This window comes from Enterobacter sp. E1 (assembly GCF_016809815.1).
Classification (GTDB): domain Bacteria; phylum Pseudomonadota; class Gammaproteobacteria; order Enterobacterales; family Enterobacteriaceae; genus Enterobacter; species Enterobacter adelaidei.
Window position 1 is genome coordinate 1 of sequence record NZ_JAFBJM010000001.1, and the last position, 57,671, is coordinate 57,671.

At 53.2% G+C, this 57,671-nt stretch carries 53 protein-coding genes (1 of these 53 running past the window's edge); 28 read left to right on the plus strand and 25 right to left on the minus strand.

All coding sequences use genetic code 11. The features are described from left to right. Positions 1 to 111: 111 nt before the first annotated feature. The 4 genes from JGF26_RS00005 to JGF26_RS00020 form a co-directional block, all read right to left on the minus strand. Positions 112 to 471 (minus strand): hypothetical protein, encoded by a 360-nt coding sequence (locus JGF26_RS00005; RefSeq protein WP_134707624.1) that lies wholly within the window; start codon positions 469 to 471, stop codon positions 112 to 114. Between the two features lie 86 nt (positions 472 to 557). Next, positions 558 to 1,295, minus strand: a complete 738-nt coding sequence (locus tag JGF26_RS00010; protein WP_134707623.1) for a hypothetical protein — start codon at positions 1,293 to 1,295, stop codon at positions 558 to 560. Then, entirely contained in the window at positions 1,296 to 1,562 is a 267-nt protein-coding gene (locus tag JGF26_RS00015; protein WP_134707622.1) for a hypothetical protein, read from the minus strand. Between the two features lie 31 nt (positions 1,563 to 1,593). Then, positions 1,594 to 1,926 (minus strand): hypothetical protein, encoded by a 333-nt coding sequence (locus JGF26_RS00020; protein ID WP_134707621.1) that lies wholly within the window; start codon positions 1,924 to 1,926, stop codon positions 1,594 to 1,596. Positions 1,927 to 2,920: 994 nt separating this feature from the next. On the opposite strand from JGF26_RS00020, the gene JGF26_RS00025 reads away from it, so the two are divergent. Next, positions 2,921 to 3,844, plus strand: a complete 924-nt coding sequence (locus JGF26_RS00025; protein ID WP_134707620.1) for a hypothetical protein — start codon at positions 2,921 to 2,923, stop codon at positions 3,842 to 3,844. Positions 3,845 to 3,913: 69 nt separating this feature from the next. Here JGF26_RS00025 and JGF26_RS22545 read toward each other — a convergent pair whose 3' ends face one another. Continuing rightward, a complete protein-coding gene (locus JGF26_RS22545) occupies positions 3,914 to 4,906 on the minus strand; it encodes a tyrosine-type recombinase/integrase (protein WP_167587166.1) in 993 nt (330 codons plus the stop codon). 232 nt (positions 4,907 to 5,138) lie between these two features. On the opposite strand from JGF26_RS22545, the gene JGF26_RS00035 reads away from it, so the two are divergent. The 3 genes from JGF26_RS00035 to JGF26_RS00045 all read left to right on the plus strand — a co-directional run bounded on the left by JGF26_RS00035 (position 5,139) and on the right by JGF26_RS00045 (position 8,612). Next, complete coding sequence (locus JGF26_RS00035) at positions 5,139 to 6,626, plus strand: carboxypeptidase M32 (RefSeq protein WP_134707618.1); 1,488 nt, start codon at positions 5,139 to 5,141, stop codon at positions 6,624 to 6,626. A gap of 415 nt (positions 6,627 to 7,041) precedes the next feature. Further along, on the plus strand, positions 7,042 to 7,512 hold the full coding sequence (gene asr / locus JGF26_RS00040; RefSeq protein WP_049018319.1) for an acid resistance repetitive basic protein Asr: 471 nt from the start codon (positions 7,042 to 7,044) through the stop codon (positions 7,510 to 7,512). 278 nt (positions 7,513 to 7,790) lie between these two features. Next, positions 7,791 to 8,612, plus strand: coding sequence for a serine protease (locus JGF26_RS00045; RefSeq protein WP_129325368.1), 822 nt, complete (start codon positions 7,791 to 7,793; stop codon positions 8,610 to 8,612). Between the two features lies 1 nt (position 8,613). Here the strand turns inward: JGF26_RS00045 and JGF26_RS00050 are convergent, their stop codons facing one another. The 3 genes from JGF26_RS00050 to mdtJ form a co-directional block, all read right to left on the minus strand. Continuing rightward, complete coding sequence (locus JGF26_RS00050; protein WP_134707617.1) at positions 8,614 to 10,776, minus strand: bifunctional diguanylate cyclase/phosphodiesterase; 2,163 nt, start codon at positions 10,774 to 10,776, stop codon at positions 8,614 to 8,616. Positions 10,777 to 10,860: 84 nt separating this feature from the next. Then, entirely contained in the window at positions 10,861 to 11,190 is a 330-nt protein-coding gene (gene mdtI, locus JGF26_RS00055; protein WP_028017355.1) for a multidrug/spermidine efflux SMR transporter subunit MdtI, read from the minus strand. Continuing rightward, complete coding sequence (mdtJ, locus tag JGF26_RS00060) at positions 11,177 to 11,539, minus strand: multidrug/spermidine efflux SMR transporter subunit MdtJ (protein ID WP_028017354.1); 363 nt, start codon at positions 11,537 to 11,539, stop codon at positions 11,177 to 11,179. The genes mdtI and mdtJ overlap by 14 nt, the downstream gene beginning before the upstream one ends. A 421-nt stretch (positions 11,540 to 11,960) precedes the next feature. Here mdtJ and JGF26_RS00065 point away from each other — a divergent pair, with 421 nt between their 5' ends. Then, positions 11,961 to 12,995: an AI-2E family transporter gene (locus JGF26_RS00065; RefSeq protein ID WP_028017353.1), complete on the plus strand. Its 1,035-nt coding sequence runs from the start codon at positions 11,961 to 11,963 to the stop codon at positions 12,993 to 12,995. Positions 12,996 to 12,998: 3 nt separating this feature from the next. Here the strand turns inward: JGF26_RS00065 and JGF26_RS00070 are convergent, their stop codons facing one another. After that, entirely contained in the window at positions 12,999 to 13,946 is a 948-nt protein-coding gene (locus JGF26_RS00070) for a zinc-dependent alcohol dehydrogenase family protein (protein ID WP_134707616.1), read from the minus strand. Positions 13,947 to 13,974: 28 nt separating this feature from the next. Beyond that, positions 13,975 to 15,000, minus strand: a complete 1,026-nt coding sequence (locus JGF26_RS00075) for an LLM class flavin-dependent oxidoreductase (protein WP_134707615.1) — start codon at positions 14,998 to 15,000, stop codon at positions 13,975 to 13,977. 178 nt (positions 15,001 to 15,178) lie between these two features. Between JGF26_RS00075 and yajD the strand changes: the two genes are divergently transcribed. Continuing rightward, positions 15,179 to 15,526 (plus strand): HNH nuclease YajD, encoded by a 348-nt coding sequence (gene yajD, locus JGF26_RS00080; protein ID WP_006808895.1) that lies wholly within the window; start codon positions 15,179 to 15,181, stop codon positions 15,524 to 15,526. Between the two features lie 78 nt (positions 15,527 to 15,604). On the opposite strand, the gene JGF26_RS00085 is transcribed toward yajD, so the two are convergent. Further along, positions 15,605 to 16,372 (minus strand): arylamine N-acetyltransferase, encoded by a 768-nt coding sequence (locus JGF26_RS00085; RefSeq protein WP_134707614.1) that lies wholly within the window; start codon positions 16,370 to 16,372, stop codon positions 15,605 to 15,607. Between the two features lie 36 nt (positions 16,373 to 16,408). Here JGF26_RS00085 and JGF26_RS00090 point away from each other — a divergent pair, with 36 nt between their 5' ends. Further along, on the plus strand, positions 16,409 to 17,923 hold the full coding sequence (locus JGF26_RS00090) for a PLP-dependent aminotransferase family protein (RefSeq protein ID WP_134707613.1): 1,515 nt from the start codon (positions 16,409 to 16,411) through the stop codon (positions 17,921 to 17,923). On the opposite strand, the gene JGF26_RS00095 is transcribed toward JGF26_RS00090, so the two are convergent. Then, positions 17,895 to 18,779: a LysR family transcriptional regulator gene (locus tag JGF26_RS00095; protein ID WP_028017348.1), complete on the minus strand. Its 885-nt coding sequence runs from the start codon at positions 18,777 to 18,779 to the stop codon at positions 17,895 to 17,897. The genes JGF26_RS00090 and JGF26_RS00095 overlap by 29 nt on opposite strands. 135 nt (positions 18,780 to 18,914) lie before the next feature. On the opposite strand from JGF26_RS00095, the gene JGF26_RS00100 reads away from it, so the two are divergent. Continuing rightward, positions 18,915 to 19,895 carry a nitronate monooxygenase gene (locus tag JGF26_RS00100; RefSeq protein ID WP_134707612.1) on the plus strand — a complete coding sequence of 327 codons (981 nt, stop codon included), beginning with the start codon at positions 18,915 to 18,917 and terminating at the stop codon, positions 19,893 to 19,895. Between the two features lie 40 nt (positions 19,896 to 19,935). Here the strand turns inward: JGF26_RS00100 and JGF26_RS00105 are convergent, their stop codons facing one another. Further along, on the minus strand, positions 19,936 to 20,991 hold the full coding sequence (locus JGF26_RS00105; protein ID WP_134707611.1) for an SDR family oxidoreductase: 1,056 nt from the start codon (positions 20,989 to 20,991) through the stop codon (positions 19,936 to 19,938). A gap of 97 nt (positions 20,992 to 21,088) precedes the next feature. Here JGF26_RS00105 and JGF26_RS00110 point away from each other — a divergent pair, with 97 nt between their 5' ends. Continuing rightward, the gene (locus tag JGF26_RS00110) at positions 21,089 to 21,976 is read left to right on the plus strand and encodes a LysR family transcriptional regulator (protein WP_134707610.1); all 888 of its coding nucleotides are present in this window, start codon (positions 21,089 to 21,091) and stop codon (positions 21,974 to 21,976) included. A gap of 83 nt (positions 21,977 to 22,059) precedes the next feature. After that, positions 22,060 to 22,329 carry a hypothetical protein gene (locus tag JGF26_RS00115; protein ID WP_028017344.1) on the plus strand — a complete coding sequence of 90 codons (270 nt, stop codon included), beginning with the start codon at positions 22,060 to 22,062 and terminating at the stop codon, positions 22,327 to 22,329. A gap of 12 nt (positions 22,330 to 22,341) precedes the next feature. Here the strand turns inward: JGF26_RS00115 and umuC are convergent, their stop codons facing one another. From umuC to JGF26_RS00135, 4 genes are all read right to left on the minus strand, one after another. Then, positions 22,342 to 23,604: a translesion error-prone DNA polymerase V subunit UmuC gene (umuC, locus tag JGF26_RS00120; protein WP_134707609.1), complete on the minus strand. Its 1,263-nt coding sequence runs from the start codon at positions 23,602 to 23,604 to the stop codon at positions 22,342 to 22,344. Further along, entirely contained in the window at positions 23,588 to 24,022 is a 435-nt protein-coding gene (gene umuD / locus JGF26_RS00125) for a translesion error-prone DNA polymerase V autoproteolytic subunit (RefSeq protein WP_134707608.1), read from the minus strand. The genes umuC and umuD overlap by 17 nt, the downstream gene beginning before the upstream one ends. 134 nt (positions 24,023 to 24,156) lie before the next feature. Next, complete coding sequence (locus tag JGF26_RS00130) at positions 24,157 to 25,680, minus strand: cyclic diguanylate phosphodiesterase (RefSeq protein WP_028017341.1); 1,524 nt, start codon at positions 25,678 to 25,680, stop codon at positions 24,157 to 24,159. Positions 25,681 to 25,819: 139 nt separating this feature from the next. Then, the gene (locus tag JGF26_RS00135) at positions 25,820 to 26,686 is read right to left on the minus strand and encodes an aldo/keto reductase family oxidoreductase (protein ID WP_134707607.1); all 867 of its coding nucleotides are present in this window, start codon (positions 26,684 to 26,686) and stop codon (positions 25,820 to 25,822) included. Positions 26,687 to 26,830: 144 nt separating this feature from the next. Here JGF26_RS00135 and JGF26_RS00140 point away from each other — a divergent pair, with 144 nt between their 5' ends. Continuing rightward, positions 26,831 to 28,492: a methyl-accepting chemotaxis protein gene (locus JGF26_RS00140; RefSeq protein ID WP_028017339.1), complete on the plus strand. Its 1,662-nt coding sequence runs from the start codon at positions 26,831 to 26,833 to the stop codon at positions 28,490 to 28,492. Positions 28,493 to 28,519: 27 nt separating this feature from the next. Here the strand turns inward: JGF26_RS00140 and smrA are convergent, their stop codons facing one another. Next, a complete protein-coding gene (gene smrA / locus JGF26_RS00145) occupies positions 28,520 to 29,083 on the minus strand; it encodes a DNA endonuclease SmrA (protein ID WP_028017338.1) in 564 nt (187 codons plus the stop codon). Between the two features lie 357 nt (positions 29,084 to 29,440). Continuing rightward, positions 29,441 to 30,352, minus strand: coding sequence for a LysR family transcriptional regulator (locus tag JGF26_RS00150; RefSeq protein WP_028017337.1), 912 nt, complete (start codon positions 30,350 to 30,352; stop codon positions 29,441 to 29,443). A 175-nt stretch (positions 30,353 to 30,527) separates the two neighbouring features. On the opposite strand from JGF26_RS00150, the gene JGF26_RS00155 reads away from it, so the two are divergent. The 7 genes from JGF26_RS00155 to uspE all read left to right on the plus strand — a co-directional run bounded on the left by JGF26_RS00155 (position 30,528) and on the right by uspE (position 37,703). Then, positions 30,528 to 31,838, plus strand: coding sequence for a M20 family metallo-hydrolase (locus JGF26_RS00155; protein ID WP_134707606.1), 1,311 nt, complete (start codon positions 30,528 to 30,530; stop codon positions 31,836 to 31,838). Next, positions 31,838 to 33,283, plus strand: a complete 1,446-nt coding sequence (locus tag JGF26_RS00160) for a M20 family metallopeptidase (protein ID WP_134707605.1) — start codon at positions 31,838 to 31,840, stop codon at positions 33,281 to 33,283. Before JGF26_RS00155 ends, JGF26_RS00160 begins: the two co-directional genes overlap by 1 nt. A gap of 41 nt (positions 33,284 to 33,324) precedes the next feature. Then, positions 33,325 to 34,851 carry a p-aminobenzoyl-glutamate transporter gene (gene abgT / locus JGF26_RS00165; protein WP_134707604.1) on the plus strand — a complete coding sequence of 509 codons (1,527 nt, stop codon included), beginning with the start codon at positions 33,325 to 33,327 and terminating at the stop codon, positions 34,849 to 34,851. Between the two features lie 10 nt (positions 34,852 to 34,861). Beyond that, positions 34,862 to 35,377, plus strand: coding sequence for a methylated-DNA--[protein]-cysteine S-methyltransferase (gene ogt / locus JGF26_RS00170; protein ID WP_134707603.1), 516 nt, complete (start codon positions 34,862 to 34,864; stop codon positions 35,375 to 35,377). Between the two features lie 183 nt (positions 35,378 to 35,560). After that, a complete protein-coding gene (gene fnr, locus JGF26_RS00175) occupies positions 35,561 to 36,313 on the plus strand; it encodes a fumarate/nitrate reduction transcriptional regulator Fnr (RefSeq protein ID WP_006174991.1) in 753 nt (250 codons plus the stop codon). Positions 36,314 to 36,448: 135 nt separating this feature from the next. After that, positions 36,449 to 36,643, plus strand: a complete 195-nt coding sequence (locus JGF26_RS00180; RefSeq protein WP_008500541.1) for a hypothetical protein — start codon at positions 36,449 to 36,451, stop codon at positions 36,641 to 36,643. Positions 36,644 to 36,752: 109 nt separating this feature from the next. Then, positions 36,753 to 37,703: a universal stress protein UspE gene (gene uspE / locus JGF26_RS00185; RefSeq protein WP_028017332.1), complete on the plus strand. Its 951-nt coding sequence runs from the start codon at positions 36,753 to 36,755 to the stop codon at positions 37,701 to 37,703. A gap of 57 nt (positions 37,704 to 37,760) precedes the next feature. Here the strand turns inward: uspE and pntB are convergent, their stop codons facing one another. Both pntB and pntA read right to left on the minus strand, forming a co-directional pair. Then, complete coding sequence (pntB, locus tag JGF26_RS00190; protein WP_028017331.1) at positions 37,761 to 39,149, minus strand: Re/Si-specific NAD(P)(+) transhydrogenase subunit beta; 1,389 nt, start codon at positions 39,147 to 39,149, stop codon at positions 37,761 to 37,763. Between the two features lie 10 nt (positions 39,150 to 39,159). Beyond that, positions 39,160 to 40,689, minus strand: coding sequence for a Re/Si-specific NAD(P)(+) transhydrogenase subunit alpha (pntA, locus tag JGF26_RS00195; protein WP_049006288.1), 1,530 nt, complete (start codon positions 40,687 to 40,689; stop codon positions 39,160 to 39,162). 535 nt (positions 40,690 to 41,224) lie between these two features. Between pntA and ydgH the strand changes: the two genes are divergently transcribed. The 3 genes from ydgH (at position 41,225) to folM (ending at position 44,499) form a co-directional block, all read left to right on the plus strand. Then, positions 41,225 to 42,169: a DUF1471 family protein YdgH gene (ydgH, locus tag JGF26_RS00200; protein WP_028017329.1), complete on the plus strand. Its 945-nt coding sequence runs from the start codon at positions 41,225 to 41,227 to the stop codon at positions 42,167 to 42,169. Positions 42,170 to 42,354: 185 nt separating this feature from the next. Continuing rightward, positions 42,355 to 43,737, plus strand: a complete 1,383-nt coding sequence (locus tag JGF26_RS00205) for an amino acid permease (RefSeq protein WP_028017328.1) — start codon at positions 42,355 to 42,357, stop codon at positions 43,735 to 43,737. A 39-nt stretch (positions 43,738 to 43,776) separates the two neighbouring features. After that, complete coding sequence (folM, locus tag JGF26_RS00210) at positions 43,777 to 44,499, plus strand: dihydromonapterin reductase (protein WP_049006290.1); 723 nt, start codon at positions 43,777 to 43,779, stop codon at positions 44,497 to 44,499. Here the strand turns inward: folM and JGF26_RS00215 are convergent. Further along, complete coding sequence (locus JGF26_RS00215; RefSeq protein WP_028017326.1) at positions 44,496 to 44,831, minus strand: GlpM family protein; 336 nt, start codon at positions 44,829 to 44,831, stop codon at positions 44,496 to 44,498. The two genes, folM and JGF26_RS00215, sit on opposite strands and share 4 nt — an antisense overlap. A 132-nt stretch (positions 44,832 to 44,963) precedes the next feature. Between JGF26_RS00215 and rstA the strand changes: the two genes are divergently transcribed. The 3 genes from rstA to tus all read left to right on the plus strand — a co-directional run bounded on the left by rstA (position 44,964) and on the right by tus (position 48,006). Next, a complete protein-coding gene (gene rstA / locus JGF26_RS00220) occupies positions 44,964 to 45,680 on the plus strand; it encodes a two-component system response regulator RstA (RefSeq protein ID WP_028017325.1) in 717 nt (238 codons plus the stop codon). Between the two features lie 24 nt (positions 45,681 to 45,704). Further along, positions 45,705 to 47,003, plus strand: coding sequence for a two-component system sensor histidine kinase RstB (rstB, locus tag JGF26_RS00225; RefSeq protein WP_028017324.1), 1,299 nt, complete (start codon positions 45,705 to 45,707; stop codon positions 47,001 to 47,003). Between the two features lie 73 nt (positions 47,004 to 47,076). Beyond that, complete coding sequence (gene tus / locus JGF26_RS00230) at positions 47,077 to 48,006, plus strand: DNA replication terminus site-binding protein (RefSeq protein ID WP_128347944.1); 930 nt, start codon at positions 47,077 to 47,079, stop codon at positions 48,004 to 48,006. Here tus and fumC read toward each other — a convergent pair whose 3' ends face one another. Together fumC and fumA are read right to left on the minus strand one after the other, a co-directional pair. Next, positions 48,007 to 49,401 carry a class II fumarate hydratase gene (fumC, locus tag JGF26_RS00235; protein WP_128347945.1) on the minus strand — a complete coding sequence of 465 codons (1,395 nt, stop codon included), beginning with the start codon at positions 49,399 to 49,401 and terminating at the stop codon, positions 48,007 to 48,009. Between the two features lie 139 nt (positions 49,402 to 49,540). Next, positions 49,541 to 51,187 (minus strand): class I fumarate hydratase FumA, encoded by a 1,647-nt coding sequence (gene fumA / locus JGF26_RS00240; RefSeq protein WP_028017321.1) that lies wholly within the window; start codon positions 51,185 to 51,187, stop codon positions 49,541 to 49,543. 197 nt (positions 51,188 to 51,384) lie between these two features. On the opposite strand from fumA, the gene manA reads away from it, so the two are divergent. Further along, positions 51,385 to 52,560, plus strand: a complete 1,176-nt coding sequence (manA, locus tag JGF26_RS00245) for a mannose-6-phosphate isomerase (protein ID WP_134707602.1) — start codon at positions 51,385 to 51,387, stop codon at positions 52,558 to 52,560. Positions 52,561 to 52,659: 99 nt separating this feature from the next. Next, positions 52,660 to 54,192, plus strand: a complete 1,533-nt coding sequence (locus JGF26_RS00250) for a YdgA family protein (protein ID WP_134707601.1) — start codon at positions 52,660 to 52,662, stop codon at positions 54,190 to 54,192. A 55-nt stretch (positions 54,193 to 54,247) separates the two neighbouring features. On the opposite strand, the gene JGF26_RS00255 is transcribed toward JGF26_RS00250, so the two are convergent. Next, complete coding sequence (locus tag JGF26_RS00255; protein ID WP_049006298.1) at positions 54,248 to 55,276, minus strand: Mal regulon transcriptional regulator MalI; 1,029 nt, start codon at positions 55,274 to 55,276, stop codon at positions 54,248 to 54,250. A gap of 177 nt (positions 55,277 to 55,453) precedes the next feature. On the opposite strand from JGF26_RS00255, the gene malX reads away from it, so the two are divergent. Next, on the plus strand, positions 55,454 to 57,046 hold the full coding sequence (malX, locus tag JGF26_RS00260; RefSeq protein WP_134707600.1) for a maltose/glucose-specific PTS transporter subunit IIBC: 1,593 nt from the start codon (positions 55,454 to 55,456) through the stop codon (positions 57,044 to 57,046). 49 nt (positions 57,047 to 57,095) lie between these two features. Then, positions 57,096 to 57,671 carry the beginning of a MalY/PatB family protein gene (locus JGF26_RS00265; protein ID WP_134707599.1) on the plus strand. The gene runs 597 nt beyond the window's last position, so only the first 576 of its 1,173 coding nucleotides appear in the window; its start codon is at positions 57,096 to 57,098; its stop codon lies off the right edge, out of view.

Here is a 57,671-nt window from a genome sequence, read left to right on the forward strand (position 1 = left end):
GCTATCGACTGAAGCAAAAACGAAAGGCCGGGGTTATAGCGGAAGCTAATCCTGAGTAAATAAGGTGGATCAATATTAAACCGTTGGTGGTGACGGTTAGTGGATCACTTTTTACCCGTCGTTGACACTTGCAGCGTTACGCATGGCTGTTTCTACACGGTTAGCAGCAGCCACACCCTGTTGTTCATATCGGGTGAACATATTTGCACCGAGGCCACCAACACTGAAACCACGCTGTAACGCCCTTTGGATGTGATTTGATGTCTGGTCTGCCTGGCGCTGAATCTGTTTAAACATGCCACCTGTCTTTTGTGCTCCATTCAGACGGGTAAAGGCACTGTTTAGCTGTTTCTCGATTCTCGTTGCAACCTGCATCACACGCTTATCGAGTGATTCAAGCCCCCTCAGAGCTTTTGATGCATCGAAACCAATTTCGACGCTAAATTCTGAAACTACAAACTTTTGGCTCATTCATAAAATTACCTTGTTTAAATTGTGAAAAAAGCTGCACACCGTTATTCACAGTGGCAGCCTCTTAATTTTGATGTGACGTAAACTTACTTACGACCCTTACGGACACCACTACGGAACATGTCTTCAAAATCAGACACAGAGTCCCATTTAGCGGCAACCTCGTCACGTAGTTCCTGAAGCTTAACAGCAGCACTGTTACGCAAGGAAAGGAGGCGTTTCAGGTCACGCTGATAAACCTCTTCAGCAAACGCTACAGCCTCTGGTGTATCCGCATAATCGAGAAGGGAAGCTCTTGATACAGGAATGAATACCAGTGTTGAGCGTGTGCTGTTGATGCCATTCAGGGAGAGGTTAACAGTCCTGTTATCAGCAAGCTTATAACCTTCACGGTTTAACTCACCGGATTTAATCAGGTGCTGCATGTGTTCTGCTCCAGCACAGGAAATCTTCTGAATCTCTGGGTGCTTAAGCTCATATGCGTAACGCGCTTTCTCTGTAGCCTTGAATGAATCAGAAGCCTCTTCAAAGTGGGTTACATTGTCACATGCTTCCCTGTGCTGGTGGATTGCTGTCGCTAACAGGGGTTTGTATTTCTTCTCAATGTAGATTCGAGCCTCTATTGAAGTCATCCCTGCAAGCTCATCGAACACAGGGTTCAGATTAAGGTTGATTGCATCTGCTGTAGCCTTCGCTGCCTGGAAGGATTCTTCATCAACACAGGCATTCTCAAGGATAGGTTGAGATAAGGTATGTTTTGTAGCCATACCGTGTGATGAAGGTACGTCATAATCTTCGTGAAACTTTACAAGTGGGTTCATCATTTACACACCCCACTCAGAGATATCAGCCTGGCCAGCAATCAGCTTCTGAAGAGTGTCAGTTACTGCACCACGAGTAAGCATGAAAGCCTTTTTAGTTGCTGGAATAGCAATGACATCGGGGATACCTGCATCTGTCATTTCGTTATAGATGCTTTGCAGAAGCTCTACAGGCTCCGCGTAAAGCAGATTGACGGCATCTGTGAAGCTTAGGGTGTCAAGGGAGGCGTTAGTGAGGTCAAAATTAAATTTTTGGGTTTGTTCGTTCATTCATAAATATTTTCCTGATTTATTAAATTCGTTACTGCTGGAGTGCTTCAATCTGCTGTTGCAGAGAGAGCGTTAGATTGTCAGCTTCGGGGTATTTCCAGAGGAAGATTGCCTCAAAGGTATCTGAAAGGAGTTTGAAGATAACTTCACCGTGTGATGAGGAGTCGCGTTGTAGCTGTTCGATGAGGACAGACTTTAAGTAGTCCCGGTTACGCTGTGCGGTTAACAGTTCATCACGTAACTTCTCAATGTCAACGCTACGCTGTCTACGTGCAATCTCACACTGTGCTTGCTGCTCTTGTTGGTGGATTCGTTGCGTTTCCTGCTCAGCCAGCAGGTTAATAATGTCTTTCACATCTGGCATTCAATCACCTCACATGAAGTGCTTCAGCATGTCGCAGAGAAGGAACACGATAGCTACGATTGCGCCATTCGATAAGGGTTCAATTTCAAATTTCATTATTGATTTCCTGAATAAAAAATGGCTGCACACGGGCACCTTATGCGAGATGCTTATGGCAGCCTAAAAAACACTTGAGGGTAATGCATGGGTAGTGTCTGAGAAGGGCAATGTTTGGAGAGTCATTGCACAGTCCCACCAAGATGGCTCTTGGGTTTAATCAGGAAAACTGAAATGAAGGAGAATGAAGCCTTCTCAGACACTACGCTGAGGGATATAAGCAAGAAAACATCCCGCCTACCCTTTAATAATGGCATAATTATTACATTTTGTCAACAAATTATTAACATAAATGCAACCTTGCAATTTAGTGGTCACCATGATTATAATAACGCTGGTTAATTAATTAAAAATATGATATAAAAGAGATTATCTGTTAAGATTTTTCGAAGTTGGTTTAATGTCTGTTCAGTGGCGGTGAACCGAACTATCAACAGAACGTCTTATCGTTAGTCAGATGTCTACATCAAGAAGACATCCATGTGATAAAACACTTCACAGTTACTCTTGACCTAATGTTAACAGGTGGCTTTGCCCCGCATCACGGTCATTAGCTTGTATCTGTTAAGTTCTCTGTCAAGAATTCTGTAAAGACCCGTATCAGTGAAAGCTGGTACGGGTTTTCTTGTTTATGGTTATCGTTGTGACAATACAGATTTCTCACCTTTCACATCAGCAGGTAAACTCACTCCACCTAACATCTGAAAGGATTAGCCAGAATGGGACATCTTAGCAGCTACACAAAAGCACAATTACGTCTTCAACCTTCAGGGTGCGGAGTTCCCGTACCAGGCTCTACAACTAAATGCGGAACACTCCAGCCCGATATGGAGAGATGGTTGTGTGAGAAATGCCATGCTGAATGGGTGAAACGTTTGCAGGATGAGGAATCAAAGTGATGAGTCATGATGCAGAGCTTATTGCCAAGGCTATATCATTACTTCAACCAAAACCCAATTATCTAAAGGACTATGTTCTTCCTTTTGTAATTGCTCTTTTTGGTGCGCTACTGGGTGGTCTTTCCGCTGTTCGCATAAGCAAACGTCAAGAGTTAAAAAACATTGCCAGAGACAACTTTGCAGCAGCAAACCAGGTTTTTGTATTAGCTCATGGATGTCTGGCAAAGCTGGTAGCAATCAAGTCAAATTACGAACACATCTCATCAGACGTCCCGCTGGTAAGGGCGGGAGAATTCCCCACAATAGTCACCAAGCTCGAAGATGTTAAATTCAATGCTCATGAGCTTTTTTTCATTAGGACTAGACCCACAGCAAATAAGAGCCTTTGGCAAAAGATAAAATGGACATTCCTTCATCGCATTTTAAGAAGAAAAATTAAGCAACCTTCAATAGATGAGTTGCGTAAATCCTGGAGAAATGTTGTCAAGATTGGCGCGATGTTTGAAAACTACAATCAAGTTATGGAGCTTCTGCGTAAAAGAAACCACATCAATGAAAGGGTTAAAGAGGTTATGTCTCAGGTTGGTATCTTGGAATACAGGGACGTGAATTTAGTACGAAAAATGCTTGGTGATGAACTCTGCGGTGCATTTGTAGATATAACAGAATCAGCAATTTCTTTAACTGATTATGTCCTTGATGAATTACATCAATTTCTCCTAGAGTTTCCGAAGATTGCTGAGAGCAACATTGAATTGAGTAAAATCAAAGAGTGGGGGCACCTTCCTACTTATCACAATAAGCAACAAGCATTTTTAAACTGTTTAAAACCAATAGTGAAACCTAACTATAAAACAATGGCTGAATACACAGGCATGACAGAGGCAACTGTGATGAAAAAATATAATTACGAGGCTAATTAAAACACAACGGGGCATTTCGCCCCTTAATCCCTTTATGGGAGGTGTATCCCCCCTCATTACTGAACTTGTCTAGCACACAGTGGCTTTATTTAACGCAAGAAGCATCTGTTTCAGCGGTTGTCTGGTCTTATACACTCGGTCTGACGTGGTGGTATGCGCATGACCGAGTATGTGATATCGAACTGAATCCGGTACATCGCAATCGCGTAATCTGTCAGACAGACTGTACCTGAAATCATGTGAACTGTGTTTCAAACCAATTTGTTCAAAAGCAAACACAATTCGACTCCCAGCAGCGTTGTTCTTTGACCAGCCCAATGCTGGTTTAGCCTCCCATATCCCCATTTCCAGAAGTTCGTCACTTATCGGTATGTCTCTGACAGAGGAATCATTTTTGACTTGCTTACCGTCCTCAGCATTGATGCTTATGCACTTGATTCCATCAACCTCTCGGTAATCAGAAGGACGTAACTGTATTGCCTCCCCTATTCTCATCCCTGTGTTCCAAAGAATCGCCAGAAGCCATTTTAGCCCAGTGTATTTTTGGACATACTCAGTCCTCATCACCTGTCTGTATTCTTCTGGGGTGACTTCAGTTTTATGGTTTACAGTTGCGACCTTCGCATAAGTCATTCCTTTCACAGGGTTTACAGTCAAATAATCCCTTTTACTTACACAAAAGTTGAACAGAGCCTGTAGCTTGATGAGCGCATCCTGTCTGCTTCGAGGTGCTTGATAATGATTTTCAAGAAAACCCTTAAACTCAGAAATGTGCTGTTTGCTGATTTCTTCGATATGTCGTAAAGATTTTTTCTCAGCCCAATCAATGAATAGCTCCACGCTTCGTCTGTTAAGTTTCTCTGTACGAGGTTTCCAGTCGGAACGATTATCCCTACACCACTCTTCAAGTGCATCAGAGAGCGCATGACAAGGTTTCTCAGTTACAGTTACCCCTGGTTCTTCCTCAACGTCTCCCAGACTGCCTAAAGCGATTAGAAGCGCTTCATCAACTAACCTGTCACGGTATTTTTTAAGACTCTCCCTCATTAACTCGAATGACACGCAAAGCTCTTTGCATTTCACAAACTGAATCGTGAGATTTCTGGCTCTCATCTTTGCTGTCTCTGGATGTCGTGTCTTCAAGCTTACCGAAAGCGTCCTGTTGCTGAGTTTCTTTCTCCACAGATAACCATCCTTTGCAGAGTGGGTAAGATGAGTGCATGAAAAGTGCATGAATCGTGCATGAATCACGGTAAACTCCCAGAACACACCCAACCGAACGAGAACAAGAAAAATGAGTAAAAGTGTTAACTACCAACAACTCACCCGCACCTTCCAGCGCCTCTCCCGCTTCTCGCACCTCTCCTCCATCGCCAGCTGGGACATGTTCACCATGATGCCGCCAGGCGGCAGCGCTGCCCGTGGCGAGGCGCTGGCGGAGATAAGCGTCCTGCAACACCAGATCCTGACCGATAAAAAAGTCGGCGACCTGTTAGCGGCGGCGGCAGATGAAAATCTGAATGATATCGAACAAGCCAACCTGCGCGAAATGACGCGTCAATATCAGCAGGCCTCGCTGCTGCCAGAATCGCTGGTGGAAGCCAAATCCCTGGCGGGCAGCAAGTGTGAACACGCCTGGCGCACGCAGCGCCCCGCCAACGACTGGCAGGGCTTTTCCGCCAACCTGAAAGAGGTGGTCAAACTCAGTCGCGAAGAGGCTCGCCTGCGGGCCGAAGCCAAAGGCTGTACGCCGTACGACGCGCTGCTGGATATTTTTGAGCCCGACATGACCAGCGCGCGTCTGGACGTCCTGTTCGGCGATATGAAATCCTGGCTGCCGGACCTGCTGGCAAACGTGGTGGAAAAACAGGCTCAGCATTCGTTTGTTCCACCGCAAGGCCCCTTCCCGACAGCAACACAGCGTGAGCTGGGGCTGGAAGCTATGCAGATGCTGGGCTTCGATTTTAACGGCGGACGCCTGGACGTCAGTGCGCACCCGTTCTGCGGTGGCGTGCCGGAAGATGTGCGAATTACCACGCGTTATGATGAGGATGAACTGCTTAGCGCGCTGTTTGGTGTGATTCATGAAACCGGGCACGCCCGATACGAACAAAACCTGCCGCGAGCGTGGGCAGGACAGCCTATCGCTCTGGCGCGCTCCACCGCCATCCATGAATCCCAGAGCCTGTTCTTTGAGATGCAACTCGGTCGCAGTGAGGCCTTCCTCAAACATCTCCTCCCTGCGGTGCACGCCCGTTTTGGCAGCCAGGCGGCGTTCAGCGAAGAGAACTTTATTGCCTGGAACCAGCGCGTGAAGCCGGGCTATATTCGCGTCGATGCGGACGAAGTGAGTTACCCGGCACATGTGGTGCTGCGCTATGAGATTGAACGTGCGCTGATCAACGGCGAGATCGAGGTGGACGATATTCCCGCCCTGTGGGACGAGAAAATGCAGGCCTGGCTCGGATTATCCACGAAAGACAACTACCGCAACGGCTGCATGCAGGATATCCACTGGACCGACGGCGGTTTTGGTTACTTCCCGTCCTACACGCTGGGCGCGATGTATGCTGCACAGCTATTCCATGCAGCAAAGGCTGCGCTTCCGGGTTTACAGGCCTCCATCGCTGAGGGCGATTTTTCCGCTTTGTTTGACTGGCTGCGCCAGAACATCTGGCAGCACGGTAGCCGCTTTACCACGTCGCAGTTAATTACCCAAGCGACAGGTGAAGATCTGAATATCCGCTACTTCCGGGAACACCTGACTTCGCGTTATCTGTAATCTGTTTGGCCAGGCTGAGGGATCTCCAGTAAATTTTTTAAGCAGAAGCGATTCAGATTTTCCAGGCGTAATAATTGACTCGCAGCGACGCCCTGGCCCGGGGTCGCCAGGGTGGCGATTGAGCCACCCTGGCACGTTCACCGGTCACGTCGTTACAGAGTAGCAAGGAACATAAAGTGAACGGAATGACCACTACAGCCGTAGTTCCCCCCTCACTCCTGCCCTCTCCCTCTGTACACCCTCAAGGGAGAGGGGGTCATCTGTGCAGGCATTATTTTCTGGGAAGCCCCGGCAATGTACATATGGTTACATAGCGATACCAATCACTCACGGAAACCTCGAATTTACAGGGATATAGTTATTTCAACGGCCCCGCAGTGGGGTTAAATGAAAAACCAAATTCGAGGGTATGAGAATGAATAAAGTATTAGCTCTGGTTGTTGCCGCTGCTATGGGTCTGTCTTCTGCTGCGTTTGCTGCTGAAACTACTGCAACCGCTGCACCGGCTGCCGCTCCAGCTGCAACCACTACTGCTGCTCCAGCAAAAGCGGTTCACCATAAGAAACATCATAAAGCAGCAGTGAAAAAAGAAGCCGCTGCACCAGCAACCGCAGCACCAACCGAGCAAAAAGCTCAGGCTGCCAAAAAGCACCACAAAAAAGCCGCTAAACCGGCTGTAGAGCAGAAAGCGCAGGCCGCTAAAAAGCACCACCACAAAAAAGCGACCAAACCAGCTGTAGAGCAGAAAGCGCAGGCTGCTAAAAAGCACCACCACAAAAAAGCGACCAAACCAGCTGTAGAGCAGAAAGCTCAGGCCGCTAAAAAGCACCACAAAAAAGCAGTAAAACACGAAGCTGCTAAACCAGCTGCACAGCCAGCTGCGTAAGAGTACAAGCTTAATCGTGCCCTTCGGGGCACGTTGGTAAACCGGCGCTGAACCGGAACAGGTTCCGCGCCGTTTTTTTATCCGGAGGGCGTATGCTGCGACGCTATCGGTTTGAGCTGATCCTGATCCTGCTTATTTTATGCGCGCTCATCGCAAGCCATTTTTATCTTTCCTGATTGTAGCACGCTGATTTTACTCCCACTTTAGCGCTGTCCCGTCTATAGTATTTTCATAGGGTTCACTTTTAATAATCATAATTACCCCCACCAGAGTGTGATATGCGTAAATCTGTTGTGTTGTTACTGGGAACGTTTGGTCTTTTTTCTGGATTTTCACATGCGGATGATGGCGGTGATGACACCATTAGCGCGAAAGATCTAAAAACGCTTTTTTTCGGTCATGATGACCGGACTCGCGTCACCGATCCTACCCAGGCGCCCTGGGATGCGATAGGGCAACTGGAAACCGCCAGCGGTAACTTGTGTACCGCGACGTTGATCACCCCGCAGCTTGCCCTGACGGCCGGCCACTGTCTGTTGACACCGCCAAACGGTAAGCCAGACAAAGCGGTTGCCTTGCGGTTTGTGTCGCAAAAAGGAATCTGGCGCTATGAAATCCACGGTATTGAAGGCCGGGTTGACCCTTCTCTCGGCAAACGCCTGAAACCCGATGGTGATGGCTGGATAGTGCCACCGGCAGCCGCCTCATGGGATTTTGGCCTGATCATTTTGCGCTACCCGCCTTCAGGTATTACGCCGCTGCCGTTATTTGACGGAGATAAAGCCGCACTCACCGCCGCCCTGAAAGCTGCCGACCGCAAGGTGACGCAGTCAGGCTACCCTGTTGATCATCTGGATGCGCTTTACACTCACACCGACTGTGTTGTGACGGGCTGGGCACAAACCGGCGTGCTTTCGCATCAGTGCGATACGCTGCCAGGCGACAGCGGTTCACCGTTAATGCTGAAAACGGATAACGGCTGGCAATTGATTGGTGTCCAGAGTTCCGCGCCTGCGGCGAAAGATCGCTGGCGCGCAGATAACCGGGCGTTGTCTGTTACCGGTTTTCGCGACAAGCTGGAAGCGCTGGCGCAACAGTAAATCAGCACTGCCTGATCTGATGTAATTCTCTGATTGACTCAATTGGCATCGGCTGGCTGAACCAAAAACCCTGCAGTTGATCGCAGCCAGCCAGCCGTAGCAGTTTCATTTGTTTCTCGGTTTCCACCCCTTCCGCCACCACCGCCATGCCCAGCGCATTGGCGATCCGCACTGTGCCGCTGACCAGCGCTGCCGCCTGTTCATCGTTGCCCACCAGCCCGGCCAGTGATTTATCAATCTTAATGGTGTCGAAGTTAAAACGCCGTAAATACCCAATACTGGAATAGCCCGTGCCAAAATCATCCAGCGCCACCGCGGTTCCAAGCGCTTTAAGATTGGCTATTGCCATGCGGGCACGCTCCGGGTTTTCCAGCACATAGGTCTCTGTTACCTCAAGCTGCAATCTGTTGGCCGGGAAACGCGTGGTCTCCAGCACACTGGCCACTTTGTCTTCAAATTCGGGATCGCGAAATTGTGCAGGAGAGATATTCACGGAGAGTTTTAACTCACTGAATGGCTCCAGATCCTGACAGGCCCGCTGCAAGACAAACTGGCCCAGTTTGTAAATCAAACCACTGGTCTCTGCAATGGTGATAAAGGTGTCCGGGTCAAGTGGCCCGCCCGGTCGACGCGGCCAGCGAACCAGCGCTTCGACACTGCTCATTTTCTGGCTGTGAGCGTCAATAATTGGCTGGTACCAGACCTCAAACTCATCGCGTTCCAGGCCGCTTCTGATCTGATTCTCAATCGCCAGCTTACGTTCACGGGTACTGTTCAGCGCCGCGTCATAGTGGGTGATGCGCCCTTTTCCACTCATTTTGGCGTGATACATGGCAATATCCGCACGGCGAAACAACTCAGTACTGGTGCATTCGATCAGGGTGCCGCTGGCAATACCTATACTGGCGCCGATATGGATTGTGCGCTCCCCTAGCCGAATCGGGATGTTGAGAAAATCCAGCACCGAACGGGCAAACGCAGTGGCCTGCGCTTCCGCGCCATCACCGCCGATGGTCATGGCAAATTCATCGCCGCCCATGCGTGCCAGCATCCCTCCCGGTGGGACGCGTTCATTCAGCGTTTTCGCTATCACTACAATGAGATCGTCACCCACGCTATGGCCGTAGATGTCATTGACATCCTTAAAGCCATCCAGATCGATAAACACCACGCTTTTGACGTCAATATCGCCGCGTAAACTCACGCGATCCAGGTCTTCGATCAGCGCACGTCGGTTCGGCAGATGGCTTAACCAGTCCGTTCTCGCGACCATACGCGCCTGATTTTCTCCACGCGCAAGTTTGTACAGCCCCACACCGCTCACCAGAATGAAGAGCAGGATCAGCGCCGACGCCAGCACCACAATCTGCCTGATATCAGACGATGCAGCCCGGGCGGCTTGTGCTCCCGGAAGACGAGCCTGCCAGTTCAGGTATCCCAGTAACTCTCCTGCTGAACTGCGCAGGGGCATACTCAGATTATTGATTTTTTCAGGGGTAAAATTGAGGTTATCAATCTGAAAGGTCGTCCCCAGATCGGATAATATTTTCGCGTTCAGATGACGCGTAATCACCAGATAGCGGCGTGTTCCATCGGTAACCTGTAAATCTCCAACCATCGGGCGAATCAGCCCTATCCCAATAAATGCAATGCCGTTACGCGTTCGGGTGATGCCCGCATAGATATTTTTATCACCGGGCAGTGCTTGTCCGTACTGGTTAATAAGCCCTTTGAAGCCTTTACCAAAAAAATCAAGGTTCGTCTCTTTGAACGGTTGGCTTTGAAACGATCCCCAGATGACATTGAAGTGTTCATCAAGAACGAAAGTGCCGTCATAAAGGTTGTTAATTTTAAAGCCAGCGCCCCAGGTGTTATACAGCCAGTTGGGATCCAGGGTTGGACGGTACGTCTCGTGTACCGCATCGTCCCAGACAGCGTTATCCAGGACCAGAGAGGAGACTCGGTTGACGGATGTCTGAATGGCACCCTGCACGGAAAGTGCCGAGCGGTGTTCGTCAATTTCATTGGTTTTCGTGCTGATAAGGTGCAGGGATAGATAGAGCAGTGCGACAATGGAAATGATTAAGCCGATCCCCGCGATGAAGACCATGGCAAACAATGTTCTCGCAGTAGGAATATTGCGCCAGCTCAATGTGCGATACATCAGCCATCCTCTTCAATGTTATGCTTTTCTAAGAGTACTACAGGCAGCGAATTTCGCTGCCTGTAAATAATGGCTGTCAGTATATCAGGCGAGTTTTATCATGATCATACCAGCAAGCAGTAATATCAATCCTACCCAGCCTTTGTTATTTAAACGCTGACCGAAGAGCACCCAACCTGCTGCCAGCGTGGCGGCGATACCAAACCCTCCCCACAGCGCATAGGCAACAGAAAGGTCGATTCCTTTTACCGCCTGGGACAGGGCACTGAACGCCCCCAGAACCGCCGCAATCGACATCAGTCCGTACACTTTACGGCGAAAACCATCCGAGAATTTCAGCAGGACGTTAGCCAGAATTTCCAGCACGATGGCAAAACCCAGCCAGGCCGCATGAACCCATTCAAACTGTTGCATGGTTCTGCTCCTTCTGCTGTTTTGTCGGCTTACGAGTACCCGATTTAATCAGCACAATACCCGCAACCAGGGTCGTTAACCCGGCAACCTTCATCGTGGAGAGCGTTTCGTCAAATATCATGACGCTGAACAGTGTAATCAGCAAAATACCGATTCCCTCCCACAGGGCATAGGCCACACCCAGCGCAATTTTTTTTACTGCAAATGAGAGGAAAATATAGGAAAGTGAAATCATCACCAGCATTAAAATAAAACCGGTGTTGCCATCGCTGACACTTGCCCATTTCATCGACAACGTGCCGGTAATTTCAGCGATAATAGCCAGAGCTAATAAAATCCAGTAAAACATGTTTTTCTCCTGCTTGAGAATATAATCCATCGTGGCCCGCCGCGAACAGCAAACCAAAAAATATGAAATTAAATCGGACAGCTAAGCGCGTAGCGCCAGCTCAGGCAGAAGATGTGACTATAGTGCGGTGCGCCAGTGTTGCTCACCAGAAAGCAGGCAGAAGGAAGAGGAAAATACAGCAGTATTGTTTGAAAAGTACGTCCTGAACAAATTGTCCATAAAATTACAATTATCCGCGGTGTTGCTTCTCGTCTTTGCGGATCAAAATTGTCCTCGGTAGTTAAACACGCCAGATTTGTACCATAAGTCAGGATTTTACTCAAAGTCTTTGCAATTCTTTACCCACCCCGTTTGATTTTGGTTACTTTATTACAGCGGGTTTCGCATTTATTATAAATAAAAAGATTATTCCGGAGTCACCATGGCTAAACCCATCATTACCCTGAACGGGTTAAAAATTGTCATCATGCTGGGCATGCTGGTGATCATTCTGACAGGCGTTCGTTTTGCCGCCGACATCATTGTCCCCTTTGTTCTGGCGCTGTTTATTGCGGTGATCCTTAACCCGCTGGTACAGCGTATGACTCGATTACGCATTCCGCGCGTACTGGCGATCACCCTGCTTATCAGCATCATTATTATTGCGATGGTTCTGCTCGTCGCTTACCTGGGGACGTCGCTCAATGAACTGGCGCGAACATTGCCGAAATACCGTTCGTCACTGGCGATACCGCTCCTGCAAATTGAACCCTGGCTGCAGCGTGCAGGCATAGAAGTCTCGGTTGAGGAGCTCCTGAAATATATCGATCCCAACGCGGCCATGACGCTTGTCACCAGCCTGCTGGCGCAACTCTCCAATGCCATGACCTCTATTTTCCTGCTGTTCTTAACGGTGGTGTTCATGTTACTGGAGGTACCGCAGCTTCCCACAAAGCTGCAGCAGATCATGGTTCGTCCGGTTGAAGGTATGGGGGCAATTCAACGTGCGCTGGACAGCGTTTCCCGCTATCTGGTGTTAAAAACGGCCATTAGTCTGGTCACAGGAGGGGTGGTCTGGGGAATGCTCATGGCGCTGGATGTCCGCTTTGCATTTGTCTGGGGACTGCTGGCGTTCGCGCTTAACTACATCCCTAACATCGGCTCCGTACTGGCAGCAATTCCTCCTATTCTTCAGATGCTGGTTTTCAGCGGGTTCTATGACGCGTTGATTCTGCTGGCAGGATACCTGGTGATTAATCTGGTGTTCGGCAACATTCTTGAGCCACGGATGATGGGACGTGGACTGGGGTTGTCCACACTGGTGGTATTCTTGTCCCTTATTTTCTGGGGCTGGCTGCTCGGACCCGTTGGGATGCTGCTTTCCGTTCCGCTGACCATCATTGTGAAGATTGGCCTGGAACAGACGGCAGGTGGGCAAAGTATTGCCGTGCTGCTGAGCGATATGAGCCATCAATAGCGGTCACGCCATCATCGACAGGATAGGCTTGCCGGTTCTGCCACCTTCACGGTACGCACTTAGCGCCCTCTGCCATTCCGTCAGAGGGTACACCGTGGCATGGCTGTACTGGCTACCACGCAACTGAGGCCAGATGCGTTCGAACTCGGCATGCCACGCCTCCACGCTGAGGGCATCGAGATAGTTGCGAATATGAAACCATGCCACGCGCGGCATGGGGCGCTGCTGACGGAAGGTTTGCCCGGAGAGCAGTCCGTAGCAAACAAACATGCCCTGCTCGGGCATCACGTTGAGAATAGCTTCCGCAAGCGCTCCTCCGGTCGCATCGTAAACAACATCGGTACACGCAGCGATAGCGCCGATTCTCTTCGTATCCTGTTGCGCGACGGGAATGATCCCCATCGCATCCAGCCTTTCAGCATGTACAGGCGAACGGTGAATACCGTATACCGCTTGCGCTCCCCTCTGACGCGCCCACTGCCCGAGCAGAATGGCACAGTCAGAACCGGCAGCCGTGAGCAACACCCGCTTTCCCTGTGGTGGATAGTGAGCGAGCATCATCTGCGCCGCCAGCGGATTGATATAGGCCCGTGCGGCCAGGCGTGAGTCGATATTGTCCGGAACCGGGATCGTATACTCAGCCGGGCAATCAACATAGCGCTGCCAGGTTCCCTGCCCCCGTAAGGGTAAGACGCGCTTGCCCACCAGCCCCGTGAAGGGGGCTGGTGCCTGGGTCACAATCCCGACGCCTTCATACCCTGCCACCGCCGGTAGCGGCGTCCGGTGGCGATAGGCCCCGGTAATGGGGATAAGATCGGACGCGTTCACCGGGGAAAACAGCATTTGCACACGAATATGACCTGGAGCAAGCTCGCCCAATGGCGCTGTTTCCGGCTGCAGAACAGAATCTGGCTCGCCAAAACGTCGATACCAGAGGGCCAGGTTTTCCATTACGATCTCACGGCTGATTACAGAATGGCTACTCGCGCCAGCCCATTGCCGGTGCGACATGTTTGAGAATGGACTCAATCACATGCGCATTGTAATCCACACCAAGTTGATTCGGCACGGTCAATAATAACGTATCGGCCTCGGCAATCGCCTCGTCCTTTTTCAACTGTTCAATCAGCTTATCAGGCTCTGCGGCATAGCTACGTCCGAAGATTGCACGCGTTTTCTCATCAAGATAACCGACGCTATCGCTGTCGCTCCGGCTGGAGCCGAAGTACATCCGATCGCGATCGTCCATCAGCGCAAAAATACTGCGGCTAACCGAGACTCGTGGCTGACGCGTATGCCCTGCTTCCGCCCACGCCTGACGGTAAGCGCGGATCTGTTTTGCCTGCTGAATATGGAACGGCTCACCGGTTTCATCGTCTTTTAAGGTAGAACTTTGCAGGTTCATTCCCAGTTTTGCCGCCCACACTGCAGTCGCATTCGAACCGGCTCCCCACCAGATACGCTCGCGCAAACCGGCGGAATAAGGTTCAAGGCGCAGCAACCCCGGCGGGTTCGGGAACATAGGTTGTGGATTCGGTTTTGCAAAACCTTCTCCACGCAATACCTCAAGCAATACCTCGGTATGGCGGCGTGCCATATCAGATTCGTTTTCCCCTTCCTGCGGGACATAGCCAAAATGACGCCAGCCATCAATAACCTGCTCCGGGGAACCCCGGCTGATTCCAAGCTGCAAACGCCCACCTGAGATCAGATCCGCGGCTCCAGCATCCTCTGCCATGTACATCGGGTTTTCATAGCGCATATCAATGACGCCAGTACCGATTTCAATGGTTTTCGTTTTGGCGCCTATTGCGGCCAGCAGGGGGAACGGGGAGCTCAGCTGCCGGGCAAAGTGGTGCACACGGAAATACGCGCCGTCTGCACCCAGCTCTTCGGCCGCCGCGGCCAAATCAATGGACTGAAGCAATGTATCCGCTGCTGAACGCGTACCGGACTGCGGTGAAGGTGTCCAGTGACCAAACGACAGAAACCCGATCTTTTTCATAACGATTTATCCTGATGGGACTTTGCATCTCACCTACTTTACGCATTACCCGGTGAGAATAAATGCCGTTTATTTAACGGAATGATTCAAATAAATTGACTGAATTGAGGGGTTCGTCATTACGCTCCATAATGGGATATAATATCCCCCACTCTTTTCATGGCAGGTAAAACCGGCAATGGCTTTGATCCCTAAAAACTACGCGCGGCTGGAAAGCGGCTATCGCGAAAAAGCATTAAAAATCTATCCATGGGTGTGTGGTCGCTGCTCGCGAGAGTTTGTTTATTCCAATCTGCGTGAACTCACGGTTCACCATATCGATCACGACCATACCAACAACCCGGAAGATGGCAGCAACTGGGAACTGTTGTGCCTGTTTTGCCATGACCATGAACACTCGAAATACACCGAAGCGGATCAGTACGGTACCACCGTGGTTGCAGGGGAAGACGCGCAAAAAGACGTGGGCGTTGCCACGTTTAACCCGTTCGCCGATTTAAAAGCGATGATGAATAAGAAGAAATAAGCTCGCACCGCCCATACCAGCCGTATGGGCGATTCTCGGGGCAGTGTGACAGCAGGCCGCCCCTTCTGTTTTACGCCTTTACGCCGTCGTCAACGCAAAACGGTCTTTCAGCATACGGGAGATTTCTCCCTCCGCCAGTTGCTGTATTTCAACCCCATCCGCAGTGATCGTCTTCAGCACATCGCCCAGTAAAATCTCACGTCCTTCCGGGCGATGCTGCACCACCACTAGCTTCTGGACAAAGATAGCATCCGGATGCATGGAGTTAAGGTAGTTGGCCGGAACGAAATCAATCCATTCCTGAGGCGTGAGATCAAAGCCGTATTGACGGGCCCATTCCCCCTCCACTTTTGCCTGAAGCAGATATTCGCCCTCTGCGCTACGGCTAAGCCGAAACGTGTCGAAATCCTGGGTGATATCGACATCAAGCGTGTCCAGCGCCATCGGTGCACGGATGCCGTAGCTGCCGAACCCGAGATCGCAAAGCCACTGTCGACTATCTACCTCAGCGATGAGCGCCATGTGGGTTTTCGGTCGTCGCGCAGGGTAGAACATCGGGCGTGCCGCCACGAAACGGTAAGGAATACCTACCGCCTCCAGCGCCATGGCAAAAAGCCCGTTCACCTCATAGCAGTAACCGCCGCGCCCCTGCGTTAACACCTTATCGGCAATATCGTCTGGTGCCAGCGAGACAATTTTGCCCGCCTGCACGTCCAGATTTTCAAAGGGAACTGAAAAGAGCTGATGACGCATAAGCGCATGTAACGTGCCCGTATCGGCAGCCACCGGTCCGGTGTAGTTTATGCGTTTGAAATAAGTAGAGATGTTGAAATTATTGCTCTGCATAATGCCTCCTTGTCCTGAACATGTCGGACACTATAGATGGCGCGCATCATTGGCTGTATAGTCAGTTTTATCGAAAATCAGCCTGAACAGATGCCCATGTCTGCCCCATCTCCGTCGTCCCCACATTACCGCCGAATAGCTGAGATGCTCCGTCTAACACTGACTTCAGGTGCGTTGCGTGTAGGCGACCGGATGATCTCCGCGCGTAAACTGGCCGAACGCGAGCACGTTAGCCTTCCGACGGCGCTGGAAGCCCTTCGTTGCCTTGAAGCAGAGGGGCTGATTGTGGCGCGTCCGCGTTCGGGCTACTTCATCTGCCAGACCAGCATCACTCCGCTTGCGGAACCTTCGCACTCCGTACCTGGTCCGGTCCCTGTGACAATGTCCGCCGTGGCCCGCTCGCTGTTCAGCAGTGCAGAAGCCCGTCTGATACCGTTGGGCGCAGCCCTGCCTGACCCCGCATGGCTACCCGGCGATATGCTGCAACGGGCGTTGCACTCTGCCGTCCGCCGTCTGGACGCACACGGACAAAGCTATAGCCTGCCTCCGGGAAGGCGTGATTTACGAAGTAAGATTGCCGCGCGTTCTGCGCAATGGGGGGCTCGTTTCGGCGCGGATGATCTCATCATCACCGCGGGTGCAACGCAGGCGCTGCGCCTTGCCCTTCAGGCAGTGTGCCAGCCAGGTGATGTCGTAGCGATTGAGCAGCCTGCCTACTTTGGTACACTCCTGCTGCTGGAAGATTTAGGCCTAAGAGCCTTAGCGATCCCGACCGATCCCGTTGAAGGCCTGTTACTGGAACCGCTGGCTGACGCCATTCGCTACCACCGCCCCGCTGCCGTTTTGGCCTCACCCACCGTGCAAAACCCTTTGGGTGCCAGTATGCCCGTTGCACGCAAGCAAGAGCTTGTTGCTCTGCTTGAGCAGGCAGAGATCCCTTTAATTGAGGACGATGTCTATGGTGACCTCGTTGGCGAAGGGCAACGCCCTCCGGCCTGCAAAGCGTTCGACCAGAGCGGAAACGTGATTTACTGCAGTTCGCTCTCTAAAACGCTTGCGCCAGGCTGGCGGATCGGCTGGATTGCCGCCGGGCGCTACCACGCGCAGGTATTGCAGACGCGTATGGCCGGAGAGTGGGCAGGTGCGCCAATGCTGGAAGCCGCAACGAGCGAGATCCTCGCAAGTGGCGACTACGATCGTCATCTGCGGCGGTTAAAGCACCGGATCGCAGAGGGAATAGACGCCGTCGTTGCGCGGGTCGAGACGAGTTTCCCACCGGGTACACGTGTTAACGTGCCCACTGCCGGTTTCCTGTTGTGGGTAGAACTTCCTCAGCAGATCAACGCGCTGGAGGTGCATCGACGTGCGCTGGCGTTGGGCATCGGCGTCAGCCCTGGCCCGCTGTTTTCCCCTGGCGCAGAATTAACGCACTTTCTGCGGCTAAACTGCGCAAACGAACCAACGCCCCGCCTGCTGAATGCCGTGGAACAGATTGGCGCGCTGTGTCACGAGCTGGCTGTTTTCACACCAGACTCTCCAGCCACTCGGTAAATACCCGCACTTTTCGGGAGAGGTGACGGTGTGGATAGAGAAGTGACAATTTTCGGTCCGGAGATCGGTAGTCTGGCAAGACTTCAACCAGAAGACCACGGTCAATGTAAGGCTGCAGAAAGAGATTCATCCCCTGCATTAATCCCAGTCCGGCCAGACCTGCCGCAATGTAGGCTTCGGAGTTATCCACCACAAGTTTTCCGGGAAGTTTAATCTCAGCAGTCCCTTCTGGCGTTGTAAAAGTCCACGGATAAATTTGTCTGCTGTTGTTGTTAACCCAGTTGATCGCCTGATGTTCGCGTAAATCATCCAGCGTTGCAGGCGTGCCGTTTTTCGCAAGCCAGGCCGGGCTGGCACAAGTCGTAATCTTGATATTCCCGATTTTACGCGCGATATAGTCACCATCGTCGAGTTCTCCCACCCGTAGCACACAGTCCAGGCCCTCTCGTAGCATATCCCGACGACGGTCAGAACTGCTCAGGATAATATCGATTTCAGGATGCTGGCGATAAAAATCAGGCAGATTAGGTATCACCCGCAACGCCGCAAAAGAGATGGGCATATCCACACGTAACTGACCGTGTATTGCCCGGCCACTGCCAAACGACTCCAGTAATTCATCCGCCTGCACCAGCAGAGGTTTACTCTGACGGTAAAACGCTTCCCCATCAGGTGTCAGGCTGATACGACGCGTTGTTCGTTGCAGTAAACGTGTGCCGCTGTGTTGCTCCAGAAGCTGTAATGCTTTGGTGACTGCCGGACGATGGATTTGCAGATTCTCCGCCGCCTGGGTAAGACTCCCTGACTCAATAATTTCAATAAAAATCCTAATAGATTCAAAGAGGTTTATTTGCATAAAGGATGTTTTTGCCGCAAGCAGGATAAAGTTATTGTTATGAATTTTATAACAGTGATGAATCTTTTTGGCTATTTTTCCTAACAATATTGAGCCCTACACTCTCCCCCATTCAAACGTGAGGGAGAGTCTGCTATGAAAAATAACCGTATCTGTCAGATCCTGGGTATCGAAAAACCTGTTATTCAGGGGCCTTTATCCTGGCTCACTGATGCACGATTAGTCGCCGCAGTCAGCAATGCCGGAGGGCTCGGTGTGCTGGGACCAAATGCAGGTTTAACCGCCGATACCGCGGTCTCTACGCCGAAAGAGACCGCTGAAAAAATGCGTGAGGAAATTCGTAAAACCAAACGGCTGACCGAAAAACCCTTTGGCGTGAACCTGATCCCCACAGCCGTTAATGACATCTGGACCGGGCCTATCCTTCAGGTGGTGAAAGAAGAAGGTATCAGGGCCGTGGTGTATACGGGTTATGGGGAAGGCAGCATTATTCCAGCGCTTTTTAACGAGTTAAAAGAGGCAGGTATCACCATTATCTACCGCGACATCAACCCAACGCCTGAAAACACTCGTCTCGCAGAAGACCTGGGAGCAGACATTATCGTCGCCACCGGTTTTGACGAAGGGGGCACACTGCCCGCAACGGTGCTTGGCACCTTTTCCATCGTGCCGCTGATTGCCGATGCCGTGAAGCACATTCCAGTGATGGCTGCGGGGGGTATCACCGATAACCGCACCGCCAGAGCGGCCCATGCATTAGGCGCTGAAGGCGTGTTTGCCGGTTCGGTCTTTATCAGCACGAAAGAAAGCCGCGTGCCGCAGGGGGTCAAAGATAAAATTATTGCCGCCAACGGTCTCGATTTGCTGCTTTTCCGCACCGTGCCCCATTACTACCGTTCTCTTCCCGGCAAGCTGGCGGAAAAACTGGCGTTGATGGATAAAACAGGTGCAAGCAACGAAGAGTTGGGCAAGGTGATGGGAGGATTACGGGGTTTACGCCTGGGTATGCTGGAAGACAACACCGATGAAGGTTATATCGCGCTTGGCACAGGCATCGGAAATATCCGTAGTGTTAAAAGCGTCGCCGACGTCGTCAATGCGTTAACAGTTGAGTAAGTGTCCCCGCGTCCTGGCTTGCACCAGGACGCCCTTACAGTCAGGGAATAATACGTGCCGCTCTCAGCTGCGCGAACAGGTTGAAAAACATCTCATCGGTTGCCTGCATTCGCGTGAAGCCAGACCGCCGGAGCTTGCTGCCATCACCGAACATGTCGTAATTCCAGCTAAAGACGAAATCGGCAAAATGTCCGTCATTCAGCTGCATAATATCCGTTTCTACCAGCCGATCTCTGGCAAGCTCGCGCCATACCTCACGATAGTCCTTAAACAGCTGATGAAATGACAACCTCACGGGTGGAGCAGATTCCAGTTCAAACCAGCGTGCGATGCGCGGCCATAGCTCACTCCAGCGCCAGATATCGCCGTTATTCACGTTGAAAGCCTGATTCTGCGCCGCAGATGTCGAGGCAGCCCACAGCGTTGCCTCGGCCAGCAACCCGGCGTCAGTATGATCAACGATACTGTGCCAGGTCTGCTCGGTACCGGGAAAGCGCAAAGGTAGCCCCTGAGCCTTACACAAAGACGCATACAGAGCGATGCTCAGCGCCAGATTCATCGTGTTGCCGGGCACGGTACTTCCCACCACGCCCGGTCTGATGGCATTCCAGTGCCAGCTTTTCCCACGCTGAAAATCGCTGAGCCACGTGAGCTGAGCGGCGTTAAATTCTGCACCCGGTACGCCAGGATCGCTTTCGCGTGCCGGGGTTTTGAACGGCCCCAGATGTGCACCATAGACTTTGTACCCCTGCATCAGGCTGACCGTCTGCAGCGGTGCTGTTTTTTCGATATGACTGACCAGATGACGCAGCATCGTAACGTTCGGCTCGACCATGTCTGTCCAGTTTGCTGCGTTCGCCCAGGCGCTGTAAAAAATATGGGTGATATCACTCAGGGGTTGCAGCACCTCTGCGCTGTTCTGCGCATCCAGTAAATCGACATTCACCATCGGAATAGCATCCGGATGGGTCACTGCATGGCGACTGAGACCGATCACCTGCCATTTATTGTGCAGGAGCGTTTTGACGAGCTGTCTGCCCACAATTCCGCTGGCACCAGCGACCAGCGCGACGTTTTGTTGCGGCATCTTATTCATGAAGTTTCTCCAGAAAGGGTGACAGGCGCAGTGTCATATATTATTTTTTTATTGGATATCCCCTTAAACCGATGGCACTTATCAGAAAAATCATTAAATGAATAATAAACTCAACGCCATTTCCACCTTTCTTTGCGTTGCAAAAGCAGGTTCCTTTTCTGCCGCCGCCCGCCAGAGCGGGATGAAGCAATCTGCGGTCAGCCAGCAGATCGCCGCCCTTGAACAAGAGCTTGGTGTCGTGTTGCTGCATCGTACAACGCGATCAATGAAGTTGACTGAACAGGGAGAGCGTTACAGCCGTGATATGCAGCTTGTGCTGGATGCCATGCGGGAAGCTGAGATGCGGCTGGATCCTGTCGATCAGCAATTTCAGGGGAGAGTGCATGTCCAGCTGCCGAGCGGGCTGGGCCAGATCTTTTTGCCACATTTGCTTTCGCTGCAACGCCTGCATCCAGAATTGCACCTGATGCTTTCCCTTGATGATCGCATTGCCGACCTGGTGACAGAAGGGGTGGATGTCGCAATACGACTAAGCAGTGAGCCTCCTCTGGCGCATGCGGCTCGCGTGCTGGCACGTGTTGAAACCGCGCTGTTTGCCGCCCCTGAATTTCAGGCGGTGCACAGCGTCAGGGAGCTGGCGACGCTGCCACATGTACGATTTAGTAGTATCCCGCTGGATGCCCCATTGCGGCTGCTTTCTCAGGAAGAGACCCTCGACGTGAAGGTGAATACCGTTTTCCGCGCCAATACCAGCGACGCGCTATTACAGGCGCTGGAGTCAGGCATCGGAATCGGAGGCATGCAGCTACCGCTTGCGGTCAGCGCATTGAAAAATGGCACACTGGTGCCGATCTTACCCGCCTGGCGGTTACCCGACCGATTCCTCTATGCCGTTTTCCCTGATGCCCGCTTTATTCCACAGCGCGTCCGACGTGTCGTCAGCGTGATTGAGCAATTACTGCCTGAGATCATGAAGAAAAACTGAACATTCCCCCCGCAAATCACGTGCACTTTTTGACCATAAGGAATAGAGTATTTTCACCGTATCCTCTTCTTTATGGAGCACATATGCCCGATTACAGTTTCTTCAGGAAAGGCCCGGATCTCGTTGCGATCGAGAGCGCAAACATCGATGCAGCTTCTCAGCTGACCGCTCAGGGGTTTGAAAAGCAGTTTGAGGAGATCAGCGCTGCGGATGAAAAAACGGCGCTTACCCGCTTTGCTGATATCCATAAAAATAATGACATCGATCGCCATAACTTCCTGGCAGGTGCGGGCCAAATGCCGTTGATCGGCGTGCTGACGGCGGCGGCAACCTGGTTGACGCAAAAGAAATAACGCAGGAGTACTCTACCTCGCCACCGGCAAATCCGCGTACCGCGTGGTATAAGCCGGAGACAGCATCTCGCGTTTCATTGCCCAGGATTTCTCAATCCCCTGCCCGGCAAACCATATCTTCCCTTTGCCGGAATGATTGACGCTATCGATCATGTCCATCAGTGCCGCACTGTTGACGCGCAGACGGTTATCGTCAAACAAATTAAGCTGGGCGACACCTGTACTGAAAAAGTCCGCCAGCATCACCCCCGCTTTCATGTAGCGATACCCGTCAAGCCATATACGCCCCAGCGCCTCCGTGGCAGCACGGATGATATCGCGTGAGTCGTTGGTCGGCGTCATCAGGATGGTTGAAGCCTGATTGCCGTAATAAATTTCGTTGTCGGCATGAGGGCTAGTGCGCAAAAACACGCTGATAAAGCGGCAGTATTGATGCTCGCCGCGTAGTTTTTCTGCGGCACGTTCCGCGTAGGCACAAATGGCCTGATGCATCTCTTCGTATTGCGTAATCCGGTGTCCAAACGAACGGCTACAGATAATTTGCTGCTTTGTAGGAGTAAACTCTTCCAGATCAAGGCAGGGTTCGCCGCGAAGCTCTCGCACCGTGCGCTCCAGTACCACGTTAAAATGTTTACGAATGACCCAGGATGAGGCATCCGCCAGCGCCAGTGCCGTGGAGATCCCCATCGCATTGAGTTTTTTCGTGATGCGCCGTCCAACGCCCCACACCTCGTCTACCGGTACATTCGCCAGCAGTTTGCGCTGCCGCTCGCGATCCGATAAATCCACCACGCCACCGGTACTCGACCACCGCTTGGCCGCATAGTTGGCCAGCTTCGCCAGCGTTTTTGTCGGGGCAATACCGACGCCAACCGTTAAGCCCGTATTTTTAAGTATCTGCGCGCGCACCTGGCGACCAAATGCTTCCAGCGACATGCAGTGGCTGACACCTGACACATTCACGAACGCTTCATCAATGGAATAGATCTCTATTGCCGGGGCAAGATCGGTCAGGGTTTGCATCACCCGGCTGCTGAGGTCGGCATAGAGTGCATAATTCGAACTAAAGACGTACACCCGGGAGGGGTAGCTCTTCTCTTTGAATTTGAAATACGGCTCACCCATTTTTATACCGAGCTGCTTTGCCTCCCGCGACAGTGAAATAATGCAGCCGTCGTTATTCGAAACTACCACGATGGGCTTCCCCTCCAGATCGGGACGGAACACCTTCTCGCAGGAGGCATAGAAACTATTCACATCAACCAGCGCGAACATGTTTATGCGTTTTGAGTGTGTGGGTAACAACCCCGAAGATTTGCAGCTCCTCTTCGGACTGAAAGGTGATCGGCTGATAGCGGACATTATGTGGCAGGAGTATCAGGACCGGACGGGTCTGCAACTCTTTCACGGTAAATTCACCGGCGACCGACGCCACCACGATATCGCCATGTTCAGCATTTAACGAGCGGTCAACCACCAGCAGATCGCCGTCGCCGATCCCGGCGCCAATCATCGAGTCTCCGCTCACCTTGACGAAATAGGTTGCACTCGGGTGTCTGACCGCCAGCCTGTTGAGATCGAGGCGATCCTCCACATAATCCTGCGCAGGGCTTGGGAAACCACAGGCAACACGCTCCAAAAATAAAGGTAATTCAATGTATTGCTTTGGATGATAAGAAAAGAGAGTGTTCATAAATGCCTTTCTCGCCACATACTGTATATAAATACAGTATTACGGATAATGCCCCAGGATCAAGGTCATTTCCGCAGACGATCCCAAACGCATTGAAGTTTGAGAGGATTTAATTCAGCTGCAGCTTCTGCAGGTTACTCCACCACCACTTTCACCTTCGGCTTCGACAACAAAATATGAATAAGCTCGGTAAAAGGAACCGGTTTAAAAAAGTAGTACCCCTGCTGAAAGACGATGTTATTGCGATTGAGGTAGTCTAGCTGCGCCTTCGTCTCTACGCCTTCCGCTACAATGCTGATGGAGAGTTTACGCGCCAGATCCAGCACACAGTCGAGGATGCGGGTAGAGTCCGCATGCTCGTTCACCCGGCTGACGAAGCTATGGTCAATTTTGATATAATCAATATGCAGATCATGCAGATAAGAGAGTCCAGAATAGCCGGTACCAAAATCATCCAGTGCAATAGCGAACCCTTTTTCATGGAGCACATTCAGGGTCTGGACAAGGTTTTCATCAATATCCAGCGGTTCCCGCTCTGTCACTTCGATCACCAGGTTCAGATCTTTTCTGACGAAACTATCCTTGTACTTCAGGCACTCATCCAGGAAGGTCGGCATCGCAATGTGGGGGGCACTGAAATTCAACCCGACGTGAAACCCTTCCGGTAATTTCGTGGAAATCGCGTTCATCTGTGTCGTCACCTGCGCCATCAGGCTTTGCGTCAGAGGAACAATCAGCCCCGATTTTTCAGCAATGGGAATGAATGTAGCCGGAGAAATATAGCCCGCCTGCGGATGCTTCCATCTTGCCAGCACCTCCACGCCCCGCAAAGTGCCTTCTCTGCCATTCACCACAGGCTGGTAAAACGGAACGATTTCCCCCCGGGCAATTGCGGTACGAAGTGACTCTTCAGGCAGGGTGTTTTTGTTCAGATACTTATGCAAAACGTAAGCGGCAGTACCGGAGATCAGCAGTAAAAACAGCATGATGCCTGCCCCGTGTTCGATCAGCCTTTGTACGCTAAACAGAGGAGGAAGATTATATCTGACGCTATAGGGGTAATTTCCCGACCGGGCCTGCCCGACCTGCGTTTCCTGGCGATGAGTGATGGTGAAATTGCCGGAAGCATCAAGAGCGTAACCGCCCACCACCAGTGCGTAATTAACATGCTCCAGAGGCGTACTCAGAGCGTCACGGATATGGCTATCGCTCACGCTGACCATAATTCGATTGGTGGCAAAGTGGGTCTGAAATAACAAAACAGGTCGTCCGTTTACCGTATCGCTCGCCGGCGTGAGCAGTAATTCTGAAAAAGGTATATCATTAATATTTAATAATAAAATACGATTCCCCGGCAGAGATGAACACCAGGGTTGCCCCTTTTTCAGAATAACGATGGTTCTGAGATGGGGTTGCAGAGCGGCCTCCGTACCAAGCTGATACTGCCCATCTGCATCACATCCCTTCGCAATAATTTCCGTCGCGGTTCTGGCTGCAACCCGTGCTTCATCAAGAATGGCATTGATATTGTTAACGGCGTATCTGGCTCCCGACGAGCTATCAACCCGAGCTGAATACCAGAGCTGTATATTGAGGATAAAAACGCCAGCAATAAAAATAGCCACTGCTGTTATGACAGGAATAAAGACATTGCGCATTGCCGTCTCAACTGTACTTAGCATTATCAGTACAAAGAGCATGGTCGACAACATTAAAAATAACCACTGAAAAAAGAGACAAATCTCAGGGTGTTGCAAACAAAACCCGGAAATTTTCCGGGTTTTGCTTATATCAGGTTTAGTCCACCAGCGAATTTAGCGTTTTCACGGCTTCAGGCGGTAGGTGCAGTGCCCCCGCCGCAAGGTTTTGCCGCAGATGCGTCACGGAAGAGGTTCCGGGGATCAGCAAGATGTTCGGGGAACGTTGCAACAACCACGCCAGCGCCACCTGCATTGCCGTTGCGCCCAGTGAATCAGCAACGGCCTGCAGCCCGGAAGATTGCAGTGGCGTAAAACCTCCGAGCGGGAAGAACGGTACATACGCAATGCCCTGCTGCGCCAACCCATCCACCAGCACATCGTCCCCCCGGTTTACAATGTTGTACATGTTCTGCACGCACACCACCGGCACCATCTTCTGCGCTTCCGCAACCTGAGTGGCCGTCACATTGCTCAGACCAATATGACGCACCAGCCCTTGCTGTTGTAGCTCTGCCAGGGTGGAAAGCGGTTCCGCAATCGACCCTTCCGCAGGCCCGTGTGTGCTGAACATAATTCGCAAATTCACCACGTCCAGCACGTCAAGCTGCAGATTACGCAGGTTGTCATGCACCGCCTGAGTCAGTTCCTGCGCGGAAAAGGCCGGCAGCCAGGCACCTTTACTGTCGCGACGGGCACCGATTTTGGTCACGATAGTCAGATCGTCCCGGTAAGGATGAAGTGCTTCGCGGATCAGTTGATTGGTAATATGCGGACCATAAAAATCACTGGTATCAATGTGGTTCACCCCCGCCGCGACGGCTTCACGCAGCACGTCCAGCGCGGCCAGCTTATCCTTCGGTGGACCAAAGACGCCCGGCCCGGCAAGCTGCATCGCGCCATAGCCCAGTCGTTTAACCGTCCGCGTCCCGAGCGCGTACGTCCCGCTTTTATCAATGCTGCTCATGTTAACCTGCCTCATAAAAATGATCCGGATTTACAACAGGTTCCCTGAGAGAACCCTTGGTTAAGCGCGAGTTAAATTAAAGTTTAAATTCTCTACGACGATAGTATTGGAGTACCCCTGCATTTTCTCTAACGGACGACCGCTATGCTGAAAAATCTGCACGTGATTACCGGTATTATCTTTGCCCTCACCATATTCTGTCTGTTGCAAGTTGTCACGGGAGGGTTGTTCTACTCTGCTGTCAGCAACGATCGCCATAACTTCCAGAACTCCGGGGTGCTCAATGCCCAACAGGAGAGTCTGAGCGACAGCGTGAACACGCTGGTGAAAACCCGCGTCACCGTCACCCGCGTGGCGATCCGTTACCTGAAAAACCAGCGTGACCCGGCTTCCCTTGCGGCGATAAACAAACTGCTTGGCACCGCAGGCGACTCGCTGGCAAAAGCCGAGGCCTACAACAAAGAGTGGCAGAAACTGCCGCAGGTTAAGGGTCAGGATGCGGCATTAACCGACGAAATGCAGAAGTCCTGGAACCAGATGCACGAAGTGATGCGTTTATCGATTGAGTACCTGCGTGCCGATAACTACCAGGCCTATGGCGATCTGGACGCTCAACAGGCCCAGGACGATATGGAAGCGGTCTATAACCGCTGGCGTGCCGAAAACAACACCCTGCTGAAGGCCGCAACGGAAGAGAACCAGAGCAGCTTTACCCAGATGCAATGGACGCTGGCGGCTATTTTGCTGGCCGTTATCGCGGTACTGGTAGTGATCTGGCAGGGCTTACAACATCTGCTGTTAAAACCCCTCAACACCATTATGAACCATATTCGCGCGATTGCGGGCGGCGATCTGACGCAGGATATCGTCATCACGGGTCGCAATGAGATGGGTCAACTGGCCGCAGGTCTGCAGGATATGCAGCAGTCGCTGGTGACCACCGTCAGCGCCGTACGTGGGAGCACTGACTCCATCTACACCGGCGCTGGCGAAATTGCCGCAGGCAGCAACGATCTTTCCGCCCGCACCGAGCAGCAGGCCTCCTCGCTCGAGGAGACCGCCGCCAGCATGGAAGAACTGACCGCAACGGTTAAACAGAACTCCGATAACGCCCGTCAGGCTACGCTACTGGCGAAAAACGCCTCTGAAACCGCAGCCCGTGGCGGTCACGTGGTGGATAACGTTGTTCGCACCATGACCGAAATTGCTGACAGTTCGCAGCAAATTGCGCACATTACCGGCGTGATTGACAGCATCGCTTTCCAGACGAACATTCTGGCACTTAACGCAGCGGTGGAAGCTGCTCGTGCCGGGGAGCAGGGTCGTGGTTTTGCGGTTGTGGCAGGCGAAGTCCGGACGCTGGCGAGCCGCAGTGCGCAGGCGGCGAAAGAGATCAAAGGGCTTATCGAAAACTCCGTCAGCCGGGTGAATACCGGTTCTGAGCAGGTTAGCGAAGCTGGCACCACCATGAAAGAGATTGTCGCTGCCGTTACCCGTGTGACCGATATTATGGGTGAGATTTCGTCGGCATCCGATGAACAGAGCCGTGGTATCGAACAGGTAAGCCTGGCCGTTTCACAGATGGACAGCGTGACACAGCAAAACGCCGCGCTGGTGCAGGAGTCCGCCACGGCGGCGGCGGCGCTGGAAGATCAGTCTGAACAGCTGCGCCAGGCAGTGGCGGCATTTCGTCTGAACGGCAAAGAAAAAGTCGCAGCCCCGCGCCCGGCCAATGTGAAGACACCGCAGTTGCTGCGTCCGGCAACGACAACCGCCTCTACCGACAGCAACTGGGAAACGTTCTAAGTCTATGGCGGGCGAGGCTATCGCCCGCTAGCGGCTGCGCTTGGCGTGCCGCTCCCAGTTTTCCTGTTTCGCTTCATCGGATTTTCGTAGCGAAACATAACATGCCCCGCTGCCGCCGTGATGCGGCAGCGCCACGCAGAAAGCCTGCACTTCCTCAAACTCGGTTAACCAGCGCGCCAGATAGCTGCGCACCACATTAGGATGGGAGTTCTGCTCACGCCCTTTCCCGTGAATGATAATCAGGTTACGTAACCCGTCACGTCCGGCCTGGCGAATAAAAGAATACAGCATCTGACGGCAGCGTTCGGCGGGCTGACGTAAGAGATTTAAGCTGGCCTGGCGGGCATATTTACCCGTGCGTAGCTTATCAATAACGCCCTGCTGCACCCCTTCGCGCTGGAACGCCAGCGCCTCTTCAAGGGGCAGAAGTTCCAGAAAGCCCAGGGTCAGGAAGTTATCCAGCTGTTCGGTATCCATCTCCTGGCGCGACCGCGTATTGCGGCTTGGCTGCCAGTGAATATCCGGGCTGCGCTTCAGGGGCTGGACATCCTCCATGGCGTCAAGAAAAAAGGATTTGTCGTCAGGGTTCATGGATATCCTCCGGCTACATCTGAGGACTGTACTATACCTGTGCCAGACAGGGGCCTCAATAACCGTTATACCGCGAGATATGGTATAAATATTAACCTGATGAATAGATATAATAATCCCCCCACAGACTTAAACCACACTTAACTAAAATTTTAGCAAAGATAAAATAAGTGATTTGTGTTAAAAATTCGTGAAATCAATCACTCACCCGCCTTTCAATTTTCAGGAAAGGTGTTATAACTAAATAAACCTGCCCCATGGATATAACACTCAGGATCTGCGAAAGGACGCACTGCTGTGTGTACTGTAGGGTCTGTCTGATGTCGGGCAGACCCTGTTTTTTTTATTATATAAACTTCACTCTACGACTATTTTTCTCGCTTCTCTTCTGAATTGCGTTATTAACGATTCGGCAAGAGGCGTCTGACGTGAATCACGGCGCTGAACTAAATAATATGCCGCTTTTGGAAGCGACTCGATAACCGGGATCATGACCAGACGGTGCGCCAGCAGCGGGTCACAGCCCAGTTCCAGTGGCAATATACTTAAAAAATCACTTTGCGCGACAAGGCTAATACAGGAAGTAAACGTTTCACAGACCACACCAATCCGCGGTATTTGCGAGCGATGGTTAAATACATCCTCTAATTGCTTATAATAACTTCCCCGTGGCGTCGGCATTGTCCAGTTATAATGCAAAAGTTCATTAATAGAGGTTGCTCCTGTCGCCGGATGCCCTTTCCGGCAAAATACCGCAAACGGTTTTTCGAACAGCTTTTCAAACGTAAATTCATGGTCGTAAGGTCCCTGATAATAGGTGTTGATGGTAAAGTCCAGCTCCCCCTGGCGTAGTTCATTGATCATCGACACCAGTTGCCCTTCCATAATCCGGACTTTGACCTGCGGGTGCTGCGCATGAAAGCGGGTGATGACGGCGGGCATGAGGCTGCGTGAAACACTGGCCCCCATCCCAATGTTGATTTGCCCGGCCAGTTCCCCCTGCCGCTGGCGAATGTCATCCTGCGCCGCACGTAACTCTTCCAGAATCAGCCTGGCGCGCGGGTAAAAACCTTCGCCACATTCGGTCAATGCCACGCCCTTACTCCTGCGCACAAAAAGCTGCGCCGCCATGCCCTCTTCCAGCTCTTTGATGGATTTGGTCAGCGCCGGTTGTGACAGATTGAGCGCCCTGCTGGCACCACGAATACTGCCCTGGCGCGCGACTTCAACAAACGCCCGGATTTGATGAAATTTAATCTGAAATGACATAGCCCGACCGATAACCGTTGTTTATCAGAGTAAAGAAACTGTCATCTACTTTAATAGAAAGGGATGTGCGAGGGTAATTCCTGAACGGTTAAAACTGTGAAAAAACGGTTAGTGATAAGTAAAAACTATCACAGCGTGAAGCAGTTCACATATTTTAATGATAACAGGAACAGATATGAACACACTGGCGCAATACATCCAGACATTAACGCCGCAGCTAAGGGCATGGCGTCGCGATTTTCACCATTTTGCAGAATCCGGCTGGGTGGAGTTTCGTACCGCCGCGAAGGTCGCGGAAATCCTTGACTCAATGGGTTACGAACTGGCGATGGGCCGCGACGTAGTGGATGCCGAAAGCCGTATGGGGCTGCCTGATGACGCCACCCTTGCGCGGGAGTTTGACCGCGCTCGTGCACAAGGCGCGCCTGAGAAATGGCTCGCGCCGTTTGAAGGCGGATTTACCGGGATTGTAGCGACCCTCAATACCGGCCGACCAGGGCCGACCCTGGCGTTTCGCGTGGACATGGATGCCCTTGATTTAAGTGAAGCACTCGACGACAGCCACCGCCCGTATCGCGACGGATTTGCCTCCTGCAATCCTGGGATGATGCACGCCTGCGCGCACGACGGCCATACCACCATTGGTCTGGGACTGGCACAGGTGCTTAAGCAGAGTGAATCACAACTCAATGGTACCCTCAAACTGATCTTCCAGCCTGCCGAAGAAGGGACGCGCGGCGCACGCGCCATGGTCGCTGCCGGAGCGCTGGACGACGTGGACTATTTCACGGCCATCCATATTGGTACCGGCGTGCCTGCCGGTACGGTTGTCTGCGGCAGCGATAACTTTATGGCGACGACCAAGTTCGACGTGAACTTTACCGGCGTTGCCGCACACGCAGGCGGTAAACCGGAGGACGGGCGTAACGCTCTGCTCGCCGCGGCGCAAGCCGCCATCGCCCTGCACAGCATTGCACCGCACAGCGAAGGTGCATCCCGGGTGAACGTTGGGGTAATGCAGGCGGGCAGCGGACGCAACGTGGTACCTGCCAATGCGATGATCAAGGTTGAAACCCGCGGCGAAAGCGAAGCCATTAATCAGTATGTCTTTGAACGAGCACAGTCTGTTATTACCGGCGCGGCGGCACTCTATGGCGTGACGGCCGAGATACGCCTGATGGGAGCCGCCACCTCCAGCGCCCCCACCCCCGCCTGGGTCGATTATCTGCGCGAGCAGGCAGGCCAGGTGTCCGGCGTGGTGCATGCCATTGATAACGTTAAAGCCCCGGCGGGTTCCGAAGACGCCACGTTAATGATGGCCCGCGTGCAGCTGAACGGCGGCATGGCGTCATATATGGTGTTTGGCACGAATTTGAGCGCCGGACATCACAATGAAAAATTCGACTTTGATGAGCAGATAATGGCTGTTGCCATCGAAACGCTGGCGCGGACTGCGCTTAATTTCCCGTGGACGCGAGGTGTGTGATGCAGGAGAACTACGCTTTTATTGCCGATGCGATCGACACGCGATGTCGGATGTTAACCGATATTGCCGACGAGATTTGGGATCATCCCGAAACGCGTTTTGAAGAGTTCTGGTCAGCTGAACGGCTCGCCAGTGCGCTGGAGGCCGAAGGCTTCACGCTAACCCGTGAAGCGGGTGGCATTCCGAATGCCTTTATCGCCAGCTTCGGCAGCGGGAAACCGGTTATCGCTCTGCTGGGCGAATACGACGCGCTGGCCGGCTTAAGCCAGCAGGCGCACTGTGCCGCAGCGCAATCCGCCACGCCGGGAGCTAACGGCCACGGCTGCGGGCATAATCTCTTAGGTACTGCAGCATTTGCGGGGGCAATGGCGGTAAAAAGCTGGCTGGAACAACACGGTGGTAGCGGAACAGTGCGTTTTTACGGCTGCCCCGGTGAAGAAGGCGGCTCCGGAAAAACCTTTATGGTGCGTGAGGGTCTGTTTGATGACGTCGATGCCGCCGTCACCTGGCACCCGGAAGCGTTTGCTGGCATGTTTAACGTCAGTACGCTGGCCAACATTCAGGCCGCCTGGCGTTTTCACGGCGTGGCGGCGCATGCGGCCAACTCTCCCCATCTTGGACGCAGCGCGCTGGATGCCGTAACACTGATGACTACTGGCACCAACTTCCTTAACGAACACATCATCGAGAAAGCGCGCGTCCATTACGCCATTACTGACACCGGGGGCATTTCACCCAACGTGGTGCAGGCGCAGGCCGAAGTGTTGTACCTGATCCGCGCTCCGGAGATGGCCGACGCACAACAAATCTATGAACGCATTGGGAAAATCGCTCAGGGCGCAGCGATGATGACCGAAACCACCGTCGAGTGTCGCTTTGATAAAGCCTGCTCCAGCTACCTGCCGAACCGTACGCTCGAGGCGGCGATGTATCGCGCAATGCAGCACTACGGTACGCCCGAATGGACCACCGAAGAGCGCGATTTTGCCCGCGAGATCCGCGCCACACTGACGCCAAACGATCTGCAAAACAGTCTGAAAAATATTGCTGCAACAGGCGGGGAAGCCGGTAAAGCCTTTGCCCGCCGCCACCAGGAGACGCTGCTGGTGGATGAAATCGCGCCCTATTCCATCACCGACAACGTGCTGGCGGGTTCAACCGACGTGGGCGACGTCAGCTGGAAAATGCCCGTTGCACAGTGCTTCAGCCCCTGCTTTACCGTCGGCACGCCGCTGCACACCTGGCAACTGGTGGCGCAGGGACGTACCTCCATTGCCCACAAAGGCATGCTGCTGGCCGGAAAAGTGATGGGAGCTACCGCGCTAAATCTGCTACAGGATGCAGAACTGCTGAAAAAATGCCGGGAAGAGTTTGAACAACAAATACAAGAAAAACCGTACGTGTGTCCGATCCCACAAGGTGTGACACCGTCACCTTTAAAATAAAAAAACACAACACAACAACACAATAGTCACGAGGAACGCCCATGAGTATGTCATCCATACCTTCGCATTCCCCATCCGGTAAGCTCTATGGCTGGGTTGAAAGGATCGGCAATAAAGTACCGCACCCTTTCCTGCTTTTTATCTGGTTAATCGTGGTTTTGATGGTCGCCACTGCCGTGCTCTCCGCCTTCGGCGTCAGCGTGCGAAGTCCGGCTGACGGCAGCCTGGTGGCGGTAAAAAACCTGCTCAGCGTGGAAGGGTTGCACTGGTTTTTACCCAACGTCATCAAAAACTTCAGCGGTTTCGCCCCGCTTGGTGCCATTCTGGCGCTGGTTCTGGGTGCAGGGCTCGCGGAGCGAGTAGGACTGTTACCGGCCCTGATGGTGAAAATGGCCTCTCACGTCAGCGCACGTTACGCCAGCTATATGGTGCTGTTTATCGCCTTCTTCAGCCATATCTCTTCCGATGCTGCGCTGGTCATTATGCCGCCCATGGGCGCGCTGATTTTCCTCGCAGTCGGACGTCACCCTGTAGCGGGTCTGCTGTCGGCAATTGCGGGTGTCGGGTGCGGTTTTACCGCCAATCTGCTGATTGTCACTACCGACGTACTGCTCTCGGGCATCAGTACGGAGGCGGCGAAAACTATCGACCCCGCGATACATGTCAGCGTCATCGATAACTGGTACTTTATGGCAAGCTCGGTCATTGTCCTGACGATTGTCGGCGGGCTGATAACCGATAAGATCATCGAACCGCGTCTGGGAAAATGGGAAGGTCGCAGCGATGAAAAGCTGGAAACCCTGAGCAAAGAACAGCGCTTCGGCCTGCGCGTGGCGGGCGTGGTCTCGCTGGCCTTTATCGCCCTGGTGGCGCTAATGGTGGTGCCGGAAAGCGGTATTCTGCGCGATCCGGTCAAACATACCGTACTTCCCTCACCCTTTATTCAGGGCATTGTGCCGCTGATTATTCTGTTTTTCTTTGTCGTGTCGCTCGCCTACGGCATCGCTACCGGTAAAATTCGCCGTCAGGCCGATCTGCCGCAGCTGATGATCGAGCCGATGAAAGAGATGGCGGGCTTTATCGTGATGGTTTTCCCGCTGGCTCAGTTCGTCGCCATGTTTAACTGGAGCAACATGGGCAAATTTATGGCCGTCGGCCTGACCGACGCGCTGGAGGCTGCCGGGTTAAGCGGCGTCCCGGCGTTTGTCGGTCTGGCGCTACTGTCATCCCTGCTGTGCATGTTCATCGCCAGCGGATCGGCCATCTGGTCAATTCTGGCCCCGATCTTCGTGCCGATGTTTATGATGCTGGGGTTCCACCCGGCATTTGCCCAGATCCTGTTCCGTATCGCTGACTCCTCCGTCATCCCGCTGGCGCCGGTTTCGCCGTTTGTTCCGCTGTTTTTAGGCTTCCTGCAGCGCTATAAACCTGAAGCCAAACTGGGTACCTACTATTCGCTGGTTTTGCCCTACCCGCTTATCTTTTTAGGAGTATGGCTGGTCATGCTGGTGGCGTGGTATCTTGTCGGCCTGCCAATTGGACCGGGGATCTACCCGAGGCTGAACTAAAGGAACGAGGATGCTGAGATTACTCGAAGATAAGATTGCGACGCCGCTTGGGCCGCTGTGGGTGATCGCGGACGAGCAGTTTTGTCTGCGTGCCGTTGAGTGGGAAGAGCACAGCGATCGCATGGAAGATCTGCTCGATATTCATTACCGCTCACAGGGGTATGAACGTATCAGTGCCACCAACCCTGGTGGACTGAGCGACAAGCTTGCGGCGTACTTTGAGGGCGATCTCAGCAGCATCGACATCCTACCCACCGCCACGGCCGGAACACCTTTCCAGCGCGAAGTGTGGCAAGCGCTGCGGACTATCCCGTGCGGACAGGTCATGCATTATGGCCAGCTCGCGGAGCAGTTAGGCCGCGCCGGGGCGGCACGCGCAGTGGGTGCCGCGAATGGCTCCAACCCGGTCAGCATCGTGGTGCCCTGCCATCGAGTGATTGGCCGCAACGGCACCATGACGGGGTATGCCGGAGGCGTACAGCGCAAAGAGTGGTTACTGCGTCACGAAGGGTATCTTCTGCTGTAAATCCCAGGCTTTTTGTGCTTAATTTTCTACCGGTTAGGCTAAAAATCCATAATCAAGCTGTGGAATTTCAAGGAGATGGCAGCGCATTGCCGTCTCTTGTTCTTATTGAGAGTTTGCCAGGCTTACGTACTTACCAAAAAGATGTTAAAATTGACCAATATCAATTAAGGCTTGAGCAAACCTATGATCCCGGAAAAGCGAATTATACGACGCATTCAGTCTGGCGGTTGTGCTATCCATTGCCAGGATTGCAGCATCAGCCAGCTCTGTATCCCGTTTACCCTGAATGAGCATGAACTTGATCAGCTTGATAATATCATCGAGCGCAAAAAGCCTATTCAGAAAGGGCAGACGCTGTTTAAAGCGGGAGACGAACTGAAATCGCTCTATGCTATCCGTTCTGGCACCATCAAGAGCTACACCATCACCGAACAGGGTGATGAGCAGATCACCGGCTTCCATCTGGCGGGTGACCTGGTTGGCTTTGATGCCATCGGCACTGGCCACCACCCGAGCTTTGCTCAGGCGCTCGAAACCTCTATGGTTTGCGAAATCCCGTTTGAAACTCTGGATGACCTGTCCGGAAAAATGCCTAATCTGCGCCAGCAGATGATGCGCCTGATGAGCGGTGAGATCAAAGGCGATCAGGACATGATCCTGCTGCTTTCCAAAAAGAATGCAGAAGAGCGCCTGGCTGCGTTTATCTACAACCTCTCCCGTCGCTTCGCTGAGCGTGGTTTCTCTCCACGAGAATTCCGTCTGACCATGACGCGTGGCGATATCGGCAACTACCTGGGCCTGACCGTGGAAACCATCAGCCGTCTGCTGGGCCGTTTCCAGAAAAGCGGTATGCTGGCTGTTAAGGGTAAATACATCACGATCGAAAACGGCGAAGCACTGGCCGTTCTTGCCGGGCACGCCCGTAACGTGGCATAAAGCCCATATGTATATTGCCAGACCAATAAATTTTCTTGATTTATTGGTCTGGCATATTAACACTTCCGTTATCTGACATTTTCACCGTAGCACGTCCCCACACAGCGCCCAAAAGGTTCTCGTTGAGGTTATGAATTGAGAGAAAGTTTATTTTTCGTTTCAGTCGTGATTGCCTCAGTGACCTTTATCTTCATCTGGATCATGCTTGTCGGCCCGATGAAGGGGGAGGAAAAAACCTACGTTCAGGATTCCACGACCTTTGCGATAGCAGTGATGGTGTTGCTGTTTATTGCATTTATTGCGGTGACAACGACCGTTCTTTTCCTCTGATAATTTTTCATGAATTATTGATCTGGCAAAACCTCCCCCCTGTTTCATTCAGGATATATAGGTTACTCTTTTAATTACAGACTGTGGTGACAGTAGTAAGGAGACCTGTATGGCAAAGTATCAAAACATGCTGGTAGCTATCGATCCGAATCAGGACGATCAGCCGGCATTACGACGTGCTGTGTATTTACATCAACGGATTGGTGGCAAAATCAAAGCGTTTTTGCCGATCTATGACTTCTCATATGAGATGACCACCCTTCTGTCGCCTGACGAGCGCACCGCTATGCGTCAGGGAGTGATCAGCCAGCGTACCGCGTGGATCCGCGAACAGGCGAAGTATTACCTGGAAGCGGGAGTTCCTATTGATATTAAGGTGGTCTGGCATAACCGACCTTTCGAAGCCATTATCCAGGAAGTCGTTGCCGGTGAGCATGACCTGCTGCTGAAGATGGCGCACCAGCACGACAAGCTGGAATCCGTGATCTTCACCCCTACCGACTGGCATCTGCTGCGTAAATGCCCTTGCCCGGTCTGGATGGTGAAAGACCAGCCGTGGCCTGAAGGCGGTAAGGCCGTCGTGGCAGTCAATCTCGCCAGCGAAGAGGATTACCACAATGCGCTGAACGAGAAGCTGGTTAAGGAGACAATCCAGCTCGCTGAACAGGTCAATCACACCGAAGTGCATCTGGTTGGCGCGTATCCGGTGACGCCTATCAATATCGCCATTGAACTGCCTGAATTTGACCCGAGCGTGTATAACGACGCCATCCGTGGTCAGCACCTGTTAGCCATGAAAGCGCTGCGCCAGAAATTCAGCATTGATGAGAAAATGACCCACGTGGAAAAAGGGTTGCCTGAAGAGGTTATCCCGGATTTAGCCGAACATTTGCAGGCCGGGATTGTCGTGCTGGGCACCATTGGTCGAACCGGTATTTCTGCCGCATTCCTCGGCAATACCGCCGAACAGGTGATCGACCATCTGCGTTGTGACCTGCTGGTCATTAAACCGGATGAGTACCAGACGCCGGTTGAGATGGACGACCCGGAAGACGATTAAACAGCGTTTGGGGATAAAAAAGCCGCCAGAATTGGCGGCTTTTTCATTTAGTACAACTTACAGCGCTTTCAGAATCGCATCCACGCTGGCTTTGGCGTCGCCAAACAGCATATGGGTGTTCTCTTTGAAGAACAGCGGGTTCTGAACCCCGGCATAGCCAGTGTTCATGGAGCGTTTGAAGACAATGACGTTCTGCGCCTTCCACACTTCCAGAACCGGCATACCGGCGATTGGGCTACGCGGATCGTCCTGCGCCGCCGGGTTCACGGTGTCGTTAGCACCGATGACCAGCACGGTGTCGGTCTCGGCGAAATCATCGTTGATCTCGTCCATTTCCAGCACGATGTCGTACGGCACTTTCGCTTCCGCCAGCAGTACGTTCATGTGACCTGGCAGACGCCCTGCCACCGGGTGAATACCAAAGCGAACCTTGATCCCGCGCGCGCGCAGCTTCTCAGTGATCTCCGCGACCGGATACTGAGCCTGTGCTACCGCCATGCCATAGCCTGGGGTGATAATGACTGAATGCGAGTTTTTCAGCATATCAGCAGTATCTTCCGCGTTAATCTCGCGGTGCTCACCCACTTCTTCGTCAGAACCCGTCGAGGAACCATCAGAACCAAACCCACCGGCGATAACGCTGATGAACGAACGGTTCATCGCTTTACACATGATGTAAGACAGGATCGCACCGGAAGAACCCACCAGCGCACCGGTGACGATCAGCAGGTCGTTGCTCAGCATAAAACCTGCCGCCGCAGCCGCCCAACCGGAGTAGGAGTTCAGCATGGAGACGACCACTGGCATATCCGCACCACCGATGGAGGCCACCAGGTGCCAGCCGAATGCCAGCGCAATAATGGTCATCACCAGCAACGCCAGTACCTGCAAGCCCACGCTTTCGGTACGCACGAAGACCACCAGCAGCACAAACGACACCACCAGCGCCGCCAGGTTCAGCTTATGACGGTTTGGCAGCATCAGCGGTTTAGACGAGATCTTACCGCGCAGTTTACCGAACGCAACAATGGAGCCGGTGAAGGTGACCGCACCGATGAAGATTCCGAGGAACACTTCCGTCAGGTGTATGTTCACCAGAATCGGTTCCAGACCCGGGGTGTGGTACAGGTAGCTGTTGAAGCCTACCAGCACCGCCGCCAGACCGACAAAGCTGTGCAGAATCGCAACCAGCTCCGGCATCTCGGTCATTTCAACGCGTTTCGCCAGACGAATACCAATCGCACCGCCGATGATCATCGCCACCAGGATCCACGCAACGTTGCCGGTGTCCGGCCCGAAGATGGTGGCAATCAGTGCAATCGCCATCCCGGCGATACCAAAGTTATTACCCTGCTGAGACGTTTCGTGTTTGGAAAGCCCCGCCAGACTGAAAATAAACAGGATTGCAGCAACAATGTATGCGGCTGTCACTAATCCTCCAGACATATGCTACCCCTTAGCCTTTACGAAACATTTTCAGCATGCGCTGAGTCACGGTGAAACCACCGAAAATATTGATACTGGCGATCAACACCGCAACAAAGCTCAGGAAGCTGATCCAGCCGCCATGACCAATCTGCAGTAACGCCCCAACCACGATAATCCCCGAGATGGCGTTGGTGACCGACATCAGTGGTGTATGCAAGGCATGGGAGACGTTCCACACCACGTAGTAACCCACCACGCAGGAGAGCGCGAAGACGGTAAAGTGGCCGAGGAACTCTTTCGGTGCAACGTTAGCCAGCCAGCCGAACAGAATAATCGCCAGCGCCATGATCGCGTATTTGCGCCATGGAGAAGCGGGTTTGGCAGGTTCTTTAGGTTCTGGCGCCGCTTTCGGTGCAGCCTGAGGCTGAGCAGAAACCTGAATAGGTGGCGCAGGCCAGGTGATTTCACCTTCACGAACCACGGTAACGCCACGTACGACCACATCGTCGAAATCAACGGTGACGTTGCCGTCTTTCTCTTTGCAGAGCAGTTTCAGCAGGTTAACGAGGTTGGTGCCGTACAGCTGAGAAGACTGCGTTGGCAAGCGACCCGGCAGATCGGTATAACCGATCACCTTCACGCCGTTCGCGGTCGTGGTCACCTGATTCGGGACGGTATATTCACAGTTACCGCCGTTTTGCGCCGCCAGGTCGACAATTACGCTGCCCGGCTTCATGGAATCGACCATTTCACGGGTGATCAGCTTCGGCGCGGGTTTACCCGGGATAAGCGCAGTGGTGACAATAATATCGACATCTTTCGCCTGGGCGGCGAAGAGTTCCATTTCGGCTTTGATAAAGGCTTCAGACATCACCTTCGCGTAACCATCGCCGCTGCCTGCTTCTTCCTTGAAGTCCAGCTCAAGGAATTCGGCACCCATACTTTGAACCTGTTCCTTAACCTCAGGACGGGTGTCAAACGCGCGCACGATAGCCCCCAGGCTATTTGCTGCACCGATTGCAGCAAGGCCCGCAACGCCCGCGCCAATCACCATCACCTTCGCCGGAGGGACTTTACCCGCCGCAGTGATTTGACCGGTAAAGAAGCGACCAAATTCGTGGGCCGCTTCAACAATGGCGCGGTAGCCGGCAATGTTTGCCATGGAGCTTAAGGCATCCAGCGACTGGGCACGCGAAATACGCGGCACAGAATCCATGGCCATCACGGTCACGCCACGTGCCGCCAGCTTCTCCATCAGCTCAGGATTTTGCGCAGGCCAGATGAAACTCACCAGCGTCGTACCTGGATTGAGCAGCGCAATCTCACTCTCTTCCGGTGCGTTCACCTTCAGAATCACCGGTGACTGCCAGACTTCAGCACTGTCCACCACTTCCGCGCCAGCCTGGATGAAGGCTTCGTCATCGAAACTCGCCAGTTTGCCTGCGCCGCTTTCAACCGCGACGGTAAAACCCAGTTTAAGCAGTTGCTCCACCGTTTTCGGTGTTGCCGCTACGCGGGTTTCATTGGCTAACCGTTCTTTTGGTACCCCAATACGCATAGTTTTCCCTTCCATCGGTTTTTGATGATGGTTTGTCGATAAATGCCCGCGGTTTGTATCAATTTTCGCCATCACAATAGCGACGAGATATGATTAACCCCGGAAAATAAAACAGTAACAAACTGTCTATAACCTACTGAAAATAGCGCCCGTGATCTACCGCCAGAAAACACTATTTCTTACTTTATCTGTGAAAAATAAGCGATCGGCGTCACTGACAGTGATATTTACCTTAAATTCATCGTCGAAGCCGATAAATCGCGCAAGCGAAGCGGTAAAAACATGATATAGCGCCATAAGAGAACAAGTTATTAACATTAAATTAACTTGTGAAAGTCATAAGCTTTATCAGTTTTACTTGTCAAACGTCTGTTTTTTCAACATATCACTAAATGTTATCGAATTCGGTGATTCAGTAAGCACTGGCAGTGAAAAATGCCGCAGACAGCGACAGGTTTTAAATGCCATAATCGGGACCGTCTCAAATTAACAACAATACCAGTACATGGTTTGCGCAAGGCGAAGGATTATTTTTATGAAGCTTAAGAACACACTCCTGGCGTCCGCACTTCTCTGTGCGACCGCCCTGTCTGCGAATGCCGCAACAGAGTTAACGCCGGAGCAAGCGGCAGCGTTAAAACCTTTTGACCATACGGTCATTGTGGGTCGTTACAATTCCATTGGCGATGCCGTCGCCGCAGCATCAAAAGCCGCCGATAAAAATGGTGCGGCCTCGTTTTACGTCGTTGACCAGTCTGATTATGGTAACAGCGGTAATCAGCGCGTAACGATTGCGCTGTTCAAAGACAATGCACCGAAAGCTGATGCACCGAAAAACCGCGTGATTAATGGCATTGTTGAACTGCCAAAAGATCAAGCGATCGCATTGGAACCTTATGACACCGTCACCGTTCAGGGCTTCTATCGCAGCCAGCCTGAAGTGAACGATGCCATCACCAAAGCGGCGAAAGAGAAAGGTGCATACTCTTTCTATATCGTGCGTCAGGTGGATGCTAACCAGGGCGGCAACCAGCGCATTACCGCGTTCATCTATAAAGAAGATGCGAAAAAACGTGTTCTGCAAAGTCCGGATGTTATCCCGGCTGATTCCGAAGCAGGCCGCGCGGCAATCGCAAAAGGCGGTGAGGCAGCGAAGAAAGTTGAAATCCCTGGCGTAGCAACATCTGCTGCACCAAGCGCTGAAGTGGGTCGTTTCTTCGAAACGCAATCCACGAAAGGTGGCCGTTATTCCGTGACGCTGCCAGACGGTACCAAAATTGAAGAGCTGAACAACGCCACTGCTGCACAGATGGTGCCGTTCGACAGCATCAAGTTTACCGGCAACTACGGCAACATGACGGAAGTCTCTTATCAGGTCGCGAAGCGTGCGGCGAAGAAAGGGGCGAAATACTACCACATCACCCGCCAGTGGCAGGAACGTGGCAACAACGTGACGATCAGCGCCGATCTCTACAAGTAACAAAATCATTGATCAAAGGCGGCGCAATGCCGCCTTTTTTTGTTACTTTTTTTGAATTTCTGCCACACGTCATTGCATGCTTTCGTTACACTCCGTAAAATCCCGCGCCTTAGTGTGATCCACCATTTTTATGCGCCTGTGCGAAATAATTATTCTGGATTTGGACTTTTCATAACAGGAAGCCAATGGAAAAGAAACTTGGCCTGAGTGCTCTGACTGCACTCGTTTTAAGCTCAATGCTGGGCGCGGGCGTATTCAGTTTACCGCAGAACATGGCGGCGGTGGCAAGCCCAGCCGCACTCCTCATTGGCTGGGGTATCACCGGCGTTGGGATATTGCTGCTGGCGTTCGCAATGTTGCTGCTGACCCGCATCCGACCGGATCTGGACGGCGGTATTTTCACCTATGCACGTGAAGGTTTTGGTGAGCTGATTGGCTTCTGCTCCGCATGGGGATACTGGTTATGCGCGGTTATCGCCAACGTCTCCTATCTGGTAATCGTCTTCTCGGCGCTGAGTTTCTTTACCGACACGCCTGAGCTGCGTCTCTTTGGCGATGGTAACACCTGGCAGTCTATTGTGGGTGCCTCGGTACTGCTGTGGTTCGTTCACTGGCTGGTTTTACGTGGTGTACAAACAGCAGCCAGTATTAACCTTGTGGCAACCCTCGCGAAGCTGGTCCCGCTTGGTCTGTTTATCGTGCTGGCCTTTATTGCGTTCCGTATGGACGTATTTAAGCTCGATTTCACCGGCGTTGCGCTGGGCGTACCTGTCTGGGAGCAGGTGAAAAACACGATGCTCATTACCCTGTGGGTGTTTATCGGTGTTGAAGGCGCGGTCGTGGTTTCCGCCCGGGCACGCAATAAACGCGATGTGGGCCGTGCAACTCTGCTGGCCGTACTGGCCGCGCTGGGGGTCTATCTGCTGGTGACGCTGCTGTCTCTGGGCGTGGTAGCTCGCCCTGAACTGGCCGGGATGCGTAACCCATCAATGGCAGGGCTGATGGTAAAAATGCTCGGTCCCTGGGGCGATGTGGTGATTGCTGCGGGGCTGATCATCTCCGTCTGTGGCGCTTACCTGAGCTGGACCATCATGGCCGCTGAAGTCCCGTTCCTGGCCTCCACGCACAAAGCGTTTCCACGCCTGTTTGCCCGTCAGAACAAAAACAGTGCGCCGTCCGCGTCACTCTGGCTGACTAACATCAGCGTGCAGGTCTGTCTGGTGCTGATCTGGCTCACAGGTTCTGACTATAACACTCTGCTGACCATCGCCTCCGAGATGATTCTGGTACCCTATTTCTTAGTGGGCGCATATTTGTTAAAAATCGCCACACGCCCGGCGCACTATGTTGTGGGTGTAGGAGCCTGTATTTACGGTCTGTGGTTGTTGTATGCTTCCGGGCCTATGCATTTACTGCTGTCTGTAGTGTTATATGCACCGGGTTTGCTGGTGTTTATCTATGCACGCCGCACGCATCAGCTGGAAAACGCACTTAAACGCCGCGAGATGGCCTTAATCGGACTGTTACTGGTTGCTGCTTTACCGGCAACCTGGATGTTAATGGGATAGCATCGCCTTTCCCATTGTTGAACTGTAAAGGAGAATACGATGGGAAATGAACAGCTTCACCCAATACTGATTACCGGTGGAGGCCGCCGTATCGGCCTCGCCCTTGCCCATCATTTTCTCAACCTTCGCCATCCGGTCATCGTCAGTTATCGTACTGAATATCCCTCTGTCGAAGGATTACGGAAAGCAGGAGCTGTCTGCATTCAGGCGGATTTTTCAACCGATGAAGGCATTCTGGCCTTTGCGGATAAGGTGAAGTCCACCACGACGGGGCTACGTGCCGTTATCCATAACGCCAGTGCCTGGTGTGCCGAAAAGCCCGGCACGTCGCTCAGCGAAACGCTCTCTGCCATGTTACAGATCCACGTTAATACGCCCTATTTGCTTAATCACGCGCTGCAGGATCTGCTGCGCGGCCACGGGCATGCTGCGGGTGACATTATCCATTTCACCGATTATGTGGTGGAGCGTGGCAGCGACAAGCACATTGCCTATGCAGCCAGTAAAGCCGCGCTGGATAACATGACGCGCTCGTTTGCCCGCAAACTCGCGCCCGAGGTGAAGGTAAATGCCATCGCTCCGGCAATGATTTTATTTAACGAAACCGATGATGCGGAGTATCGCCAGCAGGCGCTGAACAAGTCGCTGATGAAAATCGCCCCAGGCGAAAAAGAGGTGATTGACCTTGTGGATTACCTGCTCACCAGTTGCTATGTCACCGGCAGAACCTTTGCCGTGGACGGAGGCCGACCACTGCGCTAGTGAAAACGGCTCCAGAAGAAGATTAACACCCAGGCGCTGAGCCCCCAGCAGACCACTGCCCCGCTCAGCGCCAGGGGAAGTCGCAGAAAACCGGTGAAATACCAGAGCGATAACAGGTAGAGGAAATACGGGATGATAGACCACATGCCAAACACGATGGTCGTTCGCAATGCTTCTGTGCCCCGTTCAGAGGCCACAATATAGTGCGCAATGAGCGCAAAAGTCGGGAAGAGTGGGATCAGCCCGGCAATATAATAATTTTTGGTTTTTGCCAGAATGCCAATCAGTAACACCACCAGCGCCCCAAGCGCGGCTTTAATCACCAGCCCCATACTTTTTCTTTCCTGAAACAATCAAGTAACAATATGAGTCAGAATAACGGAACTGATGCTAATTTTGAAAGATTAATGGAAGGTTAAGGTTCTGCGGTGTATGTTGACATTTTTCACGATAACAGACGTTGTATGAATAAGATTGTTTATGTTGAAGACGAACCCGAAGTCGGGCAATTGATCGCCGCCTATCTGGGTAAACATGATATGGACGTCATTGTTGAGCCTCGTGGCGATCGCGCCGAAGAGGTCGTCGTGCGTGAAAACCCGGACCTGGTACTGCTGGATATCATGTTGCCAGGAAAAGATGGCATGACGCTCTGCCGCGACCTGCGCGCCCGCTGGGACGGTCCTATTGTCCTGCTCACATCGCTGGACAGCGATATGAACCATATTTTGTCGCTTGAGATGGGTGCCAATGACTACATTCTGAAAACCACACCGCCTGCCGTTTTGCTCGCGCGCCTGCGTCTTCATTTACGCCAGCACGCCAGCATTGAACGCGAAGCGCCTGCTCCGTCGCTGACGCCGCACAAAGCGATGCGTTTTGGTACGCTTTCCATTGATCCGATCAACCGTCAGGTACTGCTTTCCGACGAGCTTATTGCGCTCTCGACAGCAGATTTTGACCTGCTTTGGGAGCTGGCAACACATGCCGGGCAAATCATGGATCGCGATGCGCTGCTGAAAAACCTGCGCGGAGTAAGTTATGACGGCATGGATCGCAGCGTTGATGTGGCGATATCGCGCCTGCGCAAAAAGCTGCAGGATAACGCCACCGAGCCGTACCGCATTAAAACCGTGCGTAACAAAGGCTACCTGTTTGCCCCGCACGCCTGGGAAACCTGATTATTTCATCATCCGGAATCGTTAATGAAAAAGCTGTTTGTGCAGTTTTATCTTCTGCTGTTTGTCTGCTTCCTGGTGATGACCATGCTGGTCGGGCTGGTCTATAAATTCACTGCCGAACGTGCAGGCAGGCAGTCGCTGGATGACCTGATGAAAAGCTCGCTGTATCTGATGCGCAGCGAGCTGAGAGAGATCCCACCGCACGACTGGGCAAAAACCCTGAAAGAGCTGGATCTGAACCTGTCGTTTGATTTACGCATTGAGCCGTTGAAAGATTTCGATCTGGACGCGCGGGCCATGCAGCGTCTGCGCGACGGAGACATTGTCGCGCTGGATGAGAAATATACCTTTATCCAGCGCATTCCGCGCAGCCATTACGTGTTGGCCGTCGGGCCGGTGCCCTACCTCTATTATCTGCACCAGATGCGTCTGCTGGATATGGCGCTGATGGCCTTTATCGCCATTTCACTCGCGTTTCCGGTTTTTATCTGGATGCGACCACACTGGCAGGACATGCTGAAACTGGAATCCGCCGCACAGCGTTTTGGCGAGGGGCATTTTACCGAACGTATTCACTTCGACAGCGGTTCCAGCTTTGAACGTCTGGGCGTGGCCTTTAACCAGATGGCCGATAACATCAATGCCCTAATCGCCAGTAAGAAGCAGTTGATCGACGGGATTGCACACGAGCTGCGGACGCCGCTGGTTCGCCTGCGCTATCGTCTTGAAATGAGCGAGAATCTGACGGAAGCGGAATCTCAGGCTCTGAATCGCGATATTGGCCAGCTTGAAGCGCTGATTGAGGAGCTGCTGACCTACGCGCGCCTCGACCGCCCGCAGAACGAGCTGAACCTCAGCACGCCGGATCTGCCTGACTGGCTGCAAACTCACATTGATGATGTCCAGAGCGTGAACCCACAACGCACGCTGTTGACCCGCGTTACCTCGGGTGATTATGGTGCTCTGGATATGCGCCTGATGGAGCGCGTGCTGGACAACCTGCTCAACAACGCCATGCGTTACAGCGAAAGCACATTGCAGATTGGACTGGATTTACAGGGCAATCAGGCTCGTCTGACGGTGGAGGATGACGGGCCGGGGATAGCCCCGGAAGCGCGAGAAACGGTGTTTGAACCGTTTGTGCGTCTCGATCCCAGCCGCGATCGCGCCACTGGCGGATGCGGCCTGGGGCTGGCGATTGTCTACTCTATCGCACAGGCGATGGGCGGAACGGTGCATTGCGAGGAGAGCGAACTGGGTGGCGCGCGCTTCTGCTTTAGCTGGCCGGTTTACCATAACATCGCCCTTCCCGTTCCTGCCTGACTTAAACCGCACGCTGGCCTGACCCGGCGTGCTGTGCTATATGATAAGTATGTTGTAACTAATGAGTATATTTATGGCGACTTACGATCTCATCGAAAGGCTCAACAGCACCTTTCGCGAAATAGAACATGAATTACTTACGCTGACAGAACGCTTGCAAACCTGCCGCCTGCTGGCCGCGCGCGTCTTTACCCTACCGGATGTAGCCAAAGGGGCTGAACACGATCCGCTGGATACCATCGACGTGAAACAGCACATCGGCAAAGCCGCATTTGAACTGGCACTAAAACATTATCGTCACCTTTTTATTCAGCAGCAGTCAGAACAACGCAGCAGTAAGGCGGCTGTTCGTCTGCCTGGCGTGATCTGCCTGCAAACCGATGCGACAACGCGTGAAGCGCTGGAAGGTCAGATTACGTATATCAACACTCTGAAAGCGGCATTTGAAAAGATCATCACCGAAGAGTCAGGCCTGGCCCCTGCTGCCCGGTTCGAGTGGGTGCATCGTCAGCTTCCTGGATTGATTACCCTGAATGCCTACCGCACGCTGACGGTACTGCGTCATCCCGCCACGCTGCGCTTCGGCTGGGCCAATAAGCACATCATTAAAAACTTCACCAAGGATGAGATTCTGGCGCAACTGGAAAAAAGTCTGAAGACGCCGCGCACCGTGGCACCGTGGTCGCGGGAACAGTGGATTGAACGCCTGGAGCAGGAGTATCACAGCATCGCCTCGCTACCGGCGGACACGCGCCTCAAAATAAAGCGCCCGGTGAAGGTCCAGCCTATCGCCCGCGTCTGGTATTCCGGTCAACAGAAACAGGTGCAGTATGCCTGTCCGACACCGCTGATTGCGCTTTACGATGCGGATCAGGGTGCTATCGTGCCGGATATCGGTGAACTTCTGAATTACGATGCTGAAAATATCCAGCACCGTTACAGACCTCAGGCGCAGCCGCTACAGCTGATTATTCCGCGGCTGCACCTGTATGTGGCGGGATGATTATTTCAGGCTGCCGACCATCGCTTCCGGACGAACCCAGGCGTCGAACTCCGCCTCCGTCAGGTAGCCCAGCGCCAGGGCGGAGGCTTTCAGCGTCAGCCCCTCTTTATGCGCTTTTTTGGCAATCTCGGCGGCTTTATCGTAGCCGATATGGGTATTGAGCGCCGTCACCAGCATCAAAGACTCGTTGAGCAACTGGCTGATGCGCTCGCGGTTTGGCTCAATACCTACCGCACAGTGCTCGTTAAAGCTTTCCATCCCGTCCGCCAGCAGCCGAATGGATTGCAGAACGTTGTGGATCACCATTGGACGATAGACGTTCAGCTCGAAGTTGCCGGATGCGCCTCCCATGTTAACGGCCACGTCGTTGCCTATCACCTGACAGCAAAGCATAGTCATGGCTTCGCACTGGGTCGGGTTCACTTTACCCGGCATGATGGAGCTGCCCGGCTCGTTTTCCGGGATGCTGATTTCACCAATACCGCAACGCGGACCCGAAGCCAGCCAGCGTACGTCGTTGGCAATTTTCATCAGCGAGGCCGCCAGCCCTTTCAGCGCGCCGTGGGTATGAACCAGCGCATCGCAGGTCGCCAGCGCTTCGAACTTATTGGGTGCCGTAACGAACGGCTGCCCGGTGATGTTTGCCAGCTCCTCCGCCACGCGCACCGCGTATTCAGGATGGGTATTTAACCCGGTCCCGACCGCCGTCCCGCCGAGCGCCAGCTCCGCCAGATGCGGCAGGCTGTACTCAATATGCTTCAGGTTATGTTCCAGCATCGCGACCCAGCCGGAAATCTCCTGGCCGAGCGTCAGCGGCGTGGCGTCCTGCAGGTGCGTACGGCCAATTTTGACGATGTCACGGAAGGCCTGCGCTTTTTCGTTTAGCGTCTTTTTCAGCACATTCAGCTGCGGGATAAGCTGCTCGCGAATAGCGATGACCGCCGCCACATGCATTGCCGTCGGGAACACGTCGTTCGAACTTTGGCTCTTGTTCACGTCATCATTCGGGTGAACCTTACGCTCCATACCACGCACGCCGCCCAGCAGCTCGCTTGCGCGGTTTGCCAGCACTTCGTTCATGTTCATGTTGCTTTGCGTGCCGGAACCGGTCTGCCAGATGGCCAGAGGGAATTCATCAGGGTGCTTGCCTGCCAGCACCTCATCAGCCGCGCTGATGATGGCCGAGGCTTTTTCTGAAGCCAGCAACCCTAAGTCCTGATTCACTTTGGCTGCGGCGCGTTTCGTCAGTGCCAGCGCCTGAATCAGCGAAACGGGCATTTTCTCAGTTGAGATGCGGAAGTGTTCCAGCGAACGTTGGGTTTGTGCGCCCCAAAGTTTGTCGGCCGGGACGTCGATCGCGCCCATAGAATCTGTTTCGCGACGATGCGTTGTCATTACTTTCTCCTTGATAACAAAGATGGGATTGCTCACATGCTTAAGAGATAAGTATTGATGGCTTCTGAATTACTGTATGGCGCTTTGTGCGCTCTTTATTATGCCGGGTGGCGCTGACGCTACCCGGCAGAGTTTTAGCTTACTTCACACACGCCGAACACTGGGAAGACTGGATCTGTTTGAAGAAGTCGTTACCTTTGTCATCCACGAGGATAAACGCCGGGAAATCTTCCACCTCAATTTTCCAGATCGCTTCCATACCCAGTTCCGGGTATTCCACGCACTCCAGGCTCTTGATGCTGCCCTGAGCCAGCACGGCTGCCGGGCCGCCGATGCTGCCGAGGTAGAAGCCGCCGTGCTTGTGGCAGGCGTCCGTCACCTGCTGGCTGCGGTTGCCTTTCGCCAGCATGATCATGCTGCCGCCGTTGGCCTGCAGCTGGTCAACGTACGAGTCCATACGGCCTGCCGTGGTTGGGCCTAACGAACCGGAAGCATAACCTTCTGGCGTTTTCGCCGGGCCTGCGTAGTAGATCGGGTGATCTTTAATGTACTGCGGCAGCCCTTCGCCGTTGTCCAGACGCTCTTTCAGCTTCGCGTGCGCAATGTCGCGTCCGACGATAATCGTGCCGTTCAGGGAGAGACGCGTCGACACCGGATACTGTGAAAGCTGCGCCAGGATCTCTTTCATCGGACGGTTCAGATCAACGCGAACCGCTTCACCCTCACCTGCTTTACGCAGTTCTTCCGGAATGTACTTACCTGGGTTGTTTTCCAGTTTTTCGATCCACACACCTTCGCGGTTGATCTTGGCCTTGATGTTGCGATCCGCAGAGCAGGACACGCCCATCCCGACCGGGCAGGATGCGCCGTGACGCGGCAAACGGATCACGCGTACATCGTGAGCAAAATATTTGCCGCCAAACTGCGCACCCAGGCCCAGATTACGCGCTTCTTCCAGCAGTTCTTGCTCAAGCTGCACGTCGCGGAACGCCTGGCCGTGCTCGTTCCCTTCCGTTGGCAGGCCATCGTAGTATTTCGTTGAGGCCAGTTTCACGGTCTTCAGCGTGCTTTCAGCCGAGGTACCGCCGATCACGAAGGCAATATGGTACGGCGGGCACGCCGCGGTGCCGAGGGTGCGCATCTTCTCAACCAGGTAATTCTTCAGCTTGCCCGGGGTGAGCAGCGCTTTGGTTTCCTGATAAAGATAGGTTTTGTTGGCTGAACCGCCGCCTTTGGCGATGCAGAGGAATTTGTACTCGTCACCGTCTACGGTATAGAGGTCAATCTGCGCAGGCAGGTTGGTACCGGTGTTAACCTCTTTGTACATATCCAGCGCCGCGTTTTGCGAATAGCGCAGGTTATCTTCGGTGTAGGTGTTGTAGACGCCGTGCGCCAGCGCCGCTTCGTCACCGCCGCCGGTCCAGACGCGCTGGCCTTTTTTACCGACGATGATCGCCGTGCCGGTGTCCTGGCAGGTTGGCAGAACACCTTTCGCCGCGATGTCTGAGTTACGCAGGAACTGCAGGGCAACGTATTTATCGTTCTCGCTGGCCTGCGGGTCGCTCAGGATATCGGCAACCTGCTGCTGATGCGCGGGACGGAGCATAAACGAAGCGTCGTGGAACGCATGCTGCGCCAGCAGCGTCAGCGCCTGCGGATCGACCTTGAGGATCTCCTGTCCTTCAAACTCAGAGACGGAAACGTGATCGCGGGTTAACAGGTAATACTCGGTCTGATCCTTACTCAGCGGGAAAGGATCCTGATAATGAAAGGGTTTATTCGACATTGTTCTCTCACTTACTGCTTCAGTCTGATTATTTGGGCAGATGTTCCGCTGCCCGCTTAAAAGCGAGTCAGCTTATCCTACACAATTTTTTAACAAAAACTGAGACTAGTACGACTTTTTACATCCGCAGGTTACTTCCACGTGGTTTATTGCTTTAATACCCGGAGTTAATTCCACATTTGAATCAGGGCTTGATAATGCAAAAACTCATTAACTCAGTGCAAAACTACGCCTGGGGAAGTAAAACTGCGTTAACGGATCTCTACGGTATCGCGAACCCGAACAACCTGCCGATGGCAGAACTGTGGATGGGGGCGCACCCGAAGAGCAGCTCAAAAATTGAAGATGCCAGCGGCCAGATTCGCGCTCTGCGCGACGTCATTGATGCCGATAAAGGCGCGCTGCTGGGCGACAAGGTTGCCAGCCGTTTTGGTGAGTTGCCGTTCCTGTTTAAAGTACTGTGCGCCGACCAGCCGCTCTCCATTCAGGTTCACCCGAACAAGAAAGCCTCTGAGATTGGTTTCGCCAAAGAGAACGCCGCAGGCATTCCGTTAGATGCCGCCGAGCGTAACTACAAAGATCCTAACCATAAGCCGGAGCTGGTCTTTGCGCTGACCCCGTTCCTGGCGATGAATGCGTTCCGCGAGTTTTCAGAGATCATTTCCCTGCTGCAACCGGTCGCGGGTGCCAGCAAGGCTATCGCCCACTTCCTCGAAAACCAAAACGCAGACGCGCTGAGCCAGCTGTTTGCCAGCCTGCTTAACATGCAGGGTGAAGAGAAATCGCACGCGCTGGCGGTGCTTAAAGCAGCGCTAAACACGCAGCAAGGTGAACCGTGGGAGACTATCCGCCTGATTTCCGAATTCTACCCGGACGACAGCGGACTGTTCTCTCCGCTGCTGCTGAACGTGGTGAAGCTGAACCCGGGCGAAGCGATGTTCCTGTTTGCCGAAACGCCTCACGCCTATCTGCAGGGTGTCGCCCTGGAGGTAATGGCCAACTCCGACAACGTGCTGCGCGCGGGTCTGACGCCGAAATACATCGATATTCCTGAGCTGGTTGCCAATGTGAAGTTCGTGGCGAAACCTGCCGGCGAGCTGCTGACTCAGCCGGTGAAAAAAGGCGCAGAGCTGGACTTCCCTATCCCGGTTGAGGATTTTGCTTTCTCACTGCACGACCTGAGCCAGACAGAAACGACCATCGCGCAGGAGAGCGCGGCGATCCTGTTCTGCGTAGAGGGCGAAGCGGTGCTGCATAAGGGAGAACAGCGTCTGGTGCTCAAGCCGGGCGAGTCGGCTTTCGTTGCGGCCAATGAATCTCCGGTTAGCATTAGCGGTAAAGGCCGCCTGGCGCGCGTTTTTAATAAGCTATAGGGACTTACTGAATTTTTTAACAACTCTTGCTAAGCTAGTTGCTGGCTTTATATCTCCGGGCGGTGTCTACCGCCTGGTTTCATTTTAGGGATAGTCGCAATGAAAAAATCGGTCGTAGCGGTTGGAGTGATTGTAGCGTTAGGCGTGGTCTGGACAGGTGCCTCCTGGTTTACCGGGAAACAGCTGGAAGGCCGTCTGGCTGAGATGGTGGCGCAGGCTAACAGCGAGCTTAAACGCAGCGCGCCGGAAGCAGGTCTTGAGCTGAGCTACCAGAATTATCAGCGCGGCGTATTTACCAGCCATATGCAGGTTGTGGTGAAGCCGGTTGCCGGTACTGAAAACGGCTGGCTGAAATCGGGCCAGAGTGTGGTGCTGGATGAAGTGGTCAGCCACGGTCCGTTGCCTCTGGCGCAGTTGAAGTCCTTTAACCTGATCCCGTCGATGGCATCCGTTCACACCGTACTGGTGAACAACGACCTGACCAAACCGCTGTTCGACCTGGCGAAGAATGAATCACCTTTCGAGATTAACACCCGCATCAGCTATGCCGGTGACACGAGTTCCGATATTGCCCTGAAAGCGCTGAACTACGAGAAAGAGAATGAGAAAGTCGCCTTCAGCGGCGGTAACTTCAAGCTTGATGCTGACCGCGACGGAAACGTGTACACCCTGACGGGTGAAGCGGAAAGTGGCCTGGTCAATGCCGTCAATGAATACAACCAGAAAGTTCAGCTCACCTTCAATAATCTGAAAGCCGACGGCAATAGCCGAATGACCGATTTTAAAGAGCGTATCGGCGATCAAAAACTGTCTCTCGATAAGGTTGCCATTGCGGTTGAAGGAAAAGAGATGGCCGTGCTGGAAGGCATGGACGTCAACGGCAAATCCGACGTTTCCAAAGACGGTAAGAGTATCAACACCCAGCTGGATTACACGCTGAAGAGCCTGAAAGTGCAGAATCAGGATCTGGGCACTGGCAAACTCTCTCTGAAGATCGGCAATATTGACGGTCAGGCGTGGCATGAGTTTAGCCAGAAATACAGCAAAGAGAGCCAGGCGCTGCTGACCGATACCGCACTGCAGCAGAACCCTGAGGTATATCAGCAGCAGGCGATAGCGGTGCTGTTCAATAACCTGCCGATCCTGCTGAAAGGCGAGCCGGTGATAACCGTTGCGCCACTGAGCTGGAAAAACAGCAAAGGTGAAACCAACTTTAACCTGTCTCTTTTCCTGAAAGATCCGGCAACCGCCACGGGTGAACCGCAAACGCTGGCGCAGGAAGTCGATCGCAGCGTGAAATCGCTCGACAGCAAGCTGACCATCCCTATGGAGATGGCAACCGAGTTTATGACCCAAATTGCGAAACTGGAAGGCTACGGTGATGAAGACGCCGGCAAGCTGGCGAACCAGCAGGTGAAAGGCCTGGCGGCGATGGGCCAGATGTTCCGCATCACCAAGGTGGAGAACAACACGATTTCCACCAGCCTGCAGTACGCCAACGGCCAGGTCACGCTCAACGGCGATAAAATGCCGCTGGAAGACTTCGTCGGCATGTTTGGTATGCCGGCTCTGGGGATGCCGGACCCGGCTGAACCGGCAGCGCCAGCCGAACCGGCTGCACCTCAGCAGTAAACAACGAAAACCCCTCGCTAGAGGGGTTTTTTATTGCCGTGTGGCGCAGAGGCGTCTATTTCACCGTCACCAACCGCGCCGCCACAATCTGGTGCCCGGCCTGGACATCCGTATTCTCGATGCGCTGCATGATCCTGTCTGCCAGCGTGTAGCCCATCTCCCGCGCGGGCGTCGTGGCCCAGACGATTGGAAGATCGTCCAGCGCGTTTTCGCCGACGTCGGCAAATGCCCCGAGCGCCACCTGATGGCCGAAGAAGGTTTCTACCCCGCCCTCGCCGCTCTGACGCCCGGCGCGGATCAGGCCAAACCAGGCGCCCATGGCAATCACGTCGTTATAGCAAATCACGGCGCTGATCGTCGGGCTGCTGCGCAACAACGCGCTTATCGCTTCCGCCGCTTTCTTCTGGCTGGATTCGCACTCAACGACCCATTCACTGTGGAATGGCAGGCCGTATTTAATCAGCGTCGCGCAGTAGCCGCCTACCCGCTCGGCCCGGGTCAGGGACGAACTTTTGCCACCGAGCCAGGCAATGCGCTGATGACCGCGACGAATAAGATGTTCGGTTAACATTTGTGCGGCCTGCATGTTATCCGGGCGCAGCGTATCAGCCTCATCCAGGTAACTGGCGCGCGAGGCAAACACCAAAGGCACGCCTTTTTCGGCGGCACGTTCACACAGCTCGCTACCCACGCCTGACGCACCGGCGACGATCACCCCGTCGACCCCCTGGTTAAGCAACATATCCAGGCGGGAAAGCAGCTGATCGGCCTCACGACCGCCGTGCAGCAGAAAGACCATCCGTCCCTGCGCTTCAAGCGCCTCGGTTAACCCTGCGGTCAGTTCTGCATAGAAGGGAGACGTCAGGTCACGAACAATCAAACCGATCACCCCGCTTTGCCCACCGCGCAGCGCCGATGCCTGGCGGTTACGCACAAAGCCCAGTTGTTCAACCGCCTCGTTCACCCGCTGGCCGGTCGCAGGAGAGATCCGCCCTTTCCCGCTTAGCACCAGAGAAACGGTGCTGACGGAAACACCCGCCGCCAGCGCAACATCGTTGATGGTGATTTTTTTCGCTACAGCCATGTGTCGGCGTGACTCCCTGAAATGAGATCGGTAAAACGTTTTATCAATACGTTATCTTTATACTACCAGTCAAAGCCTGAGAATGTGATTTAGCGCGCACTAAACTTTGATAAAACGTTTTATCTTCTCGCAGCATTGAAGCAGATAAACTGATTTTAACAATAAAGGAGTCGTTTTATGACGGCGAAAGCAGCACAAAAAATATCGCTGTGGGAGTTTTTCCAGCAACTGGGTAAAACCTTTATGCTGCCCGTGGCACTCCTCTCGTTCTGCGGGATCATGCTCGGGATCGGCAGTTCACTCAGCAGTAAAGATGTCATCACGCTGATCCCGTTCCTCGGCGCGCCAGTGCTGCAGGCGATCTTTATCTGGATGAGTAAGGTCGGCTCCTTTGCCTTCAGTTTCCTGCCCGTGATGTTCTGTATTGCTATCCCGCTGGGTCTGGCGCGCGAGAATAAAGGCGTGGCCGCGTTTGCCGGTTTTGTGGGTTACGCGGTGATGAACCTGGCCGTTAACTTCTGGCTGACCGCGAAAGGTATTCTGCCTACCACCGACGCTGTGGTGCTGAAAGCCAACAACATTCAGAGCGTGATTGGTATCCAGTCTATTGATACCGGGATCCTCGGTGCGGTGATCGCCGGGGTGATCATCTGGATGTTGCACGAACGCTTCCACAATATCCGTCTGCCGGATGCGCTGGCGTTCTTCGGTGGTACCCGCTTTGTGCCGATTATTACCCTGGTGGTAATGGGTCTGTTTGGTTTGATCATTCCGCTGATCTGGCCAGTCTTTGCGATGGGTATCAACGGCATTGGGCGCATCATTAACGGCGCGGGAGATTTTGGACCGATGATCTTCGGTACCGGTGAACGCCTGCTGCTGCCGTTTGGCCTGCAACATATCCTCGTGGCTCTGATTCGCTTCACCGAAGCGGGTGGTACCATGGAGGTGTGCGGTCACGATGTGAGCGGTGCACTGACTATCTTCCAGGCACAGTTAAGCTGCCCAACTACGCACGGCTTCTCCGAAAGCGCAACCCGCTTCCTGTCTCAGGGGAAAATGCCTGCCTTCCTCGGCGGCCTTCCTGGCGCTGCGCTGGCAATGTACCACTGTGCACGCCCGGAGAATCGTCATAAAATTAAAGGCCTGCTGATTTCCGGCGTGATCGCCTGCGTGGTAGGCGGTACCACTGAGCCAATCGAATTCCTGTTCCTGTTCGTCGCACCGGTACTGTATCTCATCCACGCCGTGCTGACCGGTCTGGGCTTTACCGTGATGGCGGTACTGGGCGTTACCATCGGCAACACCGACGGCAACGTGATCGACTTCGTGGTGTTCGGTATTCTGCACGGCCTGTCCACCAAGTGGTATCTGGTGCCGGTCGTGGCGGCTATCTGGTTCGCGGTGTATTACGGTATCTTCCGCTTCGCCATCACCCGCTTTAATCTGAAAACGCCAGGTCGTGATACCGATACAGCGAGCAATGTTGAGCAGGCTGTTGCCGGGACCGTGGGTAAATCCGGCTATAACACCCCTGCTATTCTGGCGGCGCTGGGCGGTGCGGATAACATCACCTCTCTGGATAACTGCATTACCCGTCTGCGTCTGTCAGTGGCGGATATGTCGAAAGTAGACACCAACGCCCTGAAAGCCAACCGGGCCATCGGCGTGGTGCAACTAAATCAGCACAATTTGCAGGTGGTTATCGGCCCACAGGTACAGTCAGTGAAAGATGAGCTGGCGACCCTGATGCGAACTGTCGAAGCCTGATGCCTCAGCCCCCTCACCATGAGGGGGTTTTACTTTAAGGACGTACGTCATGTTTGATTTTTCTACCGTCGTGGATCGTCACGGCACCTGGTGTACACAGTGGGATTACGTCGCCGACCGTTTTGGCGCGGCCGATTTGCTGCCCTTCACTATCTCGGATATGGATTTCGCCACCGCCCCCTGCATTACCGATGCGCTGCAACAGCGCATTCATCACGGCGTGTTTGGCTATAGCCGCTGGAAGAACGAGGAGTTCCTGGCAGCCGTCGCGCACTGGTTCCAGCAGCGGTTTAACAGCCAGATTGATACGGAAACCGTCGTTTATGGTCCTTCCGTCATTTATATGGTCTCTGAATTGATTCGTCTCTGGTCAAACCCCGGCGACGGCGTGGTGGTACACACCCCGGCATACGATGCGTTTTACAAAGCCATTGAAGGCAATGCTCGTCAGGTGGTGCCCGTCGAGATGGAAAAGCATGCCGCAGGCTGGCAGGGAAATATGGCTGCGCTGGAAGCGGCCCTTGCAAAATCTGAAAACAAAATTTTGCTGCTGTGCAGCCCGCAAAACCCGACCGGCAAGGTCTGGACGCGGGATGAGTTGACCCACATGGCGGAACTGTGCGCA

Coding starts and splice junctions, on each gene's coding strand:
- JGF26_RS00005 (WP_134707624.1), bottom strand. CDS start 471: ATGAGCCAAAAGTTTGTAGTTTCAGAATTTAGCGTCGAAATTGGTTTC.
- JGF26_RS00010 (WP_134707623.1), bottom strand. CDS start 1,295: ATGATGAACCCACTTGTAAAGTTTCACGAAGATTATGACGTACCTTCA.
- JGF26_RS00015 (WP_134707622.1), bottom strand. CDS start 1,562: ATGAACGAACAAACCCAAAAATTTAATTTTGACCTCACTAACGCCTCC.
- JGF26_RS00020 (WP_134707621.1), bottom strand. CDS start 1,926: ATGCCAGATGTGAAAGACATTATTAACCTGCTGGCTGAGCAGGAAACG.
- JGF26_RS00025 (WP_134707620.1), top strand. CDS start 2,921: ATGAGTCATGATGCAGAGCTTATTGCCAAGGCTATATCATTACTTCAA.
- JGF26_RS00035 (WP_134707618.1), top strand. CDS start 5,139: ATGAGTAAAAGTGTTAACTACCAACAACTCACCCGCACCTTCCAGCGC.
- asr (WP_049018319.1), top strand. CDS start 7,042: ATGAATAAAGTATTAGCTCTGGTTGTTGCCGCTGCTATGGGTCTGTCT.
- JGF26_RS00045 (WP_129325368.1), top strand. CDS start 7,791: ATGCGTAAATCTGTTGTGTTGTTACTGGGAACGTTTGGTCTTTTTTCT.
- JGF26_RS00050 (WP_134707617.1), bottom strand. CDS start 10,776: ATGTATCGCACATTGAGCTGGCGCAATATTCCTACTGCGAGAACATTG.
- mdtI (WP_028017355.1), bottom strand. CDS start 11,190: ATGCAACAGTTTGAATGGGTTCATGCGGCCTGGCTGGGTTTTGCCATC.
- mdtJ (WP_028017354.1), bottom strand. CDS start 11,539: ATGTTTTACTGGATTTTATTAGCTCTGGCTATTATCGCTGAAATTACC.
- JGF26_RS00065 (WP_028017353.1), top strand. CDS start 11,961: ATGGCTAAACCCATCATTACCCTGAACGGGTTAAAAATTGTCATCATG.
- JGF26_RS00070 (WP_134707616.1), bottom strand. CDS start 13,946: ATGGAAAACCTGGCCCTCTGGTATCGACGTTTTGGCGAGCCAGATTCT.
- JGF26_RS00075 (WP_134707615.1), bottom strand. CDS start 15,000: ATGAAAAAGATCGGGTTTCTGTCGTTTGGTCACTGGACACCTTCACCG.
- yajD (WP_006808895.1), top strand. CDS start 15,179: ATGGCTTTGATCCCTAAAAACTACGCGCGGCTGGAAAGCGGCTATCGC.
- JGF26_RS00085 (WP_134707614.1), bottom strand. CDS start 16,372: ATGCAGAGCAATAATTTCAACATCTCTACTTATTTCAAACGCATAAAC.
- JGF26_RS00090 (WP_134707613.1), top strand. CDS start 16,409: ATGGCGCGCATCATTGGCTGTATAGTCAGTTTTATCGAAAATCAGCCT.
- JGF26_RS00095 (WP_028017348.1), bottom strand. CDS start 18,779: ATGCAAATAAACCTCTTTGAATCTATTAGGATTTTTATTGAAATTATT.
- JGF26_RS00100 (WP_134707612.1), top strand. CDS start 18,915: ATGAAAAATAACCGTATCTGTCAGATCCTGGGTATCGAAAAACCTGTT.
- JGF26_RS00105 (WP_134707611.1), bottom strand. CDS start 20,991: ATGAATAAGATGCCGCAACAAAACGTCGCGCTGGTCGCTGGTGCCAGC.
- JGF26_RS00110 (WP_134707610.1), top strand. CDS start 21,089: ATGAATAATAAACTCAACGCCATTTCCACCTTTCTTTGCGTTGCAAAA.
- JGF26_RS00115 (WP_028017344.1), top strand. CDS start 22,060: ATGCCCGATTACAGTTTCTTCAGGAAAGGCCCGGATCTCGTTGCGATC.
- umuC (WP_134707609.1), bottom strand. CDS start 23,604: ATGTTCGCGCTGGTTGATGTGAATAGTTTCTATGCCTCCTGCGAGAAG.
- umuD (WP_134707608.1), bottom strand. CDS start 24,022: ATGAACACTCTCTTTTCTTATCATCCAAAGCAATACATTGAATTACCT.
- JGF26_RS00130 (WP_028017341.1), bottom strand. CDS start 25,680: ATGCGCAATGTCTTTATTCCTGTCATAACAGCAGTGGCTATTTTTATT.
- JGF26_RS00135 (WP_134707607.1), bottom strand. CDS start 26,686: ATGAGCAGCATTGATAAAAGCGGGACGTACGCGCTCGGGACGCGGACG.
- JGF26_RS00140 (WP_028017339.1), top strand. CDS start 26,831: ATGCTGAAAAATCTGCACGTGATTACCGGTATTATCTTTGCCCTCACC.
- smrA (WP_028017338.1), bottom strand. CDS start 29,083: ATGAACCCTGACGACAAATCCTTTTTTCTTGACGCCATGGAGGATGTC.
- JGF26_RS00150 (WP_028017337.1), bottom strand. CDS start 30,352: ATGTCATTTCAGATTAAATTTCATCAAATCCGGGCGTTTGTTGAAGTC.
- JGF26_RS00155 (WP_134707606.1), top strand. CDS start 30,528: ATGAACACACTGGCGCAATACATCCAGACATTAACGCCGCAGCTAAGG.
- JGF26_RS00160 (WP_134707605.1), top strand. CDS start 31,838: ATGCAGGAGAACTACGCTTTTATTGCCGATGCGATCGACACGCGATGT.
- abgT (WP_134707604.1), top strand. CDS start 33,325: ATGAGTATGTCATCCATACCTTCGCATTCCCCATCCGGTAAGCTCTAT.
- ogt (WP_134707603.1), top strand. CDS start 34,862: ATGCTGAGATTACTCGAAGATAAGATTGCGACGCCGCTTGGGCCGCTG.
- fnr (WP_006174991.1), top strand. CDS start 35,561: ATGATCCCGGAAAAGCGAATTATACGACGCATTCAGTCTGGCGGTTGT.
- uspE (WP_028017332.1), top strand. CDS start 36,753: ATGGCAAAGTATCAAAACATGCTGGTAGCTATCGATCCGAATCAGGAC.
- pntB (WP_028017331.1), bottom strand. CDS start 39,149: ATGTCTGGAGGATTAGTGACAGCCGCATACATTGTTGCTGCAATCCTG.
- pntA (WP_049006288.1), bottom strand. CDS start 40,689: ATGCGTATTGGGGTACCAAAAGAACGGTTAGCCAATGAAACCCGCGTA.
- ydgH (WP_028017329.1), top strand. CDS start 41,225: ATGAAGCTTAAGAACACACTCCTGGCGTCCGCACTTCTCTGTGCGACC.
- JGF26_RS00205 (WP_028017328.1), top strand. CDS start 42,355: ATGGAAAAGAAACTTGGCCTGAGTGCTCTGACTGCACTCGTTTTAAGC.
- folM (WP_049006290.1), top strand. CDS start 43,777: ATGGGAAATGAACAGCTTCACCCAATACTGATTACCGGTGGAGGCCGC.
- JGF26_RS00215 (WP_028017326.1), bottom strand. CDS start 44,831: ATGGGGCTGGTGATTAAAGCCGCGCTTGGGGCGCTGGTGGTGTTACTG.
- rstA (WP_028017325.1), top strand. CDS start 44,964: ATGAATAAGATTGTTTATGTTGAAGACGAACCCGAAGTCGGGCAATTG.
- rstB (WP_028017324.1), top strand. CDS start 45,705: ATGAAAAAGCTGTTTGTGCAGTTTTATCTTCTGCTGTTTGTCTGCTTC.
- tus (WP_128347944.1), top strand. CDS start 47,077: ATGGCGACTTACGATCTCATCGAAAGGCTCAACAGCACCTTTCGCGAA.
- fumC (WP_128347945.1), bottom strand. CDS start 49,401: ATGACAACGCATCGTCGCGAAACAGATTCTATGGGCGCGATCGACGTC.
- fumA (WP_028017321.1), bottom strand. CDS start 51,187: ATGTCGAATAAACCCTTTCATTATCAGGATCCTTTCCCGCTGAGTAAG.
- manA (WP_134707602.1), top strand. CDS start 51,385: ATGCAAAAACTCATTAACTCAGTGCAAAACTACGCCTGGGGAAGTAAA.
- JGF26_RS00250 (WP_134707601.1), top strand. CDS start 52,660: ATGAAAAAATCGGTCGTAGCGGTTGGAGTGATTGTAGCGTTAGGCGTG.
- JGF26_RS00255 (WP_049006298.1), bottom strand. CDS start 55,276: ATGGCTGTAGCGAAAAAAATCACCATCAACGATGTTGCGCTGGCGGCG.
- malX (WP_134707600.1), top strand. CDS start 55,454: ATGACGGCGAAAGCAGCACAAAAAATATCGCTGTGGGAGTTTTTCCAG.